The sequence below is a fragment of the Acinetobacter sp. ANC_7655 genome (assembly GCF_056784015.1).
In genome coordinates, this window is the sequence record NZ_JBWYJB010000013.1 from 1 (window position 1) to 57,671 (window position 57,671).

The 57,671-nt window shown below is 39.9% G+C and carries 57 protein-coding genes (1 of these 57 running past the window's edge); 37 read left to right on the plus strand and 20 right to left on the minus strand.

The genetic code is table 11. The annotated features are described in order from the left end of the window. On the plus strand, window positions 1-408 hold a 408-nt coding region (locus AC1M9N_RS12400; protein ID WP_481954840.1), incomplete at its 5' end, for a calcium-binding protein. Window positions 409-726: 318 nt separating this feature from the next. Here the strand turns inward: AC1M9N_RS12400 and AC1M9N_RS12405 are convergent. The 4 genes from AC1M9N_RS12405 to AC1M9N_RS12420 form a co-directional block, all read right to left on the minus strand. After that, window positions 727-1,206, minus strand: coding sequence for a GFA family protein (locus tag AC1M9N_RS12405; RefSeq protein ID WP_481954841.1), 480 nt, complete (start codon window positions 1,204-1,206; stop codon window positions 727-729). Window positions 1,207-1,360: 154 nt separating this feature from the next. Continuing rightward, window positions 1,361-2,530 (minus strand): zinc-binding dehydrogenase, encoded by a 1,170-nt coding sequence (locus tag AC1M9N_RS12410; RefSeq protein WP_481954842.1) that lies wholly within the window; start codon window positions 2,528-2,530, stop codon window positions 1,361-1,363. Between the two features lie 153 nt (window positions 2,531-2,683). Next, entirely contained in the window at window positions 2,684-3,886 is a 1,203-nt protein-coding gene (locus AC1M9N_RS12415) for an MFS transporter (RefSeq protein WP_481954843.1), read from the minus strand. After that, a complete protein-coding gene (locus AC1M9N_RS12420; protein WP_481613243.1) occupies window positions 3,879-4,331 on the minus strand; it encodes a RidA family protein in 453 nt (150 codons plus the stop codon). Before AC1M9N_RS12420 ends, AC1M9N_RS12415 begins: the two co-directional genes overlap by 8 nt. Before the next feature lie 66 nt (window positions 4,332-4,397). Between AC1M9N_RS12420 and soxR the strand changes: the two genes are divergently transcribed. After that, a complete protein-coding gene (soxR, locus tag AC1M9N_RS12425) occupies window positions 4,398-4,898 on the plus strand; it encodes a redox-sensitive transcriptional activator SoxR (protein WP_035265311.1) in 501 nt (166 codons plus the stop codon). 53 nt (window positions 4,899-4,951) lie between these two features. Here soxR and AC1M9N_RS12430 read toward each other — a convergent pair whose 3' ends face one another. Next, window positions 4,952-5,875, minus strand: coding sequence for a DMT family transporter (locus tag AC1M9N_RS12430; RefSeq protein WP_481954844.1), 924 nt, complete (start codon window positions 5,873-5,875; stop codon window positions 4,952-4,954). Between the two features lie 797 nt (window positions 5,876-6,672). Between AC1M9N_RS12430 and AC1M9N_RS12435 the strand changes: the two genes are divergently transcribed. The 3 genes from AC1M9N_RS12435 to AC1M9N_RS12445 are packed head-to-tail and all read left to right on the plus strand — an operon-like array spanning window position 6,673 to window position 9,584. Continuing rightward, window positions 6,673-7,800 carry a Re/Si-specific NAD(P)(+) transhydrogenase subunit alpha gene (locus AC1M9N_RS12435; RefSeq protein ID WP_035265315.1) on the plus strand — a complete coding sequence of 376 codons (1,128 nt, stop codon included), beginning with the start codon at window positions 6,673-6,675 and terminating at the stop codon, window positions 7,798-7,800. Between the two features lie 11 nt (window positions 7,801-7,811). Next, window positions 7,812-8,135, plus strand: coding sequence for a proton-translocating transhydrogenase family protein (locus AC1M9N_RS12440; protein WP_035265316.1), 324 nt, complete (start codon window positions 7,812-7,814; stop codon window positions 8,133-8,135). Window positions 8,136-8,138: 3 nt separating this feature from the next. After that, entirely contained in the window at window positions 8,139-9,584 is a 1,446-nt protein-coding gene (locus AC1M9N_RS12445; protein ID WP_481591544.1) for an NAD(P)(+) transhydrogenase (Re/Si-specific) subunit beta, read from the plus strand. A 41-nt stretch (window positions 9,585-9,625) separates the two neighbouring features. Here the strand turns inward: AC1M9N_RS12445 and AC1M9N_RS12450 are convergent, their stop codons facing one another. From AC1M9N_RS12450 to AC1M9N_RS12475, 6 genes are all read right to left on the minus strand, one after another. Then, window positions 9,626-10,243: a GNAT family N-acetyltransferase gene (locus tag AC1M9N_RS12450; RefSeq protein ID WP_481591543.1), complete on the minus strand. Its 618-nt coding sequence runs from the start codon at window positions 10,241-10,243 to the stop codon at window positions 9,626-9,628. Between the two features lie 103 nt (window positions 10,244-10,346). Continuing rightward, complete coding sequence (rsfS, locus tag AC1M9N_RS12455) at window positions 10,347-10,754, minus strand: ribosome silencing factor (protein WP_035265319.1); 408 nt, start codon at window positions 10,752-10,754, stop codon at window positions 10,347-10,349. A gap of 99 nt (window positions 10,755-10,853) precedes the next feature. Continuing rightward, on the minus strand, window positions 10,854-11,627 hold the full coding sequence (locus AC1M9N_RS12460) for a hydroxypyruvate isomerase family protein (RefSeq protein WP_481954845.1): 774 nt from the start codon (window positions 11,625-11,627) through the stop codon (window positions 10,854-10,856). Window positions 11,628-11,639: 12 nt separating this feature from the next. Then, window positions 11,640-12,515, minus strand: a complete 876-nt coding sequence (locus tag AC1M9N_RS12465; protein ID WP_481607847.1) for an NAD(P)-dependent oxidoreductase — start codon at window positions 12,513-12,515, stop codon at window positions 11,640-11,642. 35 nt (window positions 12,516-12,550) lie between these two features. Continuing rightward, entirely contained in the window at window positions 12,551-13,339 is a 789-nt protein-coding gene (locus AC1M9N_RS12470) for a crotonase/enoyl-CoA hydratase family protein (protein ID WP_481954846.1), read from the minus strand. Window positions 13,340-13,449: 110 nt separating this feature from the next. Beyond that, window positions 13,450-16,254, minus strand: coding sequence for a GacS-like sensor histidine kinase (locus AC1M9N_RS12475; RefSeq protein WP_481954847.1), 2,805 nt, complete (start codon window positions 16,252-16,254; stop codon window positions 13,450-13,452). 151 nt (window positions 16,255-16,405) lie between these two features. Between AC1M9N_RS12475 and cysM the strand changes: the two genes are divergently transcribed. The 4 genes from cysM to AC1M9N_RS12495 are packed head-to-tail and all read left to right on the plus strand — an operon-like array spanning window position 16,406 to window position 21,901. Then, window positions 16,406-17,326, plus strand: coding sequence for a cysteine synthase CysM (gene cysM / locus AC1M9N_RS12480; protein WP_481588705.1), 921 nt, complete (start codon window positions 16,406-16,408; stop codon window positions 17,324-17,326). Window positions 17,327-17,342: 16 nt separating this feature from the next. Continuing rightward, window positions 17,343-18,164 carry a 3'-5' exonuclease gene (locus AC1M9N_RS12485; protein WP_035265329.1) on the plus strand — a complete coding sequence of 274 codons (822 nt, stop codon included), beginning with the start codon at window positions 17,343-17,345 and terminating at the stop codon, window positions 18,162-18,164. A 9-nt stretch (window positions 18,165-18,173) separates the two neighbouring features. Then, complete coding sequence (gene rlmD, locus AC1M9N_RS12490; protein WP_481588707.1) at window positions 18,174-19,541, plus strand: 23S rRNA (uracil(1939)-C(5))-methyltransferase RlmD; 1,368 nt, start codon at window positions 18,174-18,176, stop codon at window positions 19,539-19,541. Between the two features lie 53 nt (window positions 19,542-19,594). Continuing rightward, window positions 19,595-21,901, plus strand: coding sequence for a RelA/SpoT family protein (locus AC1M9N_RS12495; RefSeq protein WP_035265331.1), 2,307 nt, complete (start codon window positions 19,595-19,597; stop codon window positions 21,899-21,901). Between the two features lie 55 nt (window positions 21,902-21,956). Here AC1M9N_RS12495 and AC1M9N_RS12500 read toward each other — a convergent pair whose 3' ends face one another. Both AC1M9N_RS12500 and AC1M9N_RS12505 read right to left on the minus strand, forming a co-directional pair. After that, window positions 21,957-22,388, minus strand: coding sequence for a hypothetical protein (locus AC1M9N_RS12500; RefSeq protein ID WP_481588708.1), 432 nt, complete (start codon window positions 22,386-22,388; stop codon window positions 21,957-21,959). A 79-nt stretch (window positions 22,389-22,467) separates the two neighbouring features. After that, window positions 22,468-23,244, minus strand: coding sequence for an SDR family oxidoreductase (locus AC1M9N_RS12505; RefSeq protein WP_481607825.1), 777 nt, complete (start codon window positions 23,242-23,244; stop codon window positions 22,468-22,470). A gap of 107 nt (window positions 23,245-23,351) precedes the next feature. Here AC1M9N_RS12505 and mazG point away from each other — a divergent pair, with 107 nt between their 5' ends. From mazG to yjgA, 9 genes are all read left to right on the plus strand, one after another. Then, window positions 23,352-24,146 carry a nucleoside triphosphate pyrophosphohydrolase gene (gene mazG / locus AC1M9N_RS12510; protein ID WP_481591536.1) on the plus strand — a complete coding sequence of 265 codons (795 nt, stop codon included), beginning with the start codon at window positions 23,352-23,354 and terminating at the stop codon, window positions 24,144-24,146. After that, complete coding sequence (locus AC1M9N_RS12515; protein WP_481591535.1) at window positions 24,139-24,549, plus strand: helix-hairpin-helix domain-containing protein; 411 nt, start codon at window positions 24,139-24,141, stop codon at window positions 24,547-24,549. Before mazG ends, AC1M9N_RS12515 begins: the two co-directional genes overlap by 8 nt. A gap of 153 nt (window positions 24,550-24,702) precedes the next feature. Beyond that, window positions 24,703-26,160 carry a polynucleotide adenylyltransferase PcnB gene (gene pcnB / locus AC1M9N_RS12520; protein ID WP_481954848.1) on the plus strand — a complete coding sequence of 486 codons (1,458 nt, stop codon included), beginning with the start codon at window positions 24,703-24,705 and terminating at the stop codon, window positions 26,158-26,160. Next, window positions 26,157-26,645 (plus strand): 2-amino-4-hydroxy-6-hydroxymethyldihydropteridine diphosphokinase, encoded by a 489-nt coding sequence (folK, locus tag AC1M9N_RS12525; RefSeq protein WP_035265339.1) that lies wholly within the window; start codon window positions 26,157-26,159, stop codon window positions 26,643-26,645. Before pcnB ends, folK begins: the two co-directional genes overlap by 4 nt. Window positions 26,646-26,685: 40 nt before the next feature. After that, window positions 26,686-27,495: a 3-methyl-2-oxobutanoate hydroxymethyltransferase gene (gene panB / locus AC1M9N_RS12530; RefSeq protein ID WP_481591533.1), complete on the plus strand. Its 810-nt coding sequence runs from the start codon at window positions 26,686-26,688 to the stop codon at window positions 27,493-27,495. 2 nt (window positions 27,496-27,497) lie between these two features. Beyond that, window positions 27,498-28,337, plus strand: coding sequence for a pantoate--beta-alanine ligase (gene panC / locus AC1M9N_RS12535; RefSeq protein WP_481591532.1), 840 nt, complete (start codon window positions 27,498-27,500; stop codon window positions 28,335-28,337). Between the two features lie 39 nt (window positions 28,338-28,376). Beyond that, complete coding sequence (rapZ, locus tag AC1M9N_RS12540) at window positions 28,377-29,228, plus strand: RNase adapter RapZ (RefSeq protein ID WP_035265345.1); 852 nt, start codon at window positions 28,377-28,379, stop codon at window positions 29,226-29,228. Then, window positions 29,225-29,494: an HPr family phosphocarrier protein gene (locus tag AC1M9N_RS12545; protein WP_035265349.1), complete on the plus strand. Its 270-nt coding sequence runs from the start codon at window positions 29,225-29,227 to the stop codon at window positions 29,492-29,494. Before rapZ ends, AC1M9N_RS12545 begins: the two co-directional genes overlap by 4 nt. A 2-nt stretch (window positions 29,495-29,496) precedes the next feature. Continuing rightward, window positions 29,497-30,030: a ribosome biogenesis factor YjgA gene (gene yjgA, locus AC1M9N_RS12550; RefSeq protein ID WP_481954849.1), complete on the plus strand. Its 534-nt coding sequence runs from the start codon at window positions 29,497-29,499 to the stop codon at window positions 30,028-30,030. A gap of 57 nt (window positions 30,031-30,087) precedes the next feature. Here yjgA and AC1M9N_RS12555 read toward each other — a convergent pair whose 3' ends face one another. Beyond that, a complete protein-coding gene (locus AC1M9N_RS12555) occupies window positions 30,088-31,728 on the minus strand; it encodes an acyl-CoA synthetase (protein WP_481587552.1) in 1,641 nt (546 codons plus the stop codon). 264 nt (window positions 31,729-31,992) lie between these two features. Between AC1M9N_RS12555 and AC1M9N_RS12560 the strand changes: the two genes are divergently transcribed. Genes AC1M9N_RS12560 through AC1M9N_RS12570 form a run of 3 tightly spaced genes read left to right on the plus strand, consistent with a single transcriptional unit; the run spans window position 31,993 to window position 36,224 of the window. Continuing rightward, window positions 31,993-33,735 (plus strand): neutral/alkaline non-lysosomal ceramidase N-terminal domain-containing protein, encoded by a 1,743-nt coding sequence (locus tag AC1M9N_RS12560; RefSeq protein ID WP_481954850.1) that lies wholly within the window; start codon window positions 31,993-31,995, stop codon window positions 33,733-33,735. Continuing rightward, a complete protein-coding gene (locus AC1M9N_RS12565) occupies window positions 33,732-35,021 on the plus strand; it encodes a D-arabinono-1,4-lactone oxidase (RefSeq protein WP_481590350.1) in 1,290 nt (429 codons plus the stop codon). Before AC1M9N_RS12560 ends, AC1M9N_RS12565 begins: the two co-directional genes overlap by 4 nt. A gap of 3 nt (window positions 35,022-35,024) precedes the next feature. Then, window positions 35,025-36,224 (plus strand): alanine racemase, encoded by a 1,200-nt coding sequence (locus AC1M9N_RS12570; protein ID WP_481587549.1) that lies wholly within the window; start codon window positions 35,025-35,027, stop codon window positions 36,222-36,224. A 58-nt stretch (window positions 36,225-36,282) separates the two neighbouring features. Here the strand turns inward: AC1M9N_RS12570 and AC1M9N_RS12575 are convergent, their stop codons facing one another. Then, window positions 36,283-37,902 carry a glutamate synthase-related protein gene (locus AC1M9N_RS12575; protein WP_481591528.1) on the minus strand — a complete coding sequence of 540 codons (1,620 nt, stop codon included), beginning with the start codon at window positions 37,900-37,902 and terminating at the stop codon, window positions 36,283-36,285. Between the two features lie 325 nt (window positions 37,903-38,227). Between AC1M9N_RS12575 and thrS the strand changes: the two genes are divergently transcribed. Next, window positions 38,228-40,150: a threonine--tRNA ligase gene (gene thrS, locus AC1M9N_RS12580; protein WP_092768341.1), complete on the plus strand. Its 1,923-nt coding sequence runs from the start codon at window positions 38,228-38,230 to the stop codon at window positions 40,148-40,150. 5 nt (window positions 40,151-40,155) lie between these two features. Beyond that, window positions 40,156-40,707, plus strand: a complete 552-nt coding sequence (gene infC / locus AC1M9N_RS12585) for a translation initiation factor IF-3 (RefSeq protein WP_081403231.1) — start codon at window positions 40,156-40,158, stop codon at window positions 40,705-40,707. Between the two features lie 459 nt (window positions 40,708-41,166). Here the strand turns inward: infC and AC1M9N_RS12590 are convergent, their stop codons facing one another. Beyond that, entirely contained in the window at window positions 41,167-41,637 is a 471-nt protein-coding gene (locus tag AC1M9N_RS12590) for an Hsp20 family protein (RefSeq protein WP_179998611.1), read from the minus strand. A 280-nt stretch (window positions 41,638-41,917) separates the two neighbouring features. On the opposite strand from AC1M9N_RS12590, the gene AC1M9N_RS12595 reads away from it, so the two are divergent. The 6 genes from AC1M9N_RS12595 to AC1M9N_RS12620 all read left to right on the plus strand — a co-directional run bounded on the left by AC1M9N_RS12595 (window position 41,918) and on the right by AC1M9N_RS12620 (window position 44,676). Then, a complete protein-coding gene (locus AC1M9N_RS12595) occupies window positions 41,918-42,535 on the plus strand; it encodes a glutathione S-transferase family protein (protein WP_035265364.1) in 618 nt (205 codons plus the stop codon). A gap of 72 nt (window positions 42,536-42,607) precedes the next feature. Then, window positions 42,608-42,907: a hypothetical protein gene (locus AC1M9N_RS12600; RefSeq protein ID WP_092768345.1), complete on the plus strand. Its 300-nt coding sequence runs from the start codon at window positions 42,608-42,610 to the stop codon at window positions 42,905-42,907. Further along, window positions 42,904-43,329: a YqaA family protein gene (locus AC1M9N_RS12605; RefSeq protein WP_481610013.1), complete on the plus strand. Its 426-nt coding sequence runs from the start codon at window positions 42,904-42,906 to the stop codon at window positions 43,327-43,329. Before AC1M9N_RS12600 ends, AC1M9N_RS12605 begins: the two co-directional genes overlap by 4 nt. Before the next feature lie 158 nt (window positions 43,330-43,487). Beyond that, window positions 43,488-43,682: a 50S ribosomal protein L35 gene (gene rpmI, locus AC1M9N_RS12610; RefSeq protein ID WP_004278281.1), complete on the plus strand. Its 195-nt coding sequence runs from the start codon at window positions 43,488-43,490 to the stop codon at window positions 43,680-43,682. 11 nt (window positions 43,683-43,693) lie between these two features. After that, window positions 43,694-44,053, plus strand: coding sequence for a 50S ribosomal protein L20 (gene rplT / locus AC1M9N_RS12615; protein WP_004867327.1), 360 nt, complete (start codon window positions 43,694-43,696; stop codon window positions 44,051-44,053). 83 nt (window positions 44,054-44,136) lie between these two features. After that, on the plus strand, window positions 44,137-44,676 hold the full coding sequence (locus AC1M9N_RS12620) for a P-loop NTPase family protein (protein ID WP_481954851.1): 540 nt from the start codon (window positions 44,137-44,139) through the stop codon (window positions 44,674-44,676). Here AC1M9N_RS12620 and AC1M9N_RS12625 read toward each other — a convergent pair. Next, on the minus strand, window positions 44,661-45,686 hold the full coding sequence (locus AC1M9N_RS12625) for a hypothetical protein (RefSeq protein ID WP_035265371.1): 1,026 nt from the start codon (window positions 45,684-45,686) through the stop codon (window positions 44,661-44,663). The two genes, AC1M9N_RS12620 and AC1M9N_RS12625, sit on opposite strands and share 16 nt — an antisense overlap. Window positions 45,687-45,855: 169 nt before the next feature. On the opposite strand from AC1M9N_RS12625, the gene pheS reads away from it, so the two are divergent. The 3 genes from pheS (at window position 45,856) to AC1M9N_RS12640 (ending at window position 49,631) form a co-directional block, all read left to right on the plus strand. Then, window positions 45,856-46,836, plus strand: a complete 981-nt coding sequence (pheS, locus tag AC1M9N_RS12630; protein ID WP_035265373.1) for a phenylalanine--tRNA ligase subunit alpha — start codon at window positions 45,856-45,858, stop codon at window positions 46,834-46,836. 120 nt (window positions 46,837-46,956) lie between these two features. Continuing rightward, the gene (gene pheT / locus AC1M9N_RS12635) at window positions 46,957-49,338 is read left to right on the plus strand and encodes a phenylalanine--tRNA ligase subunit beta (protein WP_481610015.1); all 2,382 of its coding nucleotides are present in this window, start codon (window positions 46,957-46,959) and stop codon (window positions 49,336-49,338) included. Continuing rightward, a complete protein-coding gene (locus AC1M9N_RS12640; protein ID WP_035265376.1) occupies window positions 49,335-49,631 on the plus strand; it encodes an integration host factor subunit alpha in 297 nt (98 codons plus the stop codon). Before pheT ends, AC1M9N_RS12640 begins: the two co-directional genes overlap by 4 nt. Window positions 49,632-49,772: 141 nt before the next feature. On the opposite strand, the gene AC1M9N_RS12645 is transcribed toward AC1M9N_RS12640, so the two are convergent. The 3 genes from AC1M9N_RS12645 to trxA all read right to left on the minus strand — a co-directional run bounded on the left by AC1M9N_RS12645 (window position 49,773) and on the right by trxA (window position 52,373). After that, window positions 49,773-50,057: a hypothetical protein gene (locus tag AC1M9N_RS12645; protein ID WP_035268570.1), complete on the minus strand. Its 285-nt coding sequence runs from the start codon at window positions 50,055-50,057 to the stop codon at window positions 49,773-49,775. A 401-nt stretch (window positions 50,058-50,458) separates the two neighbouring features. Then, entirely contained in the window at window positions 50,459-51,727 is a 1,269-nt protein-coding gene (rho, locus tag AC1M9N_RS12650) for a transcription termination factor Rho (protein WP_035268567.1), read from the minus strand. 319 nt (window positions 51,728-52,046) lie between these two features. After that, window positions 52,047-52,373 carry a thioredoxin gene (gene trxA, locus AC1M9N_RS12655; RefSeq protein ID WP_035268564.1) on the minus strand — a complete coding sequence of 109 codons (327 nt, stop codon included), beginning with the start codon at window positions 52,371-52,373 and terminating at the stop codon, window positions 52,047-52,049. Between the two features lie 269 nt (window positions 52,374-52,642). On the opposite strand from trxA, the gene ppx reads away from it, so the two are divergent. The 5 genes from ppx to AC1M9N_RS12680 all read left to right on the plus strand — a co-directional run. Further along, window positions 52,643-54,163, plus strand: a complete 1,521-nt coding sequence (ppx, locus tag AC1M9N_RS12660; protein ID WP_035268561.1) for an exopolyphosphatase — start codon at window positions 52,643-52,645, stop codon at window positions 54,161-54,163. A gap of 67 nt (window positions 54,164-54,230) precedes the next feature. Next, a complete protein-coding gene (locus AC1M9N_RS12665) occupies window positions 54,231-55,055 on the plus strand; it encodes an acetyl-CoA carboxylase carboxyltransferase subunit alpha (protein ID WP_035268558.1) in 825 nt (274 codons plus the stop codon). Beyond that, window positions 54,992-56,344, plus strand: coding sequence for a tRNA lysidine(34) synthetase TilS (gene tilS, locus AC1M9N_RS12670; protein ID WP_481591520.1), 1,353 nt, complete (start codon window positions 54,992-54,994; stop codon window positions 56,342-56,344). The genes AC1M9N_RS12665 and tilS overlap by 64 nt, the downstream gene beginning before the upstream one ends. 21 nt (window positions 56,345-56,365) lie before the next feature. After that, complete coding sequence (gene proC, locus AC1M9N_RS12675; RefSeq protein ID WP_481597628.1) at window positions 56,366-57,196, plus strand: pyrroline-5-carboxylate reductase; 831 nt, start codon at window positions 56,366-56,368, stop codon at window positions 57,194-57,196. Window positions 57,197-57,219: 23 nt separating this feature from the next. After that, window positions 57,220-57,671, plus strand: partial view of a YggT family protein gene (locus tag AC1M9N_RS12680; RefSeq protein ID WP_092768361.1) — the 5' portion only. 97 nt of this gene lie beyond the right edge of the window; the window shows 452 of its 549 coding nt (coding positions 1-452); its start codon is at window positions 57,220-57,222; the stop codon falls past the right edge of the window.

Sequence of the window (57,671 nt, forward strand, 5' to 3'; positions counted from 1 at the left end):
TCAGGACAGATTTCAATTGGCTTCCAATTATATTCAGAAGCATATGGTGTTAATTACATAGAATTCGATGATGGTACCATTTGGGATCGTGAAATAATCAAAAATAAAGTAAATATACCTGAGCCAATGTTACTTTCATTATCTGATGATTCTTTAGTAGATGTTCTAGACATAGAACAATCATTAAATGTACTAGAAAATAATGCTACAGAATATTCGTTATCTGAGGACGTTATCAGCTCTATAATGGATGGCATTAATCAAGATAATCTTGATTTGACTCCATGGTTGGGTGAAGAGTTAGCAGACAACAGTACGACATGGAACTCTGAAGCTCCTGTTATAGTGAGTAAAAATCAGGAAGATGTTTATACGGAGTTGTTAATGTTGAATCCTACTATTATTTGACTCTAGAAAAAAACCCCGAAATGATTCGGGGTTTTTTAAAGCCACCTATAATTCGAATTGAAGACAGTGGTAATAAAAAATCATTTTAAAGATAACTACGTTTTATAATTTAATGTGAATTTTGTAATTTAATTAAAATAAAATTAAAAATACTAAATTATTAACCAAGTTGTCTTGTTAACTCACTGAATAGTAGTTGTATTCGACATCATGAAATAAATGTCTGGTAGCGCTTCCGATTAAAAAAAACTAATAATTTAAATTTTTCAATTATTGGTTTAAACAGTGTTCAAGTGAAGTCATATTTTATTGATGATTTTATTTTAGGATTCTATTAGCTAACCCTTTTAAAATAAACTTAGCTACTTGAGTTTGACTCTGGATAAAACCATTATATTTTGGCAAATCATCAGCTACATCTTGCACACGACGATGGTAAAAAATATGCATATTTTCAGGGGGAACTTGCGAGAAGTCTTTTAAGTTCCATTTAGGAATAAATACCAACTGATCTAATATTCCAAATTCAATAGAAGGGGACTGACATTGTTTGCATATCCCACGACGGATATTGGGTGGTGACTTCAAACGTTTAAAAGTAGTCTGTTCAATATTCAAATCACAAACATCTTGTTTTAGAAATACCAAAACATCTGAAAATGCCTTACCTGTATATTCTTGGCAAACTTGGCAGTGACAAATAAAATGTGCGATGGGTGCATGAGAAAAGCGAAAAGTATTTGTGCCACAAGAACAACTTGCTTCAACATTGAAAGGCATGTGATTTAAATTTGACATAAAACTTCCTTGTTTAAGATTTATTCATAGATGAAATTAAAATTTTAAAGTTCGATTGAGTATCACGCAGGATGAATAAGGGACTCTGATCAAGTTTGAGCCCCATAGTAAAAAAATCGCTGAGCACTTATGTCGTATAGAACCTAAAGATTATCTAAAGTGCACTGATATCAGATCCGGTCTTTTTGGGGTCGACCAAAATTTTAGCGTGTTGTTCAGGATCACCTAAGGCCTGAAAAGCATCTTTGACTCCTGCAAGACCTACAACGCCCGTTATCAGAGGAGAACAATCAATTTGACCTTCAGCGATCATATGGAGCGCATCTCTGAACTCAAGTGGCGTATAACCAATCACAAACTGGATTTCGATTTCTTTGTTTAAAGCCAAAGCGGGTTCGATGCTGTCGGATTGCATACATACACCCACACCGATAATTTTAGAAAATAATGGCGCACCGTTAATAATCTGTTGAAGGATGCCTGGCATCCCGACACATTCAAAAATCACAGGACGTTTGGGTAAAGCACCTAATTTGTCAGCCATACGCCACGCATGCCACCATGGAATATGCATAGACTGAATCTTTTCAAAAATACCGATTCCATAGTTAATCGCTTCAGAAGCATCACCCAATAAACCGTATTCTTTCCAACTCTCAAAAGGCGATGATTGTTTAGGATCAATGACGACATCTGCACCACAAAGTTGAGCCAGCCTACGACGATTTGGTGAAAAGTCACTGGCAATAATTTTTTTCACACCAATCGCTTTGAGCATTAAAATGACACCTAAGCCTACTGGACCACAACCAATAACAATTGCGGGTTCTGATTTCTTTATTCTGCTCCGACGTACTGCATGTAAAGCTACCGCCATTGGCTCGGTCATTGCCGCAAGATCGGGATGTAATCCATTTGGCACCGCAAACATGAGTTGAGATTGCACCAAGATTTGTTCGGCATAACCACCAGAAGCTTGAGGGGAAAGACCAGTCGCTTGATAACCCCACTGATCAACTTTCAATAGTGGCATCGCACAAACTAAGGTATCTGTTTTAAATTTTTTTCTAGTTTTAGGACCATAATCTAGAACACGACCGCAAAATTCATGCCCCATGACAAAACGGTCTGTTGACTTTGCAACACCTTTTAGACCCACTTTAGCCGTAAGTTCATGCATGTGGTCACAACTATGTTGCATATGTAAATCACTGCCACAAATACCACATCGCACAACTTCTAATAAAGTTTGTCCTTGTGATGGTGTTAGATGGCTGACATCTTCAAGTGTTAATTCATTTTGATGACATACAACTGCTTTCATTCTTGTTCACGAATATTTTTTATAATGATAGTGAACAGTGTGTGTGATTACGCACAAGAGATACACAGCTTTAGAGGACTGAATGATGACTGCAGAGGCTAAATTAGTGAAAAAGCCTCCATTTATAGAGGCTTAACATGCATATTTTATGAGTTAGCTGAGTTGGGTTCGATGATAACGTTGATCCACTAGCGTGAATAGTGCTGTACAACTGACCAAGATTAATCCTACGATACACGCCATTGCCCATCCACCATGATCCCAAGCATAAATTCCTAGCGCGGAACCACTTGCGCCACCAATAAAATAGCTGGTCATATAAAGTGAATTTACACGAGATTTAGCATCCGGTCTTAAATTAAAAATCACATTCTGGTTGCTACTATGCACCAATGCTAGACCGAGATTCATCAGTCCAAAACCGATGATATAGCAACTTAAATAGAATGCACCTAAATAAAGGAATATCCATGCGCTACCTAGGATTAAAATGCCAAACCAAGAGATTTGTTTGACGTAACCACGATCGGCGATCTTACCAATTTTCTTGGTGGACAAGGCGCCAAATACGCCAACCAAAGTGACTAAACCCACCATGACATCTTCAAGAGAAAAAGAGGATTTAAGTAAAATAGAAATGGTGGAGAAGAGAATGCTCATCGTTGCAAATGCAAAGGCACCAATGATAGAGCGATAGATTAAACGAGGCTCTTCTTTAAGTAGCAGCCCCATGGATTTAAACACAGCAAAATAACTAATTTTAGAGCTAGGAATATAAGGCAGACGAATATTAAGTACCACAGCGACCATTAACATCAAAATTCCACTGACGATATAAATGAGCTGCCAATTAAATAAGTTGGATAACAAACCAGCTAAACTGGTCGAAATTAAAATGCCTACCAATAATCCGCTCATCAGTAACCCGACGACTTCGCCTGTTCGTTCTGGTCGAACCGCCATCGTGGCAAACGGAATCAAAATTTGTGCTGCAACCGAGAAAAGCCCAGTGATAATTGTGCCAGCCCATAACATATAAAGGTTGAGCGAAAAAGCACAAATAAATAATCCCACTGCTGCAAAGAACATTAAAAATGGGATTAATTTCGTTTTATTGAGAATATCACCAAGTGGTACGATAAAAAGTAGTCCGACAGCATAAGAGACTTGAGCCAAAGTAACAGTTAATGCCACATCTGTTGCAGGGGCATTAAAGTAAAGTTGAACAGAGTGAATTAAGGGCTGCGAATAATAATTAGCGCCTGCACAAATACCACAAGCAATGGCCATCAACCAAAGTAAAGCAGTGTCATTCGTGATGTCTTTTTTATTTAAATCGTCAAGATCGTTATACATGAATAAATGGCTCAGTGGATGAGGAGCAGTAAGCTGTGGCTTCGATTTCAATTTGCATGGCGTCTAATGCCAAGCGAGACACAGGGATTAGTGTGCATGCTGGGAAATTTTGATCTTTCCATATTGTATTCATTTTCAGATTTAACAGGTGATGTTTTTGTTGGTCAAAATTGACAATCAATACGCTTAGAACAGCAATGTTATAAAAGTCGATATGTGCATAGCTGAGAGCGATTTTGAGATTTTCGAAGACTTGGTTGAGTTGTTCTGAATAATCAGTGGAATAATGTCCTTCGGCATTTTCACCACCTTGACCTGATATATGAACGACTGTGTTGAAGTGTTTGACCTCACAGATGTGGCTATATGCAAATTGCCTTGGGGAATAAAGCTGAGGTGGATTTTTAGTTGTTAAACTAAATGGTGGCTTATTTGGTTTTGTCATTCTATCTTCTCTGGATTAAGCTTAGAAAAGAATTATGAAAGCTCAACTTAACTTGAGGTCAAGAGCATGGAAGAACAAAAATTACAACAGTGGCTCAGTATAGGCGCGTTAGCTGCTCGAAGTGGTGTATCGGTCGCAGCACTCAGATTTTATGAAGACAAAGCTCTTATTTGGAGTGTGCGGACGGAAGGAAATCAACGGCGATATCCACGATATATGCTGAGAAGGATTGCCATCATCAAAGTGGCACAGCAGGTTGGGATTTCACTCTCTGAAGTGAAGCAAGCATTTAACATACTCCCTAAGAATAAAACCGCGACTAAATCAGATTGGACCGCATTATCGAGTGCATGGCAAAAAATTTTAGATCAAAAAATCTTAAATATGCTTCAACTTCGTCAACAACTGGATTGGTGCATTGGTTGTGGGTGCTTATCTTTAACTGAATGCCCACTAAGAAATGAAAATGATCAAATGGGGTCTACATCGTCGGGTTCCCACTTTGTTCCACTCGACATTAAATTTGACGATGATCAAGGGAAAATAGAAATTCACTATGAAGACTAAGTTTCATCGTGAAGCATTATTTTGAAATTTGAACTGTGAGGTTAATGTTGTCTTTATTTCAGTTTAGTTTTGGAAAGCGTAATCATCATCACACCCAATATATTCAGTGCACAACCAAACCATTGAATCATATTCATTGATTCCCCTAAAAAGATAGTTGCCAATATAATGGTCAGAATTGGACCAAGTGAACCAATCATGGCTGTTTGAGAAGCACCTAAACGAGCAATACTTTGCGCAATGAGAATAGTTGGAATCACCGTTACCCCAATACCTAATGCAACACCATATCCGATTATTTCTATGGGTTGTTGAAGGATATTGGATATAGGACTTGGCTGAGCAATAAAATAGTGAAGAATCGTCCCTAAGCAGGCGATAGACATCGCTAAGCCCGTAAAATTCCACGATCCAAATTTTTGAATTAATTTTGGAGTCATCAATAGATAACTCGCAAAGCAAATCGCGCTTGCGAAAACTAAACTCACACCTAGCCAAAAATTACTTTCATGAGGCACATTGCTTTGTTCTTGGAGCATCACCATAAGCGTGCCGCCATAACTTAGTCCAATTGCAAAAATAGTCTTCAGTGAAAGAGGATGTTTGAAAATTACACTTGATGCAATTACTGTCATGGTAGGATATAGAAATAGGATAATACGCTCCAAAGAGGCACTGATGTACATCAGACTCATAAAATCGAGCCAACTTGAAAAATAATATCCAATCAAACCAGCAACGAGGAGTAGGGCCCAATCCTGCCCTGAAAATCCACGATTACGGTGTCGGTTCAACCAACAAATAAAAAGAAAAACGGGTAAGGCACTGAGCATCCTTAAGCCAACCAGCAATGTTGCATCAACATCTTCAGAAACTGCATAAGCTTGCTTGATTAAGATCGCTTTACTACTAAACAAGAATGCTGCCAACAGCGCACATAAACTCCCTAACTGAGTGGGAGTCAGCTTAAGTACCATAAATGTTAAAAATCAATTGTAAATAATGAAAGTATAAGCCAATCTTCATTTTAAGCTCTAAAATTCAATCTCTAATTTTCGCTTAATCACCTACCTAGCGACATAAGGAGTTTTGATTTTTTGTTTAAATGCATCATTATGGTGCGTAATATGAAAAAAACAGTGGTCTATCAACCCAAAAAATACATCAAAAAAATATTTCAAATTTTTTTTGCACGGTTTGTAAGCATTCTTTTCAAGAATCTGTCATCTTGTATTTCATCTTTAAGCCAAAATCTAAGCCCAATGTTTAAACCTAGATTTATCTAAATTTTGTCTTATTTATAATTTTTAAGAATGTCCTGAGAATTTGAATCGATTAGTCTGATTTTTTGTCAATTCGGCAAATTGAGATTTATGAGAAAGAAATAAGCAACTAAAAATGTGCCATGCACGGCGCTTTAACACAATCAAAAGGGATAAAAAGAAAGCTAAAAAATGTCAGAATGATCAAAGCTTAATAAAGTCAAGCTCCCTATACTGACGATAAATTAGAAAAAAGTTTCTTTTTTGTTAAAAAATGGATCGAAAATTAAACGAAACTGGAACTATTTTTTATGAAAATGATAGATCAAGTACCATGAAATTTTGTGATGATCGTGAATCATGAGTTCAAAATGAGGGTATTTATTAAATAAATATTGGGTGGTAATTTAAAAAAGTTCAATTAGAATCCAAAAAATTCACATGAATACATCCAGGGGTATATCGCAGGAATGCGATATCTACTTTAAGAAAAATTAGCTTGAGGAATGCTCATGCAGATCGGAATCCCTACCGAAACTGTAGTTGGTGAAAGTCGTGTAGCTGCGACACCAGAAACAGTAAAGAAGTTAATTGGTGCTGGTCACAGTGTCGTTATCCAACGTAATGCAGGTGTTAAAGCTGCTTATATTGATAGTGCCTATGAACAGGTTGGTGCAAAAATTGTTGATGATGCTTATACCGGCAGTCAATTGGTTTTAAAAGTTCGCGCACCTAAAGGCGAAGAAATACAAAAATTAGCCCCAAACACTACAGTGGTTGCGATGTTTGATCCGTACCGTAATACGGAACTTGATCAATTCGCTGCTCAGCAAGTGTCTGCATTTGCACTTGAGTTATTACCACGTACGTTATCTCGTGCCCAAAATATGGACGTGTTGTCATCACAAGCAAACTTGGCAGGTTATAAATCTGTGCTTCTTGCGGCGGCAGAGTACCAACGTATGTTCCCAATGTTAATGACAGCGGCGGGTACGGTTAAACCAGCTCGTGTAGTCATTATGGGTGTTGGTGTAGCAGGCTTACAAGCGATTGCAACAGCCAAACGTTTAGGTGCTATTGTTGAAGCGACAGACTTACGTCCAACAGCCAAAGATCAAGTTGAATCTTTAGGCGGTAAATGGTTAGACGTACCAATGTCAGCAGAAGAGCAAGCGCGTGCCGATGAAGCTGCAAAAAATGGTTATGGTTGGATGCCTGGTGAACAATATATTAAAGACCAAGCTGCAATTGTAGACAAAGCGGTATCGAATGCTGACATCGTGATCACGACGGCGCTTTTACCAGGTCGTGATGCACCGCGCTTAATTAAAGCTGAAACAGTTGCCAAAATGAAACCAGGTTCAGTCATCCTCGATATGGCAGTTGAAACTGGCGGTAACGTTGAAGGCTCAAAATGCGGTGAAACTGTTGTGACTGATAATGGCGTGAAAATTTTGGGTATTCCAAATATTCCAGCGACCGTTTCTACAGAAGCTTCAGCGCTATATGCACGTAACGTTTATAACTTTGTTGAAACGCTTTTTGATCAAGATAAAAACTACAGCATTAATCAAGAAGATGAAATCCAAAAAGCATTGCTTGTCACTCATGGTGGTCAAGTGCTGTTGAAGCGTGGTTAAGGAGACTGATCATGGTTGAAACTATTACAATTTTTGTCCTCGCAATCTTCGTAGGTTATTACGTTGTTTGGGGCGTGACACCTGCGCTTCACACGCCGCTGATGGCCGTAACGAATGCATTGTCTTCAATTATTATTGTCGGTGCGATGATCCAAACTGTTGGTTTACCTGTTATGGGTGTTGAGGGGGCTGTTGATTTTCAAACCATCAATGTGGTGAGTGTATTAGGTGCGATCGCTGTTTTCTTAGCAAGCATTAATATTTTCGGTGGCTTCGCTGTAACCGCTCGTATGCTTGAAATGTTTAAGCCAAAGCAAAAGAAAAAAGAGGGTTAATACATGGAATTTATTCGTGAGTATGCGGATTGGTTTTACCTAATCGGTGCCGTTCTTTTTATCTTAACTTTGCGTGGCTTGTCTGGTCCTAAGACAGCAATTGCAGGTAACCGTTACGGTATGATTGCAATGGCAATCGCCGTGTTAACAACTTTCTTTGTTGCTGATAATCCTGTGGTATGGATGATTGTCGGTGCAATGGTATTGGGTGCGATTGTTGGTATTGCTCGAGCTCGTACAGTGCCTATGACACAAATGCCAGAAACAGTTGCTCTCATGCACTCACTCGTGGGTCTTGCTGCAGTGTTGATTGCGATCGCTGCAATTATTCACAACAACAAGCTCGTCGAGCTTGGGCCAGACTTACTGGCTGCAAATGGTGTGAACTTCCATGAAATGAGTCGCGTACATTTATTCGAATTATTCGTAGGATGTTTCGTTGGTGCCATTACATTCACTGCATCGGTATTTGCTTATGGTAAATTGGCGGCAAAGAAATGGGCAAAAACGATTTCAGGTGCATGGGTTAAACCTGTTCAAGCTTTGATTTTTATTGCTATGCTAGCAGCAGGGATTCACTTCTTCTTGACGGGTAACATGACCTCGTTCTGGGCAATGACAGCACTTGCTTTAGCCTTTGGTTGGATATGGATTGCGCCTGTTGGTGGTGGTGATATGCCAGTTGTGGTGTCTTTGCTTAACTCATTCTCTGGATGGGCGGCAGCAGGGATTGGTTTTACGCTTGAAAACAACATGTTAATTGTTGCAGGTTCGCTTGTAGGTTCGTCAGGTGCAATTCTGTCTTATATTATGTGTAAAGCAATGAACCGTTCAATCATCAACGTATTGTTTGGTGGTGCAATGGGTGGTGCTGCAGCACCGACAGCAGCAGCTGGTGCAGCAGTTCAACGCAACTACCGTTCTGGTTCTGCTGACGATGCTGGTTTCTTAATGTCAAATGCAGACAGTGTTGTAATTGTACCGGGTTATGGTATGGCGCAAGGTCGTGCTCAAAATGCGGTGAAAGAGCTTGCAAATTTATTGAAAGAGCAAGGTGTAACTGTACGTTTTGCGATTCACCCAGTGGCAGGTCGTATGCCTGGTCACATGAACGTCCTTTTAGCTGAAGCAGATGTTCCGTACGAAGACATCTTAGAGATGGATGAGATTAACTCAGACTTCCCAGCAACAGATGTGGTGTTGGTCATCGGTGCGAATGACGTCGTTAACCCTGCAGCGAAAGATGATCCAAACTCGCCAATTTATGGTATGCCTATTCTTGAAGCACATAAAGCTCGTACCATTATGGTGATCAAGCGCTCTATGGCGACAGGTTATGCGGGTCTTGATAATGACTTGTTCTATAACGACAAAACAATGATGATCTTTGGTGATGCGAAGAAAGTTGTTGAAGATATGACGAAAGCCATTAATGGTACAGGTCACTAATTTATAGACTGTTTTAAAAAAACCACCTTCGGGTGGTTTTTTTATTTTTCATGTGTAGGTTTTCGCCACATTCCCCAAATTTCAGGTGCATCGTAGGGCAGATCCCGAAGGTGAAAGATCACTTCAAATCCATAATGACAATAGAGTCCAACATTGCTTGGTGTTGCAGTTTCTAAATAACATGGGATACCGTGTTGATCGCTCTTGGTGAGAATAGGTGTTAAGACTTTGCTGGCTAAGCCTTGTCCTTGGTGGTCAGGACTTACACCTATGAGTTGTAAATAATAATGCGCCTCACTGGGATGATGTTTCTGCACCAGATTAATGATGTGAATAAATTTCACCAGTTGTCTTAAACCGATAATCTTCGTTAATTGAGGGAGTAGTTTAACCTGCTGAATGAGGTTTAAATCCCACTGATTTGGCGGAATCCAAAGTGCAGCAACTGAGCGATCGGGATTGGTATAGACTTCATCATATGGTTGAGCGATATCTTTCAATTGAATACTAAAGAATTGCTCTAGTTTTTCATGTTTTTGTTGGAAACTCAGTTTTTCAGCTTGGATCGCCCAGTTGCAAAACTCTTCGTTCCAAAAGGATTGCATTAATGTTTCTACTAATGCATCGTGATCTGTTCTTGTGGCTTTTATCATGGTCATATCAAGGTAAACCAAATTAGTGAGTTCTTTTTTGTTGGCTTTATTGTTATAAATTTAAAATGCACAGTATAAAAAAGCGACCAAGAAGGTCGCTTTAATATGTTTATGCTACAGAATCTGTAGTTGAAGCATTACGCCATAAGTTTTCTAGATCATAAAACTTACGTGCTGTAGGTAACATTAGATGTACTACAACAGTGCCAAGATCAACAAGGATCCATTCTGCATCGCTTTCGCCTTCAATACCGATAGGGCGAAAACCTGCTTTACGTGCTTCATCAGCGACGTTGTTTGCAAGCGCTTTCACGTGACGTGTAGAAGTACCTGAAGCAATGACAATTGCATCTGCAACATTGCTCACTTCGCTAACATCAATCGTTGTGATTTCTTTTGCTTTAACGTCAAGCAATGCTTCTTGAACAACTTTTAAGCAAGCTTGAACGTCTTGTTTTGGAGAATTCAAAGAGAGTTCGTGAGAATTAGAAGCGCCGGGCGATGGTTCTAAATTCATGAGAAGTGTATTTTCCTGACTATAACTCATCTTTCACTATAGCGCTTTCTGCTTGAAAATTCAAACTTTGAACAAATTTTATACCACAATATGATGATATTAAAGAAGTTTATTTTTCCATTCGAAAGAATCTGTTGAATGAGATTGGGGGCGATATTCGGCTGCGACAAATCCTTCATACATGCTATTTGCAATGCATTCAAAAATAGCGGGATAGTCAATTATCCCTGTGAGTGGTTCATGGCGACCTGGTACATCTGCAAATTGGATATGCCCAATGTGTTGCATATTTTCTTTGAGTGACAGAATCAGGTCTTCTTGCATTCTAGCCATGTGATAGCAATCGAATTGCATTTTTAGAGCTGGATGATTGACGTCTTTCAGTAACTCTTTGGCTTGATGCATTGTTTGAATCATGAAGTTGGGCATATCAAAGCCATTAATCATCTCAAAAACGGGTTGAATCCCATGCGCTGTGAAGATCTCGCTGACAAATTTAAGATTTGAGAATAAGGTTTCATAGCAGACCTGATATTCAACATTATCTGGTTGCTTGCCAGCCAAAATATTTACTCGAGGTATATTGAGTGAGCATGCATATTCAATCGCTAAGTCAACAGCTTGTTTAAATTCATCAGTTTTACTTGGGATACTTGCTAATCCGCATCCGCCTTGCATTAAATCTCCGGCAGGAACGTTGATGAGACACAAGCTAAGTTGATGTTCATTAAGTTCATGCTGAATTTGCTCAATACTCAGCTCATATGGAAATTGAATTTCTACATGTTGGAACCCATATTCAGCAGCTAGCGCAAAGCGTTCAATGAGTGGAACTTCTGTAAAGATCATCGATAAATTAACAGCGAGCTTCATATTGAATGCGACCTATTTATTGTTTTGTTCAACTTGCAGAATGACTGAGGCAAGGTCTGATTCAGAAAAGCCATTGGATTGATGCGCTTTCAATTGTTCTAAGGCTTGTTGAGCGACAGGAATATTAAGGTCAAATTGTCGAGCCAAACTCAAGGCGTTATTTAAATCTTTAGACAGGGTCTGAACTTTCCATTGCACAGGCTCAAACTCATGCGTTGCCATACGTGGTGTTAAAATTTGAAAAGGTTTAGAGTCGGCGAATCCACCTGCTAAGGCGGGTGCAAGCAGTTGAGTATCAACACCCGCCTGATCTGCTAAAGCAACAGCTTCTGCGATAAGTGTGCTATTTGCAGCAACGATCAGTTGATTACAAATTTTGGTGGCTTGTCCTGTTCCAGTTCCACCCATACAGGTTATACGCTGTGAAAGAACTTGATACATTGGTTGTAAAGATTCGATGATGCTCGATGGTCCGCCAGCAAAAATAACTAAACTGCCATTTTCAGCACCAGCTGTTCCACCTGACACAGGAGAATCTATCCAATGCGCTGATTTAGCAGTTGCACGTTGTGCAAGATTTTTAGTTTTATCCACAGATAGGCTCGAGAAGTCCACAATAATCTGCTCGGGTTGAATCAGTGATTCAATTTGAGAAAAAACAGCCTCTACCGCATTGTCATCGGCTAAACAAGTTAGGATCAGATCAAATTGTGCTATCTCAGAGAGTTGAAGGGGATGTGCCCCAAGCTGGATTAACGGCTCACATGCGTTGGGGCTTCGGTTCCAGACAGCAGTGTAAAACCCAGCCTGTATCAATCGAGTCGCCATTCTGCTACCCATTAAACCCATACCTAAGAATGCGATTTTAGTTTGACCGTTAATCATTATTGAAGCTAATCCCTGATCTAAGTTTGAAAACCAATTTATTTAAATTGACGTGGTAAAAATTCCAAATCTGGATTTTTATCTTTTTTACGCGCGATTTGACTGTTTTTGCCAAGGAGTAATTTGAGTTGCCAAATTTTCTCAAGACGAAGTGATTTTTGGGGTGCGTGTTCCATTGCATCTAAGACTTGTTTGACTGCGGCTAAGGCATCTGGTGAGCGCTGCAACATTTCGTCGGCAAGCTGTTGAGCTTTTTGCATCGGCGCGTTATCAACATGTGTGATCAATCCAATTTCTTTGGCATATTGACCATCAAATACACGTGCTGTTAATGATAATTCTTTGGCTAGGTCGACTCCAATAATACCTTTGATTGAGCGTGTTAACCCCATATCTGGAACTAAGCCCCAACGGGTTTCCATAATCGACATTTGGGTGTTGGGGTGAGCAATTCGAATATCAGCCGCTAAAGCCAATTGCATACCTGCACCGAAGCAATACCCTTCAATAGCTGCAATGACTGGAACAGGGAGTTCTTGCCAGATTAAAAAAGCTTTTTGAAATAGACTTTGACCAGGCTTAATGAGTTCCCATACGGCATAAGCACGATTTTGTGGATTATTCAGGTCTGTTAAATCAATACCTGCACTAAATACGTTGGCTTCACCAGTGAGAATCACACAGCGGATAGTACGATCAGATTTAATTTTTTTTGCGACTTGCACCAACTCTTTCAAAAGTTGAAAGCTCATCGCGTTACGTTTGTCGGGACGATTCAGAAAAACCGTCGCAATTCCATTATTTTTTTCTACACGTATTACAGCCATTATTGTGACTCGAGTTTATTGTTCCTTGTTTTAAGCATAACATGTCCAAAATAGACTGTCGTGACAGTAGAGTCATCACGTATTGCCTAATACAGTGTGTTGATCGTCTATTAATGATTCAGAATAGACTCGGCTGCTTCTTTCACTTGTCCAATCGCATGTTTTAATTCATCCAGCCGTTTCATCACATTTTCAATAAATTGCTCATCTGCTTTTCTACGCTCTTTACGCAGCGTTGAAACGAACTGTTCAAATTCACCTGTGATGCTTTGTAAATTCGGAGTGCCGACGTAGCGTGTTGCCCCATATAAACGGTGTAGTACATGTTCGAGCTGCGGATAATCTTCAAGTTCGATGAGTTGTTCTATTTCAGCAAGTTCATTTGGGAAGCTGTCCACCAGCATCTTCAATAAATCTTGTGCTAAGTCTTCTTTATTCGCTGCCAATTGAACGCACTGTTTCCAATCTAAAACCTGATGATCTAAGGTTTCGATACGTAAAGTTTTTTCTTGGGATTTAATTGGATGAATAAACTTATCACTGCTCCAATGGGTCAGAATCTGAATAATCTGATCCATTTGGATTGGTTTGGTGACATAGTCATCCATGCCGACTTTAAGTAATTTTTGTTTCTCATCTGCTAAAGCATGTGCTGTGAGTGCAATAATTGGTGTGTGACGTCCCTCGATGGTGGATTCTAACGATCTGATCGCACGAGTCGTATCGATGCCAGACATCACTGGCATTTGAATGTCCATAAATATCAGATCAAACGGCTTTTCATCATTTTGAATCTGTTGTTGTAAAATTTGTAGTGCCTCTTGTCCACTTTGCGCTTTAGTTGTTTGAACATTAATTTCGCCGAGCAAAGCTTCTAAAACGATTAAGTTTGGTAGATGATCGTCTACTGCAAGTACATGTAAATTAAGGGCTTTAAAGTTATCATGAGGTTCAACTTCAAATATTGGCTGATTTTCCAAGAGCTGAATTAATGATGAGCGGCTCAGAGGTTGATACAGTGGCCTCGCTTTGTATTCATTCAACATGTTGAGGTCGAGTGCCATCTGATAGCCATATACGGCTAAGTGACCTTGATAACGTCCGCGAATCTCTTTTAATAAAGCCTCTGGATCACCACTGTGATCTACAATCAACCACGTATTTTCAGGATGATGTGTCAAACCGTTTAGACGGCTGAATAAATCTAGAATGGATTGAGCTTCTGTGTGTTCAACACCGTAATTTTCTAAATAATGACGTAAAACATTCGCAGTTGCAGGGTGGGCTAAATAGGAGATGACACGCATGTCATGGAATTGCGGATGAATAATTTCATATTCATCAACCGCAAATTTCGCAGTAAACCAGAATGTTGAACCCTTTTCAGTTGGGGCGCGTTCTTGGTTATCTTCAAAGCCAATTTGGCCATGCATCAGATTAACCAATTGTTTTGAGATTGCTAACCCTAAACCTGTGCCACCAAATTGACGAGTGACGGAAGCATCGCCTTGAGAAAAAGATTCAAATAACCGTTTCCGATCTGTACCACTTAATCCAATACCACTATCTTGAACACTGAAATGTAATAGGCAATGTTCTAGATCGTCATGCTCCATGCGAACACGTACAATAATTTCACCATCAGGGGTGAATTTAATGGCATTTGAAATCAGGTTAGTCAAAATCTGTTTACAACGTAAAGCATCGCCAATCACATACTTTGGAATGTTATCGGCATAGTAGAAGGCCATGTCGATATTTTTTTGGGCGGCTAATGGCGACAACATGTCCATAACATCGAAGATCGCTTCTTCTAAATCAAATGATGCGGTTTCTAATTCAAGTTTACCGGCATCAATTTTAGAAAAGTCCAAGACGTCATTGATCAGTGCTAAAAGATGTGCTGATGATTTGCGAATCGTTTGCAAATACAGGCTTTGATCATTGCTGAGATTCTCTTGGCGCAATAACAAGTGAATAAAACCATCGATACTATTCAGCGGGGTACGCAACTCATGACTGATATTGGCAAGAAAAACAGATTTTGCCTGATTGGATGAAATGGCCTGATCGCGTGCTTGTTTATAAGTAATATTTTGCACTTCAAGTGTATCAAGCGTACGTCTTAAATCGTCTTCGGTCTGCTCGGTATGTTCCTTCAGCTCTAAAAAGCTGAAATGTAGACGCTTAACGACATTCGCAATATCACGTTGGAGTAACCTTAACTCGCCAGTACTATTGATGACCATGTGTTGGTCGAGTGTGTCTGCATTGAGTCGCTGTAATTGCATACGTATTTCGTACATAGGCGCAATCCAACGTCGTGAATAAAAGTTCAAGCACAGTAATAAGAGTAAAAGTGTCAACAAACCCGTCGTGATCAGTACAATGAAAACACGATATTGAGAGATGGCGAGAGGTTGATTATCTAGCTCGATAACAAGCCATTTTTTACTTTGATCAGGCGTATTTAATGCTAAGCCATAAATATGATTATGTTGATCTTTAATCGGACCAAATGTTTGTACATTGGTCGGGAAGCTAGGCCAAGGTTTTTCATTACGATAGCCTAACCCAAAATATGGTTTTTGTTGTTGGTCTAGGACTGCGACACTGAGTAAATACTTTTCATTAAACATCTTTTGTAAGATGCTTTTAGCGCGGTCTTGTTGCGCTTGTGAGGGGTTTTTTTCAAGCGCAATAAGTAGGTTTTCTGTCGTGTATTTATAACGACTTAAAATTGCATTTGCGGCAAAGCGTTGTTCTGATTTTGCGGAATTAGACGTTTCTGTGAGTACCAGTGCAGAGCCGACGCTTGCCAGTACTGCAATGGGGACAAAAATGAGGGCAATCAATTGCCCATAAGCATGGTTTAGTTTTAAGCGATTGAAGATTTTTTTATTCAAATTCGACATGTGCAGAGTGACTCATTCCCCATGTTGGGCATATTAGCACGCTTTAAAAAAATGATGGTGCTTTAATCACCCTCATTAAAAAGCCTTTGAAATTGATGCAGTGAGATACTTTTTTTCATACAATACCTGCACCTCAATATGGGTGCAAATAATGAGTAATACACAAGTAGATTTTCAATCAGACGATTTTTTATTAGACCACTATGTGGGTAAAACCCCATTGGTTAGGTTACAGCGTCTGGCAAGTCATACTCAAGCGACTGTATTGGCAAAACTGGAAGGTAATAATCCAGCGGGCTCTGTCAAAGATCGCCCAGCATATAACATGATCATGCAAGCTGAAAAACGTGGTGACATTAAGCCAGGTGATACGCTGATCGAAGCGACTAGCGGTAACACAGGTATTGCATTAGCCATGGTTGCGGCAATGCGTGGCTATAAAATGAAATTGATTATGCCTGCAAGCTCTAGTCAAGAGCGCAAAGATGCAATGCGTGCGTATGGTGCTGAGCTTATTGAATCCGAGAATATGGAAGAAGCTCGTGATATCGCATTGCAAATGGAAAAAGATGGTCTAGGTTTAGTACTCAATCAATTTGGTAATCCAGACAATGTCCAAGCACACTATTTGACAACTGGTCCAGAAATTTGGCAACAAACTGGCGGTAAAATTACGCATTTTGTAAGTTCGATGGGAACAACGGGAACCATCATGGGGATTTCAAAATACCTCAAAGAACAAAATCCAAATATTCAAATTATTGGTCTACAGCCATCTGAAGGGTCGAATATTGCAGGTATTCGCCGTTGGCCTCAAGAATATTTACCGACGATTTTTGATGCTTCTCGTGTTGATCAAATTATGGATATTCCACAAATTGAAGCTGAAAAAATGGCTCGTCAATTGGCACGTAAGGAAGGAATTAGTGCTGGTACTTCTTCTGGTGGTGCAGTTTGGGCATCAATAAAAATCGCTGAACAACATCCTAGTGCTGTGATTGCATGTATCGTGTGTGATCGTGGTGATCGTTATCTCTCTACGGGGTTATTCTCTGTAGAAGATGAACAATAAATTCGAGTAAATCTATATGCGCTTACCTGTTTTAGTGTTTGATATTGAAACATTGACCGATCTTAAATCAGGAGCGCATCTATATGGCTTAGATTTACCAGAAGATAGTATTGAACAAGCGCTGAGTAAGTTAAGACGTCAAGAAGCGGGCACTGACTTTCAGCGACTTGCTTTGCATGAAATTGTCTGTATTTCAGGACTATGGATTGATGAAAAGGCGGGAATGAAATTATTTTCATTCAGTCGTGAACATTATTCAGAACCTGAAATTTTACAAAAATTTCTATCAATTTTTGATAAACGTAATCCGACTTTAGTCAGTTGGAATGGCTCCCAATTTGATCTGCCTGTTATTATGTATAGAGCAATGTATCATGGGTTGTCTGCGCCAAGTCTGTTTGATCAAGGCGAAATTGATACACAAAAGCGCTATAATAACTACCAGAATCGTTACCATCATCGTCATATTGATTTGATGGATTTTATGGCAATGTTTAATGCGCGTCACTTCCAAAAACTGGATGATGTCGCCTATATGCTCGGTTACCCGGGTAAGCGCGGAACACCAGGTTATTTTATCCCTGAATATGTTCGTAACAATAATTGGATAGAATTAACCAGTTATTGTGAAGGGGATGTTTTAAACACATGGTTAGTCTATCTGCGCTATGTATTGTTAAAAGGACAGATTTTGCCTGAAGATCATCGTCTGTGGATTCAAGCGACGATTCATTATCTTCAAGGTCAACCCCAGCAAACAGAATTTTTGCGTATTTGGCAAGAAACTGCTGAAAAAACTGACTTCACCGCTTCTGATTTTAAATCAACTCAACATTAGGTTATCTCTTTGAAACAACGTGCCGCACATCGCTCATCTCAACTTCCTCGTTATACATTTACAGTTGAGAGACTTTCACATGAAGGGCGAGGGATCGCACATTTTCAAGGACAGGAACATCCTCAAGACAAATTGGGTAAAAAGGTTTTTATTCGTTTTGCACTGCCAGGAGAAACAGTAGAAGCTCAAATTACCCATCAGGCAAAAAAATTAGAAGAAGCTGATTGTGTGCAGTTGATTGGGGCGCCGAGTCCAATTCGTACACAGCCAGTTTGTCCACATTTTGGAAAATGTGGAGGCTGTAATATGCAGCACATAAAATTAGATGAACAAATTCGTTTAAAACAATCAGTTTTAGAGTCGCATCTCACCCACTTTGCAGGTGCTCTTCCAGAGTCGTGGCTAGAACCATTGCGTTCGACACGTGAAGATTATCGTCACAAGGCTCGTATTGGCGTTCGCTACATTGCTAAAAAAAATAAACTAGTCATGGGTTTTCGTGAGGTTCAATCTAATCAGCTTACAGAAATTAAAACCTGCAAAATTTTAGATGCAGAGCTAGATGCTGCGTTACCTCACCTCAAGGTACTCCTTGAAAATCTAAAAGCAAAAGCAGATATAGGTCATATCGAATTGGCGAAAGGAGATCAAGAGGTTGCACTTTTGATACGTCATACCAACAAATTACTGCAAAATGATGTCAACCAACTGCGTGAATTTGCGTTAGAAAGATCATGGCAGCTTTATTTGCAACCAGCTGGTGTAAGTAGTGTTCATCGTGCGGATGGTGACCTATCTGAGCGATTACATTACTCACTACCGGATTTTAACGTGACGTTTGGTTTTAAACCGACTGACTTTACTCAGGTTAACCCCACCATTAATCCACAAATGGTGAAGCTGGCATGTGAATTGCTTGACCTGAGCGGAAATGAGCGTGTTCTTGATTTATTCTGTGGTCTAGGGAATTTCTCATTGCCACTTGCACGTTCTGTAACACGGGGTGAGGTCGTCGCGGTGGAGGGAAGTGAGGAAATGGTGATGCGTGGGACAGAAAATGCACTGAAAAACGGCATCACAAACGTAAAATTTTATGCTCAGGATTTAACGCAAGATTTTTCGCAACATTCTTGGGCAAATCAAGGGTTCGATGCACTCTTAATAGACCCACCACGCGCTGGAGCTGAAGAAATTATGCACTATGTGCCAAATTTTGGTGCAAAAAAAATCGTCTATGTTTCCTGTAATCCTGCTACATTAGCACGTGATACAGGGATTTTAGTACAACATGGTTATCAGTTGAAGAAAGCTGGTGTGATGGATATGTTCAGTCATACAGGTCATGTTGAATCTATTGCTTTATTTGAAAAAAGCTAGTGCTAAGTGTTGATTTAATAAAATGAAGATTAGATTTAAAAAAGGAGAAGGGTATGGTCACAGTACGTGAGCAGTTACCTGGACGACTGACTGAGTTGTCTGAGGAAACGACTGTAGAACATGCCGCTGAAGCGCAACTTGGTTTAGCAACTTGGCTAGACCGTGCGCGGATTATTTTAGACGGTGCAGAACTTAAAAAATTAGAAGAAGTCGCTCTTAGTGTTTTAAAAAAAGAACTGACTTCTGATCACCATCATAAAACCAATACCTTCGCGACTGGCTTAGGTATGGCAGATATTTTGGCTCACCTACATGTTGATGAAGATACTTTGTCAGCAGCGATGCTTTATCGTAGTGTGCGTGAGGGCATGACGTCGCTTGAGGAGATTCGTAAAAGCTTTGGTGAAAGTGTCTACAATTTGGTGAAAGGCACTTTGGCTATGGGTAAGTTGTCAGAGCTGATCGAAAAAAATAAACGTTTAGAAGATCACTTCAATAATAATCAGCGTGAACATTTAACTGGGATTTACAAGATGTTGATCTCAGTAACAGAGGATGTTCGCGTTGTATTAATCAAGTTGGCTGAGCGTACGCTGGCTTTGCGTGAGTTGGCAAACTCTCCAAAAGAGCGTCAAGAGCGTGTCGCACGAGAAATTTTGACCATTTACTCGCCCTTGGCGCATCGTCTTGGTATCGCGCAGTTAAAATGGGAACTTGAAGATCTTGCGTTCCGTTATTTAGCACCAGAGCGCTATAAAGAAATTGCATCTTTACTCAATGAAAAACGCTTAGAGCGCGAACAATATATTCAATTCGTGGTCGATAAGCTGAAAAGTGAGTTGTTGAAGCATGGCATTGAGGCTGAAATCTCAGGTCGTGTGAAACACATTTATTCGATTTATCGAAAAATGAAAAGCAAGAACTTAAGTTTCGATCAGCTATATGACATTCGAGCTGTTCGTGTATTAGTTCAAAATGTATCTGAGTGTTATCACGCTTTGGGGATCGTACACCAAATCTGGCGTCATATTCCCCATCAATTTGATGATTACATCACTAACCCGAAAGCCAATGGTTATCGCTCTTTACATACTGCAGTGATTGCTGAAAATAAATCTTTAGAGATACAAATCAGAACCACTGAAATGCATGAAGAAGCTGAGTTAGGCGTTTGTTCTCATTTCAATTATAAAGAAGGTGCGAAAACTACAGATTATTCATTTAATCATCGTTTACACTCTTTACGTTCGGTGCTTGAGCATTATCAAGAACGAAATGAAGCAGGTGCGCATCCGAATGAAGACGAAACTGAAAATTTCAATCAGCTTCAAGATTTTGAAGATTTTGAAAAAATTTATGTTTTTAGTCGTGATGGTGACATCAAAGAATTACCACGTAATTCAACCGTTTTAGATTTTGCATACCATGTACATACGGAGGTTGGCAACAAGTGTTATGCAGCACGTGTAAACCAACGTTATGTTCCACTGACTTATACATTAAAAACAGGTGAACAAGTCGAGATTTTGACCAAGAAAGATCGTGAGCCAAATCGTGATTGGTTGGTGAACTCTTTAGGTTATATCAAGACAGCACGTGCAAGAGACAAGTTGCGCCATTGGTTCAGACAGCAAGACCGTAGTAAGAACTTAGAAGTCGGTCGAGAGATTCTCACCAAGGAATTATCACGTCTTGCAATTCACCCAAAAAGTATTGATTTGAGTGATTATTGTGCTCATTTTAACGTTAAAACAGGTGAGGACATTCTTGTATCCTTGGTGAGTGGAGATATCAGTCTTCATGCATTGATTAATCAAGTCAATCGTCATATGCACTTGGATCAAGATGAGCCTGAGTTAGTGCTGAAGCCAGCATTAAATCCACGGGCGAGTCATACATTATCAGCGCATGGGATTCTGATTGACGGTTTGGATAATGTTGAACTACATATTGCACAATGTTGTCAGCCTGTTCATGGTGAGTCGATTGCTGGATATATCACACTTAATCGTGGGGTGAGTATTCATAAGGTGGCTTGTCCGGATTATGTACGTATGATCAGCCAAGAACCTGAACGCGCTGTTGAAGCAGATTGGGAAATGCAACCGACAAGAGGGCAGAGTGTCCAAATTGTGGTTGAGGCTTATGATCGTCGAGGACTGCTGAAGGATCTAACCCAAGTGATTTTTTCAGATCAGATTAATATTCGCCAAGTGAATACCATTTCCGAAGCGGATGGTATTGCCAATATGAAGCTGTTGATTGAGGTCAAAGGTTTGGCTCAATTGTCTCGCTTGTTGGCTCGATTGGAACAGCAACCAGGCATCATTAGCGCAAGACGTTTGGTGCAAGGGAATTAAAAAAAAGCCTGCTTTAGCAGGCTTTTTTATGACTGATCACTCAAATAGCGTTAAATCAGATTTTGCATTTTTTAGAACCTTGATAGATTCCAATATTATCAATGTTTGCTTGTGATGCAGCTTTGATCTGTTGCTGTAATGGAATATTTGCAGCATCAGAAGTATCGCTTTCACCCGCTACAGAGTTTGCAACTTGCCCCATCTTTGTTGCTTTTTCTGAGTTGCCACCGAAAGTAGATAATGCATTACCTGCCATACCCGCCCATTTGCTCAATGATTTAGCTGGTGTTTGGGTTGCAGCAGCTGCAATATTTTTATCAGCATTTTCTAAGTTACGCTTAGCATTGGCTTTTTCAACAGCTAGTGTTGCACAATCCATTGCCTTGAGTTCAGCAGTTGAGTGCTGATGCGTTGGTAGTTCACCCGCAGCTTGAGCAAGAGTCGTTGTTAAAGCAGTAGCGATAGCTAAAGTTAAAATTTTTTTCATTATATATTCTCATTTGTAACGCATTGTTATAAATGCCCCTGTTGAGGCGAGAGAATATTACACAAATGTGACCAATTTGTCATTTCTTTTTACTTAATATTAAGTTTGTCACTCTGTTGATCAATTGAGGGCTAAATCTTGACAGGTGATACATCAATTCAGTTTTGATGCCAACCGTATGGTGAGTCACGGTTAAGTGATGGTTTTTTAAACGAGCGACACGGTAAATTTCCTGAGCAACGTCTTGGGCGCTGAGACTGACTCCTATATTTTGAATCGTACCCGCATCCATGCCTTTTACCATGGCAGTCTGAACAAATAATGGCATGATGTCTAATACGCGTATTCCATATTTTTGCCATTCAACATCAAGACCTTCTGTAATGCCGCGAACAGCAAATTTACTTGCTGAATAGGACACTAAATCAGCTTGACCATAGATAGCAGAAGCAGAGGACATATTGATGATACGTGCGTGGGAGGCCTGTTTTAAGAAAGGGAGCGCAGCGTGACAGCCATTGAGAACGCCGTTAACATTGATATTAAATGTTCGATGATGCGATGAGATATCTGTATTTTCGAATGCCCCTGAATATAAGATGCCAGCATTATTTAATAATATATTTATTTCACCAGCCCATTCGTTGAACTCAGTTAAAGCACTTTGCCATTGGTCGTATTGGGAAACATCTAGCAAACCCGCTTTAGCATTTGGCCCTAAAGATTGAGCCAATTGTTCAGCTTGTTCGAGATTGATGTCATAAATACCGACTTTATAACCTTGCTGATAGAATAGTTTTGCGGTAGCTGCGCCAATCCCTTGTGCTGCGCCACTGATAAAAATGCTAGATGTCATCGAAAATCCTTGTTGTTTTACATCATTTTATGTTCCTAGTTGAGCATAAGATTGTTCATTGAATCAACAATAACTTTAAACTCATCATTCACTAGAGATCAACTTTCATGGAAAAACTTTTAAATATCATGCAAGAGCTTCGTGCGAAATGTCCATGGGATCAAAAACAAACGCCTGAAAGCTTGACTCGCTATGCGATTGAAGAAGCTTATGAGGTTGAAGAAGCAGTTCGATCACAAAATACAGCGCATGTAAAAGAGGAATTAGGAGATCTTCTGCTGCAAGTTGTATTTCAAGCGCAAATGTATAGTGAGCAAGGAGCATTTAATTTTCATGATGTGGTGGAAACGTTGTGCGACAAGTTGATTCGAAGACATCCTCATGTCTTTCAATCAGCTCAATTTGAACAACTGAATGAACAGCAGGTGAGTGAACTTTGGCAAAAAATTAAGGCTGAAGAGAACAAAGACAAAACTAAATCACGTTTAGATGAAATTAAAGCGGGTCCTGCCTTAGATCAAGCCGAGCAAATTCAAAAAAATGTAGCTCAGATTGGATTTGATTTCGAAAATGTTGAGCAGGCGTATGAAAAGTTAGATGAAGAGTTATCTGAATTAAGAGAAGCCCTCAACCATCAAAATTCCGACGAAATACAAGAAGAGTTTGGAGATTGTTTATTTTCTTTAATCAATGTTGGACGTAAAATCGGCATTTCAAGTGAGATGGCTCTACTTGGAACCATCCACAAATTTAAACAACGTTTTTCATACATTGAGTTGCAGGCAAAAAATAGAAATACGCCCATTGAAAATATGAGTCTCAAAGAAATGGACCAATTGTGGGATCAGGCAAAAGTGTATCTAAAGCAACATAACAATAAAATTCAGGTTCAACATGAATAGCATCATTTCTTTTCTTCTTCTGATATTTACTGCATGTGTGAGTTTAATCAGTTCGGCATATGCACAACAGTTTGATCAATCTTACTTAAAATGGAAAGCAGAGCAAGAAGCTCATGATCAACGACTTAACCGGCAAAGTGCGAACCATTATTTATCTCGACCAGCCGTAAATACATCATCAAAGCAAGCAGCTGGTGGTGTCGGGCAATCAACTAAAGTTCGTCTTAATACGGCTTCAATGGTTGAACTACAAATGATTAAAGGAGTGGGTGAGAAGAAAGCTGCTGCAATTATTGAGTATCGGCAAAAGCATGGCAGTTTTAAGTCAGTAGATGAACTTCAAAATGTCAAAGGAATAGGTCCAAAGTTTATCGAAAAGAATCGCAACCAGTTAGCCCTCTAACACATTTTTATAGAGATCAAATGGCACTAAGGGGTGTTGAAATTTAATCAATTTTGACGGTGAATCTTGGAGAATAAAATTGCCCTTTGATTGTGTTAGAGCTATGATTAGCACAATTATGATTTTACGTTCTGACGTAGGAGACAGCGTCTTTTGCAAACTTTGCACGCGTCAAAGTGCGGTTTATCCACTGCACAATTACCTTCTTCCATTTTAGATGTTATTGATTCTTTAACTAAAGCCGGCTATGAAGCTTATATCGTCGGTGGTGGTGTCCGTGATTTGATGCTTGGACTTGCGCCTAAAGATTTCGATGCTGTAACCAATGCGACACCTTCACAAATTAAAGAAGTATTTGGTCGTCGTTGCCGAATTATTGGTCGTCGTTTTGAGTTGGCTCATGTCTATTCTGGTCGTGAATTAATTGAAGTGGCCACTTTCCGAGCTCCTCCTAAAAAAGCAGTGACTTCTGCTGCAGGGATGATTCTAAGAGATAATAATTGGGGCTCAATTGAAGAAGATTTTGCTCGTCGAGATTTCTCAATCAATACGATGTATTACCAACCGCGTAAGGGTATCGTTCTTGATTTCTGTAACGCTATTGATGATATAAAAACAAAAACATTGCGTTTATTGGGGGATCCAAAGTTACGTTTTGAAGAAGATCCAGTTCGTATGTTACGAACACTGAGATTTGCTGCGAAACTTAACTTTAAAATTGATCCTGCAATTTTAGATGTATTTACAGCTGAGGCAACCTTGCTTTTACGTGATGTATCACCGCATCGTTTATATGATGAATCTCAAAAGTTATTCACAATGGGGCATTTGAATCGTGTGCTCCCGATGTTGATTGAGTTTGGAATCTGGAAGCAATTATTTGCAGATATTCCTCCTCATATTGATGCATTTATTGAACGTGCAGCGAAAAATACAGATCAGCGAATTCAAATTGGTAAAACGATCAACCCTGCATTTTTCTATGCGGTATTGTTGTGGAAACCATTCCTTGAGCGTTGTGATTTTTATATGCACAAAGGTGTTGTGGCAGCTGAAGCACGTGCTCAAGCTGGCTTAGATGTGCTGAAGCGCCAAGCGACACGCACGATTATCCCGCGTTTTGCAGAAACATTTATTCGTGAAGTTTGGGAAATGCAAACTCGTTTGTTGAACCCAAAACCTCAGCAAATTGAAGCACTCTCAGGTCATGCTCGTTTTAGAGCAGGTTTTGACTTTATGTTGCTGCGTGAAAAGTCTGGAGATCAGACGACCAATGGCATGGGTCAATGGTGGGATGCTTATCAGTTGATGTCTTTGGACGAAAAAGAGCGTGTGATTGCGCAGTACAATCGTCAACGGACTAAATCACGACGTAAAGTTGCCGTGACCGAAGATGTTGCGGAAACAAAGCCTCAGCAGATTGAACCGCTAGTTAAAGAAACGGAGTCACGTAGCCGCCGCAGTCGTAAGGCCGCTTCAGCGAATGAGCGAAGAACAGAGCAAAATGCGAGTATCGCTTTGGATAATGGTATTGCAGCTGATCATCCTATTTTGAAGCGTAAACGTGTCAAACGCGATTTAAATACAGTGGTGTTTGGTCCTATCCAATGACAGTACGAACATATATTGGACTGGGAAGTAATTTAGGTGATTCTCAGCAGTTGATGGCAGAAGCCTATACGAAACTGGCAATGCTGGGTGTGGTGAAAGCATCAAGGCTTTATCATAGTCCACCTATGGGTCCTCAAGACCAACCACATTACCACAATGCGGTCGTTCGTTTAGATACGAGTCTAACGGCGCTTGAATTATTGGATGAATTACAAAAAATAGAAAATGAAGCAGGGCGGGTGCGTTTACGTCGTTGGGGTGAACGCACACTCGATTTAGATCTATTGTTATATGGTGATCAAACGATTCAAAATGATCGCTTAACTGTTCCGCATATCGGGATATTTGAGCGAGATTTTGTCATACTGCCGTTATTAGATCTGGATGTCGAATTAGAAATTCATGGACAGAAAATTCGAGAAACGAATATTGCAAAACACAGCCAATTGGATGTTTTAGCAGATTCATCTTGGATCAATATTTAAACTTTAAAATGTTCTAAGGAACTGTGTTAGAGGACATCTTATGATCAGTCTGAGCGATTTAAGACAATTCAAACAGCAAGGTCGAAAATTTTCATGTCTGACTTGTTATGACGCCAGTATGGCGAAGGCAATGGAAATTGCTGAAATAGATACCATTTTAATTGGTGATTCGCTTGGGATGACTATTCAAGGCCATGATTCAACGTTGCCTGTGAATGTGGAAGATATGGTCTATCACACCTCAGTTGTACGTCGTGGAAATAACCATGCTTTCATCTTAACTGATCTTCCTTTTATGAGTTATGCCACACTCAATGATGCATTAGTAAACTCGAAAAAAGTGATGCAAGCTGGCGCACAAATGGTCAAGCTTGAAGGTGGTGCTTGGCTTGCTGAAACGGTAGAAGTGTTGACTCGCAATGGTATTCCAGTGTGTATCCATCTTGGATTAACGCCACAATCCGTTCATGTATTTGGTGGCTATAAATTACAAGCCAAAACGCGTGAAGCTGCGGATCAACTGATTGCTGATTGTAAAGCCGTTGTTGAGGCTGGGGCTGCAGTGTTATTGCTAGAGTGTGTACCTGCACAATTGGGTCAAGAAATTACAGAACTATTTCCGCATGTACCTGTGATTGGTATTGGTGCTGGGGCACAAACCGATGGGCAAGTTCTGGTTGTTCAAGATATGCTGGGATTAAACTTCGGTCGTGTTGCACGTTTTGTACGTAATTTTATGAAAGAACAGTCTGGTGAAACAGCCATTCTTGATGCAATCAAATCGTATCATGCTGCTGTACTAGATCAATCTTTCCCTGCTAAAGAACATACGTTCCAAGTTGAGCTTTAATCATGAAAACTGAAACAACAATCCATGGTTTAACCGCATCACTTCATGCTGCTCGTCAAGCACGAAAGACTATTGGTTTTGTCCCGACCATGGGGAATCTACATCAAGGTCACTTAAATTTAGTACGTGAAGCACGTAAATTATGTGATGTGGTTGTGGTCAGTATTTTTGTGAATCCGATTCAATTTGGCCCAAATGAAGATTATGACAGTTACCCACGCACACTTGATCAAGATAGTCAGTTGTTGGCTGAAGAGGGTTGTGACATTATTTTTGCACCTTCAGTTGAGCAAATGTATGGCAGTCAACCTCGCTTAACTAACATTAGTGTCGGTCAAATCACCAATGATTTATGTGGTGCTCAACGTCCGGGGCACTTTGATGGTGTTGCGGTAGTGGTAACGAAGTTATTTAATATCGTACAACCACATTTTGCATTCTTTGGTCAAAAAGACTACCAGCAGTTGGCTGTGATTAAGACAATGGTACGTGACTTGAACATGCCGATTGAAATTATTGGTGTGCCAATTGCACGTGCTGAAGATGGTTTGGCATTAAGTTCACGTAATGGTTATCTTTCGGCTGAACATCGTCAAATTGCACCAGTGATTTATCAATCTTTAAAAACTGCTGAAACAAATTTAAAACAAGGTCAAGCGCTTACAGAGGTTCTTGCTGAGATAAAATCAACTTTAAGTAATGCTGGCTTTGTCGTGGATTATGTTGAAGCACGTAATCCAATGTTGCAGGCAGTTGAGCAATTTGACCAAGATATTGTGTTATTTGTTGCTGCGAAAATTGGCTCGACACGCTTGATCGACAATTTACAAATCAGTCATTAAAACAGGATTAAACTCGATGATGATCGTCAGGTGTGGTGCATGAAGCGAATTCTTATTGTTACAGGACAATCCGGTTCAGGGAAGTCATCTGCATTGCAGGTTCTCGAAGATTTAGGTTATTACTGTATCGATAATTTGCCGCTAGCATTACTTCCTGAGATCGTTGGAAAGTTAGATCAAGAAAATAATTTAGAACAATTGGCTTTAGGGGTTGATGTTCGGAGTACACGCGCTGATTTGCAAGAATTTGAGCAAGTTTATCAGCAACTGGAAAAACATGGTGAGGTCGAGGTGATTTATCTCACCACCAAAGATCAAGAGTTAATTGCTCGTTTTAGTGCTTCGCGTCGACCTCATCCACTGGCGAATCGTTTTAAAAGTCTGAATGAGTGCATTCAGGAAGAGAAACAATTACTGTTGCCGATTCAATTAAGAGCAACTGTACAGATTGATACATCAGATAAAAGTGTCCATGATCTTAAAGATACATTATTATCCCGCTTAGGGCAGGTAGATAACTTAATTGTTATTTTACAGTCTTTTGGATATAAGCATGGTATTCCGTTGGATGCTGATTTTATTTTTGATGTGCGGCATTTACCCAATCCACATTGGGATTTAGAGCTTAGAAAATATTCGGGTTTAGATGAGCCCATTGAAAAATTCCTGACATCATTTGACCAAGTGAATATGATGTTTGAGGATTTAAAGCAATTTTTAGAGAAGTGGTTGCCTGCCTTTGCAGAAGGGCATCGCCATTACATTACGGTTTCGATTGGATGTACAGGTGGTCAGCACCGCTCTGTATTTATTGTGGATAGACTCAAAAAGGCGCTTGAGGCACAATGGTCTATTCAGGTCTTGCATAGAGAAATGAAGCACTGGTCATGATTGACACAACTGTTGACGTAATTAACAAATTAGGATTACATGCGCGTGCGTCAGGCAAGCTCATTGAGGTCACTACCAAATTTCGAAGTTCGATTAAAATTGGTAAGGGCGATAAATTAGTCGATGCCAAAAATATTATGTCTTTGCTCATGCTCGGTGCAGGCAAAGGAACTACATTAAGACTAGTGATTGAAGGGGCAGATGAAGAGAAAGCTTTGTCTGAAGTTCAAGCATTATTCGCAGCAAAATTTTACGAGGCTGAATAATCGTGGCACGTCGATCGCAACGTTTTACTGAAGATGATTTTGAGTCTTTAGAAGGACGTGCAAGTAAAACTGAACAAAAGAAAGCTGTACAACGTATGGCTGCTTTAGGGGCTCAACTTGCTGAGTTACCCAAAAAAAAGATTGAAAGCCTTCCTGTGGAAGAACGCTTAATTGAAGCTTTATTGGATGTTCAATTGATAACATCAGGTGAGGCTCGTCGTCGTCAATTTTTGCGTATTGGTAAATTATTACGCAATGAAGACGAGAGCATGATCTTATCTTATTTGACACCTCAACAAGGGGCGAAAAAGACAGCACAATTGCACCGCTGGGTCGATCGTATGATTGCACAAGGTGAGCCTGTTATTAAAGAATTTATGAAGACTTACAATGCTGCAGAGCATCATGCAATACGTCAGCATTTACTTCGTATTGAACGTGATATTCAACAAAACTTAGGTGAGGATGCTGTTGCACAATCTAAGTTAAATTTGCTGAATTACGTTCAGCAAGTTGCACTTATCTCTGATCGTTAATGGTCAAAAAAAAGGTCTGATGTTTCAGACCTTTTTTATTTCTTAGATGCTTAATATTTAGAGTGCAGCACGATCTTTTGCCCAATCTCGCAACACAAACTTTTGCAGTTTACCTGTTGAAGTTTTAGGGATTTCAGTAATCACTACGTCTTTAGGTACCTTGAATCGAGCAAGATGTTGTTTGCAGTATTCAATGATTTCTTCAGGTGTAGCTTGTTGCCCTTGCTTCAATTCAATAAATGCGCATGGAACTTCTTGCCAACGTGGATCAGGTTTTGCAACAACTGCAGCTGTCAGCACGGCAGGGTGTTGATAAAGTACTTCTTCCACTTCAAGTGAAGAAATATTTTCACCACCAGAAATAATCACATCTTTCGAGCGATCTGTGATTTTGGCATAACCATCAGGCTGGCATACGGCAAGATCGCCAGTATGGAACCATCCACCAGCAAATGCTTCAGCGGTGGCTTCAGGATTCTTCAAGTACCCTTTCATGACAATGTTGCCACGGAACATAATTTCGCCCATGGTCTGACCATCATTCGGTACAGGCAGCATCGTTTCAGGATCTAGTACTTTCATCCCATCTTGAAGTGGATAAGGTACACCTTGACGTGAATGTAGTTGAGCTTGTTCTTGGATGCTTAAATCACTCCAGCCTGCTTGCGAAGCACATAGCGCTGATGGTCCATAGGTTTCAGTGAGACCATAGACGTGGGTAACATTGATTCCTAAATTTCGCATACCTTCAATAATGGCAGCTGGTGGCGCTGCACCAGCAACCATCACTTCAACTCGATGATTAATTTCGCGTTGTTGCTCTTTTGGTGTGTTGATCAACATGGACAATACAATTGGTGCACCGCAGAAGTAATCGACTTGATGATCCGCGATCAATTGATAGATCTGTGCTGGATCAACTTTTCGAAGACAAACATTTGTGCCACCGTTGGCGGCCATGGTCCAAGCGAAACACCATCCATTACAATGGAACAGAGGCAAAGTCCATAAATAGGTGGCACGGGGTGTCATACCACAAGCAATGATATTACTCGCTGCATTAATATAAGCCCCACGATGATGATAGACCACACCTTTTGGATTCCCAGTTGTGCCTGAGGTGTAGTTTAAGCTGATGGCATCCCATTCATCCTGTGGTAATTGCCACTCAAACTCAGGATTACCTTGTGAAAGCCAAGATTCATACTCAATTTTTCCAATACGGGGCGCTTGATCATTGAATTCATATTCAGTATCTGCAACATCGATAACATAAATGTCCTGAGGAACTTGTGCTAAAGCTTCCTGTGCTAATTCTGAGAATTCAGGGTCAACTAAAAGTACTTTTGATTCAGCATGTTCAAGCATAAATGCGAGTGTTTTTGCATCTAGGCGCGTATTTAATGTATTGAGTACAGCGCCTGCCATAGGCACTGCAAAATGCGCTTCGATCATGGCTGGAATATTTGGAAGTAATACCGACACAGTATCATTTTTTTGAATACCAAGCTTTTGCAGCTGATCGGCAAATTGACGGCAACGTTTGTACTTTTCTTTCCAGCTAATCCGGCGTGTACCATGAATAATTGCATCTTGCTGAGGGTAGATATAGGCCGCACGCTCTAAATATCTGAGTGGAGAAAGGGCAACAAAATTTGCTGGCGTTCTAGGTAGTTCGTCATACGGACTTAAATTCATTTTAGTATCCATCTTCATTTTTATAATCCTGAGTAAAAGATAAGCAAAAAATAAACGGAATACATTTATCCTTTAGTCGAGCAAACGTGACATTTTGTCAATTAGGCGAAATTTCATATTTTTTAACTTCATTTTATTGCGATTTATTCGTGAAGTTGGTGATATTTATTTGTGCTGAATAATGTAATTGATCGAGAAATAGGGTAAATTTTAAACAGATTTTAAGTTTCAAAATCGAATAATAAAAGCAAAAGGATTTTGCATATGTATATTGTTGGGTGGGGGAAAGATGAAATTAACATCGAACCCAAAGGCTATGCCATGTTTGGCTATGGGATGTGGCATCACCGTGCCTATAAAAAAAGAACTGCGCTGTATGCGAGAACAGTGACCATTCAAAAAGATCAAGATGCCCCATTGATATTATGTTGTCTAGATTTTGGCTGTATTACTTCAGCAATTCGAATCAATGTAATCCAACGCTTGAATGAAACGTTGAGGGATTGTTTCGATCCGCATCGTTTGGTTCTAATGGCAACGCATACCCATTCAGGTCCAGGCGGTTGTGGTTATGAAGCTCTTTATAATATGCCGACACCAGGATTTGTGCCTGCGCACCTTGATGCAGTTGTGGATGCTGTGCAATCCAGTATTCAACAGGCATTATTCAATCGCGATTTTACAGAGATTCGATTAGCGACAATTGACATTCCTGAGCAAGTCCCTGTGGCATGGAATCGCTCGATAAAAGCGTATAATCGAAATCTCGATACTGCATTCGTCGATGAATCTGAAACTTACAAAGCAATCAATCGACAAATGCAAGTCCTTGGCTTTTATCGTGGGGAAAAGCTTCATTCTCTGTTGTCACTTTTTGGTGTGCATGCGACATGTTTGGGCAATCAATTAGACGCTCATGATGGTGATAATAAAGGCTATGCCGCAACACTTTCGGAAGAGACCTTAAGTGCTGCTGGGGTGGATGGACCAGTTTGTATATTTGCGCAAGCAACAGCAGGCGATGTGTCACCACACTTCCATGGAAAGAATCAGACTAAGATCAGAAAAAAGATAAAAGGTGAAGCAGAATACATCTATGCGAGAAACAATGGTCGTATACAGAGTGAGTATGCTTTAGCCGCTTTACTTGAGAAACAGAATCAAAACATCCAATATCAAGATTTGGATGCAGTACTCGAGTATGTGGATATGGCAAATACTGTGGCTGATCCAGAGTTTTCAGGTGGATATAGCAATGCGATAACAAGCCAAGCTTGTCATGGGACAGCATTTATTGCGGGCACACCAGTCGATGGTGTGGGTGCTGCAAAGCCATTGATCATGGCTATGAATTTACTTTCAAAACAATTCAAACGAAGTAAATTGAATTCAAAAGATCCAGTGGAAAGTGCTTATTATCAGAAGCTTTATCATGCTCAAGGACCCAAAAATATTATTTTTGAATCGGGTCAGCATCGGATATTAGGAAAAAAATTAGGTTCACTTCCTGGTGTTTTAGATCCACTCATTGCTGAAATGAATGCTCAAGTTCACGCCGGCGCAATTCAAGAAAGCGATTTAGTGCCACATATTGTGCCAATTCAGCTCATTCGAATCGGTCAACTTTTTTTGGTATGTGTTCCCGGAGAGTTTACAACAACTTCAGGTAAGCGCGTATTAAATACCATTCAGAAAAGTGTATTACCGACATTTCCTAACGCAAAAATTTGGTTTGCATCTTATTGTAATGACTATATGGGCTATGTCACGACATTCGAAGAATATCAAGAACAAGCCTATGAAGGTGGACACACTTTATTTGGTCAATGGACTTTGGCAGCTTTTCAAACCTATTTTAAACATTTGGCTAAACAGATTTGTTTGCCACCTGAACAACGTCAATTATCAAATTGCGTACCTAAAGCAGTACCTCAAAAAGAATTAGAGAAAAGAACCAATCGGGGAAATGTTCAAACCGCCGTTGCACAAAAGGAGTTGGCAACATGAGTAATCTGACACATCATTATTGGTCTAACTGGTCGGGATATTGCCACTCAAACCCGCAACATATCTTATATCCAGACCAATTACATGAATTACAGGATATTGTGATTCAACATCCTAAAGTTCGTGTGGTTGGTGCAGGGCACTCATTTACTCCGTTGGTAAAAACGGATGCGTCTATTATTTCTTTAGACCGATTTTCAAGTGTCTTAAATGCTGATCAGGCTAAATGCCAAGCGACGTTATGGGCAGGTACTCGACTATTCAATTTAGGCCAGCATCTTGCGCCTTATGAGCAGTCGCTTATGAATCAGGGTGATATTGATCAACAAAGTTTAGCTGGTGCTGTATCTACAGGAACACACGGGACAGGTGCAGCGCTATATTCTATTTCAGGCTATGTAGAAGATTTTGAGCTATTACAGGCAAATGGGGATTTAATCCAATGCTCAAAGACGGAGAACCCTGAAATTTTTCAGGCAGGTAGAGTATCGTTGGGATCGCTCGGGATATTAACGAAAATAACCATGCAAAACCGCCCTAGATATAAATTGAAAGAGAAAATTCATTTAGCCCCTGTAGAAGAAAGCCTTGATCAATTTCTCCAATTGATGCACCAACATCGGCATTTGGAGTATTTTATTTTCCCTTTTACAGATCAGTTAATTTTTAAAACACTTGATGTTACAGAGGGTGAGGTGAAGCCAAGAGAAACTTCTTGGCCATCTGAGGATCAACTTTTAACATGGTGTTGTGAAATTTCTAAAAAAGCCCCTTTTTTGACGAAATATCTTCAAAAATTAGTCGGTGTTTTTGTGAAGCCAACAGAATTCATTGATTGGTCGGGTGATATTTTTGCAACACCTCGGAATACCAAATTCAATGAAATGGAATATCAAATTCCAATTGAGAATGGTATTCAATGCATCAAAGAAGTGATTGCAACGTTTAGAAAATATCAAATAAATTCTTTTTTCCCTATCGAATTCCGCGTGGTCAAAGGGGACGATATTTGGCTAAGTCCTTTCTATCAGCAAGACAGTATTTCGATTTCAATCCATCAATATTATAAGCAGTCACCTCAAAAAGTATTTGATCTTATTGAGCCGATTTTTCAAAAATATCGAGGCCGTCCACACTGGGCTAAGATGCATCAACTGTCTCACCAAGAGATGCGAGCTCTTTATCCGAAATGGAATGAATTTATGCAAATCAGAGAAGCGCTCGATCCCCATCGAAAGTTTCTCAATCCCTATCTTGAAAAACTATTACTTGGGCAACAAGGATGAGAGATGAATAGTTTTTTTAATCAAATGAATGATGATTTGCGGGCACATGGTTTAGGTCAACCTATGCTCTTGATCGATGACGATGCATTAAACTTTAATATTGCTTATGTAAAACAGCAGCTAGCTTCGGCAAAGCACTTAAAACCGCGGTTAGTCGTTAAATCTTTGGCTTGTTTGCCTTTGTTAAAAAAGCTAAGTTTCGATTTAGACACCCAACACTTTATGGTATTTCATATTGATCACTTACAATTGATGTTCAATCATTTTGATCAAGCTGATTTACTCTTTGGCAAGCCGATGCCAATTCGTGCAGTAGAAAGGTTTTATCAAAACCATCACACGCCAATCAAATGCAAGATACATTGGTTAATTGATTCCTTTGCTCGTTTGCAACAATATCATGCCTTGGCTGATCAACTGGGATTTAGCTTCAATATCAATCTTGAAATTGATGTGGGATTACATCGTGGAGGCGTTCAAAATTCTGCTGAATTTATACAAATGCTCAATTATATTCAGCAGCATCAAAAAACGCTAAATTTGAGTGGTTTAATGGGCTACGATGCGCATGTTACTAAACTACCTAAGATGGTGAAGCGTCCAGAAACAGCTTATGCTGAGTCTCAACATATTTATCAAAATTATCAGCACATCTTAAAACACCAATTCCCAGATTTAAATCATGCTCAGCTGTGTTTTAACGGAGGAGGAAGTCCAACCTTTAGTTTTCACGTGAAACATAGTGTGTGTAATGATCTGTCATTTGGCTCAATGTTGCTAAAGCCCAGCGATTTTGATTCTGAACATCTTTCTTTGCTTAAACCCGCTTTATATATTGCGAGTCCCGTACTGAAAGTATTAGACGAAGTCTCATTGCCAGGGATACCTTCATTTAAAAAAATAAAATTCTTTCAGAAGCATCAAGCGGTTTTTATCTACGGTGGCTATTGGATGGGTCAATATGTTTATCCAGCAAAATCTCATCCTCATTTATTGTATGGACGAAGCACCAACCAGGAAATGATTTGTGTCGATCGTAAAATTGATATCCATCCTGATGACTATGTATTTATTCGACCGAGCCAGAGTGAGGTGGTCATCCCGCAGTTCAATCGCACGTACCTTTATCGAAAAGAAAATGAGTGGAATTCATCTGATTTGGAAACGAGTAGATTTGAACCTTGGGAAAATTTTAGAGAGTAGTGATTAAAAGAAAAAAAGGGATGAAGTTAATCATCCCTTTTTAGCATTGGTTTGAAATTTATTGGACGCCGCCGTAATGGATGCCCGTTAATTCACTGATTTCTTTTTTCCAAGTGGTTAAGTCATCCAAATTAAATTTACTTAAATGGTCATGCCCACAAGCACGCGCCATTACTTGCATCAACTCGACTGAAGCATTGAAGAAGTTGGCGAGTTGCTGTGCTGATTTTTCTATTTCGAGTCTTCGACGCAAATGATCTTTTTGTGTTGCAATACCGACAGAGCATTCATTTGTATTACACGCGCGCATTCCCAAACAACCAATTGCCTGCATGGCAGAGTTAGACACGGCAATGGCATCTGCACCCAGCGCTAAGGCTTTAATAAAATCAGCAGGGACACGTAAGCCACCTGTAATGACCAAACTAATGTCACGACGTCCTAAACGATCTAAATGACGACGTGCCCGTGCTAAAGCAGGAATGGTCGGCACTGAAATATTGTCACGGAATAATGTTGGTGCTGCACCTGTACCACCACCACGACCATCTAAAATAATGTAGTCCACACCTATCGCAATCGCAGCATCAATGTCTTTTTCAATATGCTGTGCAGACAGTTTAAAGCCAATCGGAATGCCACCTGTCTGCTCGCGTATATAGTTTGCAAACTCCTTGTACTGTGAAAGTTCAGTCCAATCCGGAAAGGTTGCGGGAGAAATCGCAGATTGTCCTTCTTCTAAACCACGTACTTCTGCAATTTTTCCGACCACTTTATGCCCGGGTAGATGTCCGCCTGTTCCTGTTTTTGCTGCCTGTCCACCTTTAAAGTGAAAAGCTTGGCATTTTTTTACTTTTTCAATGTCATAGCCAAAACGACCAGAGGCCAACTCGTAAAAATATCGTGAATTCGAGGCTTGTTCATCATCTAACATTCCACCTTCACCAGAACAGATGCCAGTACCTGCCATTTCCGCACCCATTGCCAGTGCAGTTTTTGCTTCTTGCGATAAAGCTCCAAAACTCATGTCGGAAACAAATAATGGAATATTGAGTCTCAATGGTTTTTTTGCATTTGGTCCAATAATCACTTCGCTTGCAACGGGGGCATCATCCAGTAGAGGAACTTTCCAAAGTTGAGCTGTGACCAGTTGAATATCTTCCCATTTTGGAAGTTTGTCAAAAGGCACACCCATGGCTGCGGTAGGACCATGATGACCGAAATTTTTTAGACCATTTCGAGCTAATTCTAAGATGAATCTATTGTGTGGCTCTTCAGGAGCAGGCTGAGAATCTGCGTAGAGTCCTTGATAACGATCACGGTTGAATTGCTGTGGATTTCTTTTTTCCCAAGCTTCGATTTCTTCTAAGTCAACATAGACATGATCATCATGAATCCAAGCTTTAAATTTTTGCAGATTTTTATTGAGATATCTCGGGTTAATGCCAGTTTTATAGATGTAATGAGAGCCGTGAAGGCCACATACAATTTTGTCGCCTTGAATATGGGCATCGGACATGAGTGCTCCGCGATGCTGACAACGACCATACATGACTACGACTTTTTCTTCATCATGATCTTCAAGACGAAGAACAACAAGATCCACATTGGCTGCTAAAGCATATGCGGGTTTAAGCGGCTGGAGTGTAGACCAAGCAATTAGTGGGTGAGATTTCATATGACCTGCCTAATGATTTCAGTGGGTTATATTTATTTGTTTAAAAGTATGTTGATCATCTAATAGAAAGTATAAAAGATTATTTTTCTATAATTGGGATAATATTGGTTTAAATATTAAATTGGGAATATATTTTAACTATTTTTGTCACAATTAAAACTGCTATCGCCTAATGCTCGATTAACGGTTTATTAAACAACGTGACACGTGTAAAATCTCTAGCGATTTTATTTATCCACCGTTTTTATCTTTTGAGGTTCGCCTCGATCATAATCTCGCGGTGACATGCTCCATTGTACGGGGCATCACTCCTTAAGGATTTTTTATGCCAATTATTACTTTGCCAAACGGCGATCAAAAACAATTTGATCAAGCTGTCTCTGTCATGGAAGTTGCTCAAAGCATCGGTCCAGGTCTTGCAAAAAATACGGTTGCAGGTCGTGTAAACGGCCATCTAGTTGATGCATGTGACTTAATCACTGATGATGCCACGTTGCAGATCATTACGCCTAAAGATGATGAAGGTGTTGAAATTATTCGTCACTCTTGTGCCCATTTAGTTGGTCACGCAGTGAAGCAGCTTTTCCCCGAAGCAAAGATGGTGATTGGACCTGTCATTGAAGATGGTTTCTATTACGATATCTACAGTGAAAAACCATTTACACCAGATGATATGGCTGCCATCGAAGAGCGTATGAAAAAGCTCATCGATCAAGATTATGATGTCATTAAAAAGATGACACCTCGTGATGAAGTGATCAAAGTATTCACTGAGCGTGGTGAAGATTATAAATTACGCCTCATCGAAGATATGCCAGATGAGACTCAAATGGGTCTTTATTATCATCAAGAATATGTGGATATGTGTCGTGGTCCACACGTACCAAACACTAAATTCTTAAAGTCATTTAAGTTGACGAAGATGTCAGGTGCTTACTGGCGTGGTGATGCGAAAAACGAACAACTTCAACGTATTTATGGTACGGCTTGGGCGGATAAGAAGCAGTTGGCTGCTTATATCAAACGTATTGAAGAAGCTGAAAAGCGTGACCACCGTAAAATTGGTAAAGCGCTTGATCTGTTCCACATGCAAGAAGAAGCACCAGGCATGGTGTTCTGGCATCCAAATGGCTGGACGATCTATCAAGTTTTAGAACAATACATGCGTAAAGTTCAGCAGGACAATGGTTATCAAGAGATTCGCACACCTCAGGTGGTCGATTTTAGTCTGTGGGAAAAATCAGGACATGCTGCAAACTATGCAGAAAACATGTTTACTACACATTCTGAAAACCGTAACTATGCCGTTAAACCAATGAACTGCCCATGTCATGTTCAAGTGTTTAACCAAGGTTTAAAATCTTACCGTGATTTACCAATTCGTCTTGCTGAATTTGGTTCATGTCACCGTAACGAACCATCGGGTTCATTACATGGGATTATGCGTGTTCGTGGTTTCACCCAAGATGACGCACACATTTTCTGTACAACTGAGCAAATTGGTCAAGAAGTTGCTGACTTTATCAAACTGACTTTAGATGTTTATAAAGATTTCGGTTTTGAAGAAGTGCAAATGAAACTCTCAACACGTCCAGAAAAGCGTGTAGGGGATGATAAGCTTTGGGATGTTGCTGAAAAATCTTTAGCTGACGCACTGGATGCAGCAGGTCTCGCTTGGGATTTACAACCTGGTGAGGGTGCGTTCTACGGTCCTAAAATTGAATTTTCTTTGAAAGATTGTTTAGGTCGTATCTGGCAGTGCGGTACAATCCAATGCGATTTTAACTTGCCATTACGTTTAGATGCATCTTATGTCACTGAAGACAACGATCGTGATCATCCTGTGATGCTTCATCGTGCAATTCTTGGCAGTTTTGAACGTTTTATTGGTATACTTATTGAACACTACGCTGGATTTATGCCACCATGGTTGGCACCAATTCAAGCATGTGTGATGAATATTACCGATTCTCAAGCAGATGCTTGTCAGTCAGTCGTCGCTAAATTGCAAGAAAATGGCATTCGAGCGATTTCAGACTTGAGAAATGAGAAAATCGGCTTTAAGATTCGTGAGCGTACTTTAGAGCGTATTCCATACCTATTGGTGCTTGGGGATCGAGAAGTAGAGGAAGGTACAGTGAATGTACGTACTCGCTCTGGAACAAATTTAGGTACTATGTCTATCGATGCATTCGTTGACTTAGTGAAAGTAGCCGTAGCCGAACGCGGCCGGTATATTGTGGAGTAAGAAAGATTAAACAGCCTGACCGTAACCAACAACAAGGTGCTAAAAGCAATCGTCCTGCATTAAATGATGAGATTCGTGCGAAAGAAGTGCGTCTCGTTGGCGCTGACGGAGAACAAAAAGGCATCGTTTCACTTGCTGAAGCGTTGCGTGCTGCAGAAGAAGTTGATCTTGACCTCGTTGAGATCGTTGCGAATGCAGAGCCGCCTGTTTGTAAAATCATGGATTACAACAAGCATTTATTTGATCTGAAGCAAAAGCAAAAAGATGCTAAGAAAAAGCAGCATCAAGTTCAGGTTAAAGAGATCAAGTTGCGTCCTGGTACAGACGTTGGTGATTACAATGTTAAGTTGCGTGCTATTCTGAAATTCCTTGAAGAAGGCAACAAAGTTAAAATTACTCTACGTTTTCGTGGTCGTGAGATGGCTCACCAACAATTGGGTCTTGCTCAATTACAAAAGATTGAAGCTGATGTGGCTGAAATCGGTGTAGTGGAACAAGCACCAAAAATGGAAGGCCGTCAAATGGGTATGTTACTTGGTCCTAAAAAGAAAAAGTAAAACCGATTTAGAGAAAAAGCCCTGCACATGCAGGGCTTTTTTATATGTTGATTGAAGGGATATAGGTACATCCTGAGTTAGTAAAGAGAGGAACGACTGTAGTTGGGGTATAAATCATCAGTTGAATATTTCCATCAGGCAGTACTTTAGTGAAGTCTAATAAACTTATATTTTAAACTTCTCGAATCATTTTGTGGCTTGAGTAAAAAATTTAATTATTTCGACAGGTAAACTCGTACTTATGCATAGAAAATTCTAGATGGATGGTAAAACTGAATAGGTTTAGAGTGTTTACTGCCTTGAAAGATGACCCAAAAAGGATTTTTTATATTGCACATCAGCACATCAGCACATCAGCACATCAGGAAATTCGTTGCTCAAAGTACCTTTAGATTTGATCTATAAAAAAAGCCGATACTTTTGCATCGGCTTTTTTTGTGACTCATTAAGTTCGATGCTTTATTCGACATGAACTGTTTTTTCAGTAGACTCTGTATTTTCTAACAGAAGTTTTTTGCCAATTGGAATTTGTCGAGGTAATTTCTCTTCTGGAATGATACGCTCTAAGTCGATCACTAATAAGCCATTTTCATAATCTGCTTGTTGAACTTCAATATGTTCATCTAAGCGAAGCGATAATTTAAATGAACGACGCGCAATTCCTTTATGAAGATATTCGGTTTGTTCAGATTGAATAGCTTCTGGTTTTCCTGTGATCGAGAGAAGCTGATTTTCAAGACTGATATTTAACTCATCTTGACTAAAGCCTGCAGTAGCGACCACGATGCGATATTTATTCTCACCTTTTTTTTCAATGTTATAAGGTGGGTAGTTTGGAGCATCACTTTGCATTGCATAATCAATAAAATCGTTTAAACGATCAAAACCAATGCTACGACGAAACAATGGATGAAGATTTAAGTTACTCATGATTAAAACCTCCTGAGGTCAGCAAAGTCATAAAAATAAGAATGTTGTTCTGTCATGACTATCATCAACAGAACCAGATGATCATCATAAATCTGGCAAGTTTTTATATAGGTTCAGACCGAAATTTTTCAATAATAAATTCAAAAAATTTTTAAAATATTTTATAAATAATTGATTTTTTATAACTTATAAATAAAGAATTTCTATCCTTGTTGTTTGGTCTGAAATGATTTATGGTGGATAAATCAATCAACAAAGGGCATATGGAGCCTGAACTGTAATGATCGATTTATATTACTGGGGAACACCCAACGGATTAAAAATAACAATTGCACTCGAAGAAATGGCTTTAGATTATCAAATCTATCCAATCAATATATTAGAAAATGATCAGTTCCAAACTGACTTTCTTGCGATCTCTCCTAATAATAAAATTCCTGCGATAGTTGATCAAAATGGACCGAATAATCAATCGATTTCGATTTTCGAGTCTGGTGCAATACTGCAATATTTAGGACGTAAAACGGGACAATTCTATCCTCAGCACGAAATCGCGAGGATTCAGGTTGAACAATGGTTGATGTGGCAAATGGGTGGTCTAGGACCGATGTTAGGTCAAAATCATCATTTTGCTAAATTTGCTAAAGAGAAAATCCCTTATGCGATCGAGCGCTACATTACAGAAACTAAAAGATTATATGGGGTGCTCAATAAGCAGTTAGTTGGGCAAGACTATGTGGCTGGTGAGTACTCTATTGCGGATATGGCAATTTTCCCTTGGTTGATGCGGCACGAGTGGCAAAGTATTCATTTAGCAGAGTTTCCTGAAGTGGAAGCTTATATTCAACGTATCCAACAGAGACCAGCGGTACAAAAGGCGCTTGCACTACTAAAGTAGATCACGGATTTAAGTGTGCTAAACTCTATACATCTAAACCACCATTTGGTGGTTTTTTTATGGAGAACTGCCATGAAGGATTTTTTTTTAAATTTCAGCAAAATTGTTGAATCTAATTCAAAAGTATACTGGGCAATTATTGCTGGTATTTTACTCTGTGTTGCTTCTTATATCGTCGAAATATTTCATGTGCAAAATATCATTGCAGCAATCGAACCAGATTCTAGGGATCAATTAAAACAGGTGATTCCAGCGATAACGAATAAATATACGGTGCTACGTGCCATCATAGTAGTGTTGGCAATTGCTTGGTCGATAAAAGAATATCGCAAAACGCAGAAACTTTTAGCGGCGAACAAGTCCAGTAAATGAATCTGATTTTATTGTTTTTAAGTGCCTTTGGAGCCGCCACTTTATTGCCCTTACAGTCCGAAGCAGTATTGTTGGGGTCATTTGCTTTAAAACAATTTTCGCCGTGGATGCTTATTTTTGTTGCAAGTGTAGCGAATGTGATGGGTTCATGCGTCAATTGGTGGTTGGGCTTAAAAATAGAGCAGTTTAAAAACAAAAAGTGGTTTCCATTTAAGTCAGATCACATGATTCGTGCTCAACGGGCTTATCAGCAGTATGGTACATGGTCACTTCTTTTAAGTTGGGTGCCTATCATTGGTGATCCAATCACCTTAATTGCAGGAATTTTGAAAGAAAAATTCTGGAAATTTATCTTCGTGGTGGGTATAGCGAAAACAGGTCGGTATCTATTTATTTACTGGGTGTATCTTGGTTTGTTCTAAATTTTCGTAGAGTAAAACTCATCAAGATTAATTTGTCTGAATCAAGATTAACGGTGCTTTTGTTTTGCGCAAAGATGCTATAGAATACTCGCTCCCTTACCTGCAGGTCGTATTGTAATGGTGCAAACGAGCCGAACAGGTGTTCAAAAGAGGTTGTTATGCCTAAGATGAAAACTCGCCGTGGTGCAGCAAAACGCTTCAAAGCGACTGCTAACGGTTTTAAGCGTAAACAAGCGTTCAAACGCCACATTTTGACCAAAAAATCTGCTAAGCGTATTCGTCAATTGCGCGGCTGTGTAATGGTTCACGTAAGTGACGTTGCTTCAGTTCGTCGTATGTGCCCGTACATCTAAGGAGATTATAAATGGCTCGTGTAAAACGTGGTGTACAGGCTCATCGCCGTCACAAAAAAATTCTTGCTCGCGCTAAAGGTTACTATGGTGCTCGTTCACGTGTTTACCGCGTAGCGTTCCAAGCGGTAATCAAAGCAGGTCAATATGCTTACCGTGACCGTCGTCAAAAGAAACGTCAATTCCGTGCTTTATGGATTGCGCGTATCAATGCTGGTGCACGTCAAAATGGTTTGTCGTACAGCCGTATGATCGATGGCTTGAAAAAAGCTCAAGTGATCATCGACCGTCGCGTACTTGCTGACATCGCTATGCATGATGCAGTTGCATTTGCTGCTTTAGCTGAAAAAGCTAAAGGCGCATTAGCTGCTTAATCATCGTAGATGAGAAAAAGACCGCTTTTTAGCGGTCTTTTTTATTTTCATTGTTTACGACCAAATAAAGCCAAGAGATTGGTATGAATAAAATTATGGTCGTCGGTACAGCAGCATCTGGGAAAACAACCTTTGCACGTAAGTTGGCTGTTCAACTGCAAGTCGATCATATTGAACTTGATAATCTCTTTTGGTTGGATAACTGGACTGAGTCATCTTCAATAGAATTTCAAGAAAAATTTATAAATCGTGTTAGGTCTATGAATAAGGGCTTCGTGATTGATGGTAATTATTCTCTGATTCAAAATTTAATCTTAAGTGAGATCGACACTGTGATGTGGTTGGATTTTTCACTACGCGTAAATCTTTATCGTGTGATTAAGAGGTCGCTATACCGTGTGATTAGCCAAAAGAAAATATGGAAAAATTCTAACAATAGAGAACATTGGGCGAAATTGTTAAGTAAAGACTCAATAATATTGTGGGTAGTCCAAACACATGGGAAAAATAGACTTAAATATTTGCAGATGATGAATGCCACTCAATATCATCATATAAAGTGGCTACATTTTCATAAAACTGAAGAATTAGATGAATTTTTAAAACATCACAGTCCAAAATAGTAAGCGCAGAAACAGATTATTGCAGTGACTAAAATGAGGGCAAACACATTTGATTTACCTGTTTTAGGTGTGGGTTGGTGAGAACTGGAATCATTGTTGAAAAAGCGTTTTCCATGTTGAGTATGTGTTAAGGCTTCATCCAAAGGGGAGTGAATTTCGGGGCTTTTTAAATGAGCAGTTTTATAGTGATTTGCTACTTTAGTAATGAATTTTGCACTCAGGTCATCTAACTTTTGTTGAAATACCTTCAGTTGTTTTTCTTCCTCAAGAGATTCTTGATGATCTTGCTCCAAAAGCTTTCGTTTTTGAATCTTTAAATGTTGTTCTAGATGCATGAAACGCACTAAGGTTTCATTGGCATAAGGTGCTGCATAATCTTGTGGCAGTAATGGTAAGGCAGCTCCAGCGTTGGAGGGTGATTGATCGTCAGTACCATAAAAGATTGCGCCACGTTTAACGGATTCCACCCCTTGTGCTAATGCGCGATCGAACAGCTCATTCTCTGTGTAGTCGTGAATATCATTCCAATTAGGTGCTTGAAGATCTGCCTCAACACGTTTGATATGTTGGGTGGATAGATCAAAACGCCAAAATGTTTCAATTCGTGCAGGGAGTGTTTGGTTGTTTGGTATGTCGAAGTCTTGTTCAGAACTATACCATTCGGCAAGTTCTTTACCACAGATCCATGCTGTTTTTACATTGCGGTGATGACTGACAATGAAATGGGGATATGGTAAAAGCTCAACATTTGGATTGGGATTTTTTTCATCGATTAATAAACTTGAGTTATGTAGGCTTAAGCGTGTGACACCCTGACGTTTTAAGCTTTCTAACCAAACTTGGAAATGTTGTGCCAATAAGTGTTGCGTATTTAAATCTCGAAAAAGGAAATGGTGCTGATTAAAAATCGCATGATTTTTCCAGTGTTGAAAACTTAAATCCTGACTTAAAAACTCATTGCCGTAAGTCACGAGTGTGAGCTGTTGTTTCCAAATTTGATCTAATGCCATGACATATCTTCTCAATGATCATTGCGCATATCTTAAACTTTTTATAAATGTAATTTCCAATTTAATTCCACATCCAATTTTAACACTTGCTGATCTTCATACGGAGCTATAAAAGCTGTTAGAATGCGCAGTTATATTATTTTTTATATTTGTTGCTTTGAGAGTTACTATGTCACTGGAAGCCCTGACCACTGAAGCGCTCGCTGCCATTGCAGCAGCTCAAGACCTTGCAACACTCGATCAGGTTCGAGTGCAATTTACGGGTAAGAAAAGCCAGCTTGCTGAACAATCGAAAGCACTGGGTAAAATGGATCCGGAAGAGCGTAAGGTTTTTGGTGCGCAGATTCATTCAGTTCGAGAAGCGATTAATGGCGCATTAACTGAGCGTCAAACTGCATTACAAAAAGCTGCACTAGAACAAAAATTAGCAAGTGAACAGATCGACATCACGTTGCCTGGTCGTGGTCAACAGGTGGGCAGTATCCACCCAGTGACCCAAGTACAAGAGCGTATTTGTCAATTCTTCACGAAAGCAGGTTTTTCTGTTGCGACTGGTCCAGAGGTTGAAGATGACTATCACAACTTTGAGGCATTAAATATTCCTGGTCATCACCCTGCGCGTGCAATGCACGATACCTTTTACTTCGATGTAAACCATTTGCTTCGTACGCATACCTCTGGTGTACAGATTCGAACGATGGAAACACAGCAACCACCAATTCGTATTGTATGTCCAGGTCGTGTGTATCGCTGTGACTCAGACCAAACACATTCTCCGATGTTCCACCAGATTGAAGGTTTGTACGTTGCAGAAAATACGAGCTTTGCTGAGTTAAAAGGATTATTGGTTAATTTGCTGAATGAGTTCTTTGAAAAAGACTTGAAAGTACGTTTCCGCCCATCTTACTTCCCATTCACAGAACCAAGTGCTGAAGTCGACATCATGGATGAGCGAGGAAAATGGTTAGAAGTATTAGGTTGTGGCATGGTACATCCAAATGTTCTTCGTTCAGCGGGTATTGATCCAGACAAGTACAAAGGCTTTGCATTTGGTTTAGGTGTTGAACGTTTTGCAATGCTTCGTTATGGCATAAACGACTTGCGTATGTTCTACCAAAATGATGTGCGTTTCTTACGCCAGTTTGCTTAAAACTTTTTATTAAATCCTCTCCTAACTTGAGGAACTCCACAGAATCATTTGGGGTTCTCTCCCTTAGCAAAGGGGGTTAGAGGGAGGATTCTAGAGATTTGAATTACAGGTTTTATATCAATGAAAATTAGCGAAAATTGGCTACGCACATGGGTTAACCCAGCCATCGATAGCGATACTTTATCTGACCAACTGACCATGCTTGGCCTTGAGGTAGATGATTTATCTCCTGCTGCAAAACCATTTACAGGTGTGGTTGTAGGTGAAGTACTTACGGTAGAACAGCACCCAGATGCAGATCGTTTACGTGTAACGACTGTCAACATTGGTGTGGGTGAACCATTACAAATCGTCTGTGGTGCACCTAATGTACGTGCAGGAATGAAAGCACCCGTAGCAACCATCGGTGCAGTATTGCCAGGTGATTTTAAAATCAAAAAAGGTAAGCTTCGTGGTGTTGAATCACAGGGTATGCTGTGCGGTGCATCTGAAATTGATTTAGAAGATAAAATCGACGGTCTACTCGAGCTTCCCGCGGACGCGCCAGTCGGTGTAAACGTACGTGAATATCTAGACCTTGATGACAACGTGATTGATATTAGTATCACACCAAACCGTGGTGACTGTTTCAGTATTCGTGGGATTGCACGTGAAATTGGTGTGATTAACCAACTTCCCGTGACTGCGCCTGAAATTAAAGAAGTGGCTGCAACGATTGCTGATGAAAAGAAGGTCGTTGTATCTACTGAAGGTTGCCCACGTTACTTAGGTCGTGTGATCAAAAACGTCAACACCAAAGCGCCAACTCCTGAATGGATGGAGCGTGCACTGGCTCGTTCTGGTATCCGTCAGCACAGTATCTTGGTTGATATTACCAACTATGTATTAATGGAGTTGGGTCAACCGCTTCACGCATTTGATGGTGGTAAAGTTCAAGGTGCGGTACACGTTCGTCAAGCAACTGCAGGTGAAAAACTTGTTCTCTTGAATGAGCAAGAAGTTGAAATGCAAGACAACGTGATGGTGATTGCAGATGACGAAAAAGCATTAGCAATTGCGGGCATCATGGGTGGCTTGTCTTCATCGGTGACAGACGCAACGACTGAAATCTTCCTTGAATCAGCATTCTTTGCACCGCTTCATATCGCAGGTCGTGCGCGTAGCTTCGGTTTACATACAGATGCGTCTCAGCGCTATGAGCGTGGAGTAGATTTCGAACTTCCAATGATCGCAATGCACCGTGCATCTCAGTTGATTTCTGAGCTTGCAGGTGGTGAATTTGGTCCAATTACGGTAGCAGAAAATCCAGCAGTATTACCAACACGAGAAGCAATCGAGCTTGAGCAGGCGCAAGTTGATCAACTTCTTGGTTATAAAGTTGACTCTGACTTTATTACTGATGCGTTAACACGTCTAGGTTGTCAGGTAGCAATTAAAGCACAAGGTCAATGGTCTGTCGTACCGCCATCACATCGTTATGATATGGCAATCTACCAAGACTTAATTGAAGAGGTTGCGCGTATTCATGGTTATGACAACATTCAAATCAGCTTGCCTGTGATTGATGTGAAACTTGCAAAATACCAAGATCAATTTGAAGTTGCACAATTACGTCAAACTTTGGTTGCTCTTGGTTATCAAGAGGCAATCAGCTTTAGTTTTGCTGATCTAAAACTTGAAAAACAGTTAAATCCAAGTGTAAATCCTTTGGCATTGGCAAATCCAATTTCAAGTGATTTGGCGGTAATGCGTTCGACTTTACTTTCAAGCTTAATTCCTTGTGTCCAATACAACGTTAATCGTCAACAAAGTCGCGTACGCTTCTTTGAGCTTGGCTTACGTTTTGATTATCAAGAAGCCACCAGTATTCATGATCTTAAGCAAATACCTACACTTGCGATTGTGGCAACAGGTGCGAAGAATCAGGAATCTTGGCATGCTAAACCTCAGCCAATGGATTTCTTCGATTTTAAAGGTGAAATTGAGGCTGTATTGGCGGCTGGGCGAGTTCAAGTAGAATATGTGCGTTCAGAGCGTTCATGGTTACATCCAGGTCAATCTGCTGAAATTTTAGTGGACGGACAATCAATTGGTTATATTGGTCGTTTACATCCATCGCTTGAAGATGAGCTTGATCTCGCAACGACATGGGTAGCAGAACTCGATCAATCGTCTGTTTTGCAAACTTATGTATCTAATTTTACAGAATTATCACGATTTCCTTCAGTGAGACGTGATATTGCAGTTTTAATTAGTGATAAGATTAATGTTAGTGAAATTCAGCAACTTATCGAAAAAACTGGAGGAGAGTTACTTGATTCTTCTTGGTTATTCGATGTGTATACGGGTCAAGGTGTAGAAGAGGGTAAACGTTCATTGGCGTTTGCACTTTTATGGCAGCATCCGAGTCGCACGCTTGAGGATGCTGAAATTAAATCTGGTATGGATAATATTTTACAAGTGTTAGAAAACACTTACCAAGCGACATTGAGGGCCTCATGACAGCATTAACAAAAGCAGAAATGGCTGATCATTTGAGTGAGCTGACGAGTTTAAATCGTCGTGAAGCTAAACAAATGGTTGAGTTGTTTTTTGATGAAATTAGCCAGGCATTAATTGCAGGTGAACATGTCAAATTATCGGGTTTTGGTAATTTCGAACTGCGTGACAAGCGTCAGCGTCCAGGGCGTAATCCAAAAACAGGTGAGGAGATTCCTATTTCTGCTCGCCGTGTAGTGACCTTCCGTGCTGGTCAAAAGTTTAGACAGCGTGTAGGGACAGAGCAAGTCGATTAATCGCTTGATCAAATAACATAAAAAAACCTGAGCTCAGCTCAGGTTTTTTTATGCTCTTAACTTTATGCGTATTCATAAAATTCAGCGCATAAAAAAAGAGAACCAAAGGTTCTCTTTTTTTCGAATAATCTAAACTTTAGATTATTGAGCAGCAGAAGCAGCAGCAGTAGCGTCAGCAGCAGCGTCAGTAGCTTCAGCAGCAGCATCAGTAGCTTCAGCAGCAGCAGCGTCAGCTTGAGCAGCAACTTCAGAAGAAGCTTCAACAGCAGCAGCGTCAGCAGCTACAACAGCTTCAGAAGCAGCTTCTACAGCTTCAGATGCAGCAGCGTTTGCGTCAGCAGCAGCTTCTTCAGTTTTTTTAGCACAACCAACGAAAGCTAAAGTAGTAGCAACGGCAGCAGCAATAGCAATTTTTTTGAATAACATGGCATCACTCTCATTAAAATAAATTGAGACAAAAAACCCGGTTAGTCTGTTGTGTGCTTTTATTATTCCTAACGTTAGTAAGGTTAATAACGCATGGAGCAGCCTAACTGGTATGCCGACATGCTATCACTGAGTATTTTGAATTACTACTAGGCGAAATGAAAAAATGCTTAAAAAATGAGAAATTTGCCCCTATTTTTAACAGAAAATTACAATCATTTTTGCATTTTGAATTGGAGAAATACTAAGTAAATACTTAAAAAATAAAGGGAATTAAAATACAAGATGATAAAAATCACATACTTGCAAGAAAAGTTACATTCAAAAGTCGGTATTGTGTATTTATGTAAATGGTGTCAACCCAAATAAAAGGCCATCAATAAATGATGGCCTTTTGCGTATTAGTTGGCAGCTTTGCGTTTCATTTGATCGAAGAAATCATCATTGGTCTTGGTTTCCTTCATGCGATCAAGTAAGAATTCCATCGCAGCAAGTTCGTCCATAGGATGGAGAAGCTTACGTAAAATCCAAACCTTACGTAGTTTATCTTCATCCATGAGACGTTCTTCACGACGTGTACCAGATTTCTTGATATTCATCGCAGGGAATACGCGCTTCTCTGCAATACGGCGATCAAGCGTAATTTCTTGGTTACCTGTACCTTTGAATTCTTCGTAGATGACTTCATCCATTTTACTGCCAGTTTCAATTAAAGCAGTAGAAATGATCGTAAGTGAACCACCTTCTTCGATATTACGTGCAGCACCGAAGAAACGTTTTGGACGTTCTAAAGCGTGGGCATCAACACCACCAGTTAAAACTTTACCTGATGATGGAATAACAGTGTTATATGCACGTGCTAAACGTGTAATTGAGTCAAGCAAAATAACAACGTCTTTTTTGTGTTCTACCAGACGTTTCGCTTTTTCAATCACCATTTCAGCGACTTGAACGTGACGTGCAGGTGATTCGTCAAATGTTGAAGCAACAACTTCACCACGAACGGTACGTTCCATTTCTGTTACTTCTTCTGGGCGCTCATCAATGAGAAGAACGATTAGGAAGCATTCAGGATTATTACGAACAATAGATTGAGCAATGTTTTGGATCAACATTGTCTTACCAGCTTTAGGTGGTGCAACAATAATTGAACGTTGACCTTTACCAATTGGAGCAACTAAATCGACAACACGCGCAGTTAAATCTTCAGTCGAACCATTTCCTAACTCCATCACTAATTGTTCAGTTGGGAATAAAGGCGTTAAGTTTTCGAAAAGAATCTTATTGCGAGAGTTTTCTGGCGTGTCGTAGTTAATTTGATTCACTTTTAAAAGTGCAAAATAACGTTCGCCTTCTTTTGGTGGACGAATCGTACCTGTAATCGTATCCCCAGTGCGCAAATTGAAGCGGCGAATTTGAGAAGGGCTGACATAAATGTCATCTGGACCCGCAAGGTAAGACCCTGCTGCAGAACGTAAAAAACCGAAACCATCAGACAGAATTTCAAGAACACCATCGCCGAAAATTTCTTCACCATTCATAGCATGGCGTTTCAAAATGGCAAAAATAATGTCTTGCTTACGGTTACGTGCCATTCCTTCAAGGCCCATGAACTCAGCAATTTTGATGAGTTCGCCTATCGGTTTTTTCTTGAGTTCAGTTAAGTTCATAAATGGTCGATTGAATTAAAAGGAAGTGTGGAACACAGATAGAATAGAAGCAAAAGACATCCGCAGTGCAAGAAAAGAGCAGCAATTGATTTGCACAATAACAAACTCAGAATCTAGTAAGTTCTTTCGAGGAGAAATGTGTAAACAATTTCTTTAGCCGAGCGGCGATCTTATGTTTTGTGTATTGTAAGAAACGAGGAGAAATTGTCCAAGTGTTTCTTGATCATGCAATATAAGTGAGATATGGCTCTTTGTCAATTTTACCGTCAAAAAAAGCGCCAAAAATTTGACGCTTTCAAGGCAATTAAAATTGAAAGAATTAGATATTTTCTTCAATAAAAGCTGCAAGTTTAGATTTAGGAGCTGCACCAACTTGTTGAGCAACAACTTCACCATTTTTGAACATCAATAAAGCTGGGATATTACGAATATTGTAATTTACAGCAGTTTGTTCGCATGAAGTTACGTCAACTTTTACGATTTTAACCTTACCTTCGTATTCAGTTGCTAAAACTTCAAGTACAGGAGCAATAGCTTTACATGGCGCACACCAGCCTGCCCAAAAATCAACAAGAACTGGCGTGTCAGAATTTAAAACGTCAGCTTCAAAATTAGCATCAGTTGTATTAACAATATTAGCAGACATGGAATTTGCTCCGAATAATTTTTTGAAAACGGTCTATCTATGTATATAAGTATTACATAGACCACTTTAACAAAGTAGGGGATAGGGTTTATTTTCGGACTAAATTCTGTAAATGTCTAATTGATGCTCACGATTTCCATGATCGGTGTAACACAATTGTCATATATGATGATTTTTTAAATAGTCGTTAAATTGACTAAATAAATGGCTTTTAAATTACAGTTATGTGAATTAATCTAGGCACAATTCTGGTTGAACTTAGCGCAACAATGTCTGATTTTTTGATTGATGAAGAACTCCTTGCAGCCATTGATATGGGCTCAAACAGCTTCCACTTGGCGATTGCTCGAGTTGATCATGGTGAGGTAAAAAAAGTCGCATCGATGTCTGAAAAGGTCCAATTGGCCGCAGGTTTAGATGAAAATAAAAATTTGACAGAAGCTGCTCAACAACGTGGTTTAGCATGCTTAGCTCGATTTGTAGGGCGCCTAAGTTCAGTCCAATCCAATCGCTTAAGAATTGTCGCCACCAATGCGTTGCGCCAAGCTAAAAATGGGCATGAATTCATTCAAAAAGCAGCTGAAATTCTGCCTAAACCTATTGAAATTATTGCTGGTCGTGAAGAAGCACGTTTAATTTATTTAGGTGTATCACATACTATGGCGAACAGCGGTCGCCGTTTGGTGATTGATATTGGTGGTGGCTCGACTGAGTTAATCATTGGTGAAGAGTTTGAGCCGATTCATACTGAATCCGTGCAAATGGGATGCGTTGCATTTACGAAGGCCTATTTTGCAGACGGCGATATTAATCCAAAAGCTTTCGATCGTGCGGTGACTGCTGCACGCAAAGAAATCTCGGGTATCGCGACAACTTATCGTGCGGCAGGATGGGATACTGTTGTCGGTTCAAGTGGAACCATTAAAGCCTGTCGTCAAATTGCGGTAAATATGGGCTGGAGCGATGATCAGGAAAACTTGACTCGTGAAGGCTTGGAAAAACTTAAAGATAAATTACTCAAATATAAACATATTTCAGACATGGAATTTGAGGGTCTTAAGGAAGATCGTCGTGCAGTCCTACCTGCGGGTATTGCGATTTTATACGCTGTATTTGAAGTTCTTCAAGTTGATAAGCTGGTCTATTCAGATGGCGCCTTACGAGAAGGTGTAATGTATGATTTGCTCGGGCGCTTCCAGCATGAAGATATTCGAGATCGTAGCGTACAAGCCTTGATGGGGCGTTATGGTGCTGATCAAAAACAAGCAGAACGTGTTGTTGAAACGGCTCAACAATTATTTGATAGCGTGGCAGGAACGCTTGGTCTAAATAATGACGATAGTGATTTGCTACGTCGAGCAGCTTATCTTCATGAAATAGGTTTAGCCATTAGTCATAGTGGTTATCATCGTCATGGCGCATATTTGCTTCAGCATTCTGACATTGCTGGTTTTTCACAAATTGATCAAAATCATTTGTCACATTTGGTCGCTCATCATCGCCGTAAATTGCGTGCTGAAGCAAAAAATGATGTGACGAAAGTCGGTGGAATTAAACTTGTCTATCTATGTTTGCTCCTTCGTCTCGCAATTTTGCTGAATCACAGCCGAAGCGATGAGATGCTTCCTGCCATTGAATTAAAGATATTAGATGAGCAACAATGGCAACTGAAAGTTTCTGGTGATGCAAAACAATGGCCTTTGTTGGTTGCAGAGCTGCATGATGAGCAGGTGCAATTTAAACATTGGGATATCGTTTTGAATATTCAGTCGGAACAATTTATTGGCTAACAGAAGCTGATAAGCGAATTTTATTAGTTAACTACGTCATAGTTAATTTAGGGATATTCATCGACTTATGAAAAATAAAGCTGCTCAATCTAAAGCATGGAAAACGGTTCAAATTGCGCGTCATCCAGATCGCCCACAATTTTTAGATTATGTGAGCGAAATTTTTACAGAATTTGATGCACTTCATGGTGACCGTTTATATGGTGATGATGGTGCAATGGTTGGCGGTTTAGCACGTTTTAATGGTCAGGCTGTGATGGTGGTTGGTCAACATCGTGGTCGTAGTACACGTGAAAAGTTACAGCATAATTTTGGGATGAGTAATCCAGAAGGCTATCGCAAGTCTCAGCGTTTACTTGATATGGCTGAACGCTTTAATCTTCCAGTTTTCACATTTATTGACACCATGGGTGCATACCCTGGTGTAGGTGCTGAAGAGCGTGGACAAGCAGAAGCAATTGCTACGAGTCTAGCTCAACTCTCAAGTTTAAAAGTACCTGTCATCGCGACTGTTCTAGGCGAGGGTGGTTCTGGCGGCGCATTAGGCATTGGCGTTGCAGATCGTGTGATTATGCTCTCTCACAGTATTTACTCTGTGATTTCACCTGAAGGTTGTGCCTCAATTCTTTGGAAAACTGCTGAAAAAGCTGAGCAAGCGAGTGAAGCACTTGCACTCACTGCGGATAAACTGAAAGAACTTGGTATTGTTGAGTATGTTGTAGATGAAGGTGAGGGTGCTCATCTTCAGCCAGACGTAGTCATGGATAAATTAAAACATGTGTTACAAGCTGCACTTGATGAGCTTGTTCCAATGGATGCAAATGCAAGATGCGAAGCACGTTACCAACGTTTAATGAAGTTTGGCAGCGACAATTCAGGTCTAGCTTCTTAAAACAAATTGCCAAATTTGGTGATGAACACACGTTCTTAGTGGGATGCAGTGGCGGCATGGATTCCATGCTGTTGCTGTATATCATGTCTCAATTAATTCCCCAAAAAATCCGTGCGATTAATATTAACCACCAGTTGCAATCTGCAAATCAGGAATGGGCTGAATTCGTCCATCAATTTTGTATAGCAGCGCACATCCCTGTGGTTCTCGAGACAGTTCAAGTTGCTGAGGGGAATTTGGAACAGCAAGCTCGAGCAGCACGTTATCAAGCTTTTAAACATCATTTATCCGACACAGATATTTTAGTACTGGCACATCATCAGCAGGATCAAGCTGAGACCGTATTATTACGTTTGTTCTCTGGTGCTGGAATACAGGGGTTGTCCGCGATGAAATTATTAGATTCACGTGAAGACATCATTATTTGGCGACCACTATTGAATCTAAGTCGTGAGCAGATTTGCCAATGGGTAGAACAACTCAAATTGCCCTACGTGGATGACCCGACCAATTTTGATACGCATTATGATCGAGCTTGGTGCCGTCATGAGCTTTGGAATATTTTGCAAAGCCGATTCCCTAAAATGCAACAGGCGATTGTGAGAACTAGTGTGCTGATGCAAGATGCGGATGAAATTTTGCAAGAGGTTTTACAGCAAGATTTGGCGTTCTGTGGCGATGATGATCATCTAGATTTACGACAACTCAATCAATTAAGTTTAGCAAGAAGAAGACAACTTTTATCCAATTGGATGAAAGGTAAGGATCAATACCGTCCTGCATTTGAGATGGTAGAGCGGTTGACTGAAGAAGTTATTTTGGCGAAACCTGATGCACAAGCAGCATTGCATTGGAATGGACAATATTATGTTCGTTTCCAAAACATCTTATATCGAGTTGCTAAGGATGAATACTTAGCAGAATCGAATACAACTGATTCAGAAATAAAATTTGAAATCCAGCAAGTTGTAAATTTAGCTTCGGGTCAATTTAAGATCTGCCAACATCAGGAAGAGTATGGTCTGCGTACAGAACTTTTAAATCAGCCTTTGACATTGCATTATCGTCAAGGTGGGGAAAAAGTCCATTTGCATGGACGTGTGGGGAAATGGCCATTAAAAAAAGCAATTCAAGAGGCACAAATTTTTCCATGGAAGCGTCATACTATTCAAATTTTAAGCTTAGATAATGTTATGCTTGGTGTTTTCACGCCAAAAGGGTTTTGGCTGGCTGAATCAGAGTATTGTGAAGTCGGTGGTTGGCAGCCAAAGTTAGTTTCATCGCTATAAAATCAAGGTTGAGAGTCGTTCATGAGTGTTGCGTTAAACTGTAATATTTGTTTCATTGGTGGTGGTAATATGGCTCAAGCCCTAATTGGAGGGTTGATTAGTCGTGGTTTACCAACAACGCGTATTACAGTTTCCGATCCTGTAGAACGTGTGAGAGAGTTATTAAAAGAAAAAGAAATTCAAGTTACAGACAATAATGAAGACGCGATCCAAAATGCTGATGTTGTTGTTCTGGCGGTGAAACCACAAGTACTGGCACAAGTTCTTAAACCGTTAAAAGATAAATTTGAGAATAAGTTAATTGTTTCGATTGTAGCAGGAGCTGAAATTGCAACGATTGCTGCATTAACGGGGACGGATTTTATCGTTCGTGTCATGCCTAATACACCTGCATTGGTTCAAACAGGTGCCCATGGTTTATATGCTCATGACGTTGTTGACCAAGCAAAGCGTGAATTGGCAAGTCAGATTTTAGCTGCAACAGGCTTAACACTTTGGGTAAACTCAGAAGAGCAAATTGATGCAGTAACTGCGGTATCGGGGTCAGGTCCAGCGTACTTTTTCTATATGATGGAAAGTATGATTCGTGCTGGGAAAAATTTAGGCTTGGATGAGAAAACTGCAACAGCATTAACGCTACAAACAGCTCTCGGTGCTGCACAAATGGCGATCACCAGTTCTAATACGCCATCTGAACTGCGTAGAAATGTGACATCACCAAATGGTACAACTCAAGCGGCCTTGGAAGTTTTTGATCGAGCGCAAATTTCACAGAATATTCAAGCTGCTCTTGCGGCTGCAAAAAAACGCAGTCAGGAGCTCGCTCAGGAATTAAGTGATAGTTCTAAATAACTAAATTTTAGGAAAATTGAAGTATGGGTGCGAACTCTGCGCTATTTTTTGACATTATCATTAATGTTGCGATTTTATTGGTATTTTTCCGTTTTTTAATGCAATTAGCGGCAGTCAGTCCATATAACCCTGTTGTGCTATCGACAGTGAAAGCAACTAAAATTGTAGATGTGTTTGGACGAATCTTGCCAACTGTGGCACAGGGGCGTGTAAATCTAGCAGCTTTAGTGCTGATCGTGTTGTTGTATTTTCTTAAGGTATTTGGCTATAAATATTTAAATGCCTTACCAACAGGCGATGCATTGTATTTTATTGGTTCAACAGTACTTTCAATGTTGCAGGCATTAATTTCAATTCTTAAATATTTACTGTTCGCTTACATCATATGTAGTTGGATTTTGATGTTTTCACAAACACGTTCACCCTATATTGAAGTGATTCAAGAATTAGCTGAACCGATGTTGGCACCATTCCG

Excerpts from the sequence above, each read along its gene's own strand:
- AC1M9N_RS12560 (WP_481954850.1), top strand. The coding sequence starts at position 31,993 with ATGTATATTGTTGGGTGGGGGAAAGATGAAATTAACATCGAACCCAAA.
- AC1M9N_RS12410 (WP_481954842.1), bottom strand. The coding sequence starts at position 2,530 with ATGAAAGCAGTTGTATGTCATCAAAATGAATTAACACTTGAAGATGTC.
- AC1M9N_RS12405 (WP_481954841.1), bottom strand. The coding sequence starts at position 1,206 with ATGTCAAATTTAAATCACATGCCTTTCAATGTTGAAGCAAGTTGTTCT.
- AC1M9N_RS12665 (WP_035268558.1), top strand. The coding sequence starts at position 54,231 with ATGAAAAATAAAGCTGCTCAATCTAAAGCATGGAAAACGGTTCAAATT.
- panC (WP_481591532.1), top strand. The coding sequence starts at position 27,498 with ATGAAAACTGAAACAACAATCCATGGTTTAACCGCATCACTTCATGCT.
- AC1M9N_RS12420 (WP_481613243.1), bottom strand. The coding sequence starts at position 4,331 with ATGACAAAACCAAATAAGCCACCATTTAGTTTAACAACTAAAAATCCA.
- AC1M9N_RS12445 (WP_481591544.1), top strand. The coding sequence starts at position 8,139 with ATGGAATTTATTCGTGAGTATGCGGATTGGTTTTACCTAATCGGTGCC.
- AC1M9N_RS12515 (WP_481591535.1), top strand. The coding sequence starts at position 24,139 with ATGAATAGCATCATTTCTTTTCTTCTTCTGATATTTACTGCATGTGTG.
- soxR (WP_035265311.1), top strand. The coding sequence starts at position 4,398 with ATGGAAGAACAAAAATTACAACAGTGGCTCAGTATAGGCGCGTTAGCT.
- pheT (WP_481610015.1), top strand. The coding sequence starts at position 46,957 with ATGAAAATTAGCGAAAATTGGCTACGCACATGGGTTAACCCAGCCATC.
- AC1M9N_RS12590 (WP_179998611.1), bottom strand. The coding sequence starts at position 41,637 with ATGAGTAACTTAAATCTTCATCCATTGTTTCGTCGTAGCATTGGTTTT.
- AC1M9N_RS12475 (WP_481954847.1), bottom strand. The coding sequence starts at position 16,254 with ATGTCGAATTTGAATAAAAAAATCTTCAATCGCTTAAAACTAAACCAT.
- panB (WP_481591533.1), top strand. The coding sequence starts at position 26,686 with ATGATCAGTCTGAGCGATTTAAGACAATTCAAACAGCAAGGTCGAAAA.
- tilS (WP_481591520.1), top strand. The coding sequence starts at position 54,992 with ATGCGAAGCACGTTACCAACGTTTAATGAAGTTTGGCAGCGACAATTC.
- AC1M9N_RS12640 (WP_035265376.1), top strand. The coding sequence starts at position 49,335 with ATGACAGCATTAACAAAAGCAGAAATGGCTGATCATTTGAGTGAGCTG.
- AC1M9N_RS12415 (WP_481954843.1), bottom strand. The coding sequence starts at position 3,886 with ATGTATAACGATCTTGACGATTTAAATAAAAAAGACATCACGAATGAC.
- AC1M9N_RS12495 (WP_035265331.1), top strand. The coding sequence starts at position 19,595 with ATGGTCACAGTACGTGAGCAGTTACCTGGACGACTGACTGAGTTGTCT.
- ppx (WP_035268561.1), top strand. The coding sequence starts at position 52,643 with ATGTCTGATTTTTTGATTGATGAAGAACTCCTTGCAGCCATTGATATG.
- AC1M9N_RS12625 (WP_035265371.1), bottom strand. The coding sequence starts at position 45,686 with ATGGCATTAGATCAAATTTGGAAACAACAGCTCACACTCGTGACTTAC.
- AC1M9N_RS12620 (WP_481954851.1), top strand. The coding sequence starts at position 44,137 with ATGAATAAAATTATGGTCGTCGGTACAGCAGCATCTGGGAAAACAACC.
- AC1M9N_RS12555 (WP_481587552.1), bottom strand. The coding sequence starts at position 31,728 with ATGAATTTAAGTCCGTATGACGAACTACCTAGAACGCCAGCAAATTTT.
- AC1M9N_RS12440 (WP_035265316.1), top strand. The coding sequence starts at position 7,812 with ATGGTTGAAACTATTACAATTTTTGTCCTCGCAATCTTCGTAGGTTAT.
- trxA (WP_035268564.1), bottom strand. The coding sequence starts at position 52,373 with ATGTCTGCTAATATTGTTAATACAACTGATGCTAATTTTGAAGCTGAC.
- rsfS (WP_035265319.1), bottom strand. The coding sequence starts at position 10,754 with ATGAATTTAGAACCATCGCCCGGCGCTTCTAATTCTCACGAACTCTCT.
- rpmI (WP_004278281.1), top strand. The coding sequence starts at position 43,488 with ATGCCTAAGATGAAAACTCGCCGTGGTGCAGCAAAACGCTTCAAAGCG.
- proC (WP_481597628.1), top strand. The coding sequence starts at position 56,366 with ATGAGTGTTGCGTTAAACTGTAATATTTGTTTCATTGGTGGTGGTAAT.
- AC1M9N_RS12600 (WP_092768345.1), top strand. The coding sequence starts at position 42,608 with ATGAAGGATTTTTTTTTAAATTTCAGCAAAATTGTTGAATCTAATTCA.
- AC1M9N_RS12575 (WP_481591528.1), bottom strand. The coding sequence starts at position 37,902 with ATGAAATCTCACCCACTAATTGCTTGGTCTACACTCCAGCCGCTTAAA.
- folK (WP_035265339.1), top strand. The coding sequence starts at position 26,157 with ATGACAGTACGAACATATATTGGACTGGGAAGTAATTTAGGTGATTCT.
- AC1M9N_RS12505 (WP_481607825.1), bottom strand. The coding sequence starts at position 23,244 with ATGACATCTAGCATTTTTATCAGTGGCGCAGCACAAGGGATTGGCGCA.
- rplT (WP_004867327.1), top strand. The coding sequence starts at position 43,694 with ATGGCTCGTGTAAAACGTGGTGTACAGGCTCATCGCCGTCACAAAAAA.
- AC1M9N_RS12605 (WP_481610013.1), top strand. The coding sequence starts at position 42,904 with ATGAATCTGATTTTATTGTTTTTAAGTGCCTTTGGAGCCGCCACTTTA.
- pheS (WP_035265373.1), top strand. The coding sequence starts at position 45,856 with ATGTCACTGGAAGCCCTGACCACTGAAGCGCTCGCTGCCATTGCAGCA.
- AC1M9N_RS12645 (WP_035268570.1), bottom strand. The coding sequence starts at position 50,057 with ATGTTATTCAAAAAAATTGCTATTGCTGCTGCCGTTGCTACTACTTTA.
- AC1M9N_RS12450 (WP_481591543.1), bottom strand. The coding sequence starts at position 10,243 with ATGACCATGATAAAAGCCACAAGAACAGATCACGATGCATTAGTAGAA.
- rho (WP_035268567.1), bottom strand. The coding sequence starts at position 51,727 with ATGAACTTAACTGAACTCAAGAAAAAACCGATAGGCGAACTCATCAAA.
- cysM (WP_481588705.1), top strand. The coding sequence starts at position 16,406 with ATGAGTAATACACAAGTAGATTTTCAATCAGACGATTTTTTATTAGAC.
- rapZ (WP_035265345.1), top strand. The coding sequence starts at position 28,377 with ATGAAGCGAATTCTTATTGTTACAGGACAATCCGGTTCAGGGAAGTCA.
- AC1M9N_RS12435 (WP_035265315.1), top strand. The coding sequence starts at position 6,673 with ATGCAGATCGGAATCCCTACCGAAACTGTAGTTGGTGAAAGTCGTGTA.
- AC1M9N_RS12430 (WP_481954844.1), bottom strand. The coding sequence starts at position 5,875 with ATGGTACTTAAGCTGACTCCCACTCAGTTAGGGAGTTTATGTGCGCTG.
- AC1M9N_RS12570 (WP_481587549.1), top strand. The coding sequence starts at position 35,025 with ATGAATAGTTTTTTTAATCAAATGAATGATGATTTGCGGGCACATGGT.
- AC1M9N_RS12500 (WP_481588708.1), bottom strand. The coding sequence starts at position 22,388 with ATGAAAAAAATTTTAACTTTAGCTATCGCTACTGCTTTAACAACGACT.
- AC1M9N_RS12595 (WP_035265364.1), top strand. The coding sequence starts at position 41,918 with ATGATCGATTTATATTACTGGGGAACACCCAACGGATTAAAAATAACA.
- AC1M9N_RS12470 (WP_481954846.1), bottom strand. The coding sequence starts at position 13,339 with ATGGCTGTAATACGTGTAGAAAAAAATAATGGAATTGCGACGGTTTTT.
- mazG (WP_481591536.1), top strand. The coding sequence starts at position 23,352 with ATGGAAAAACTTTTAAATATCATGCAAGAGCTTCGTGCGAAATGTCCA.
- thrS (WP_092768341.1), top strand. The coding sequence starts at position 38,228 with ATGCCAATTATTACTTTGCCAAACGGCGATCAAAAACAATTTGATCAA.
- AC1M9N_RS12545 (WP_035265349.1), top strand. The coding sequence starts at position 29,225 with ATGATTGACACAACTGTTGACGTAATTAACAAATTAGGATTACATGCG.
- AC1M9N_RS12485 (WP_035265329.1), top strand. The coding sequence starts at position 17,343 with ATGCGCTTACCTGTTTTAGTGTTTGATATTGAAACATTGACCGATCTT.
- AC1M9N_RS12460 (WP_481954845.1), bottom strand. The coding sequence starts at position 11,627 with ATGAAGCTCGCTGTTAATTTATCGATGATCTTTACAGAAGTTCCACTC.
- AC1M9N_RS12565 (WP_481590350.1), top strand. The coding sequence starts at position 33,732 with ATGAGTAATCTGACACATCATTATTGGTCTAACTGGTCGGGATATTGC.